We start from the raw sequence: 40,783 nt of genomic DNA, 5'->3' as shown, positions 1-40,783 counted from the left end.
CGTTGTAAATCAGAGAATCTTCGAAAAATTTTAATTCAACAATATTTGCGCTTTTGGTAGATTTCCAATTTCCAATTAGATCAGGATTAATTTTGTTTTTCGAACAACTTTGTAAAAATGATACTAATATTAAAATTCCAATTGTGTTTTTCATTCAAATTATTGCCAACGGTTAGTATAAGAAACGTAGGGCAGTTGATAAGCAATACGTTTCGGATTGGTACTAAGCCAAATATAAATATTTTGCTTTTATGATTTTTTGTAAATGCCAAATTTTATATTTGGCGACCTCATAAAGAAACACAGACTTTCAAGTTTAGCCTAAATCGCCCTATGTTTTTTATACATTGTTACCTGCTGGCTTTTTATTTTTTCTTATCAAATTTATCAGTCCAACTATTAAATTCAGAACGACTACTGAGGGAATGTAATAGAACACTCCGATTATGTAAAACCACAAAGTCGCAATTGAAATTAGCTCAAACCAATTTGTCTTTGTAAGGTTTCCGAATATGTTTCCACCGAAAACCAAAAAAGTCAAATACAATAAGAGACCAAGTCCAAGTTGTGGTATCAAAGAGTAGTTGAAAAGCAGTCTTATTTTTGTCAGGCTGAAAGTCATTTTGTGTTTCAGTCGATTTAGCGTTAAGACAACTGGCAGGATAAAAAGTAATACTGTCAGCGTTGTAATTAGTATGTATTCTAGGTCTGAGTTGGTTGTCATTAGGTGCAGTTCAGATTGAAATTCACAAATCCATAGGCTATAAAACCAATTATTAGAATACTCAACACCAACAGAGCTAATTTGGTCTTCTCATTTGTCGTTTTCCAAATTGAAACAGTCAAAATGGTTTGAAGTCCAAGTGCAATTAATTCGATTAGAAATAAAACTGGTCCGCAAACCCAATTGGATTTGTTTTGGTCAAGGAAGTATGTCATAATTGTCAAGGCAAGTAATACGACAGATAGTCCTGTTACTGAAAATTCAAGTGTTCTATTTCTAATCGTTGTCGTCATTTTTAGCTTGCAGGTAACTACTTTATATCATACATGTACTATATTTTACATGTATATCATTACCTGTCTAAGTTACATTTTTTTTCAAAAATTGAAGAGGACTCGGTGTGTTTTTGATATGCATATTAGTAACATGTGTATAGATCTCTGTAGTTTTACTAGAATTATGACCCAATAGCACTTGTATGCTTCTTAAATTAATGCCATTTTCATATAAGTGTGTTGCATAACTATGTCTTAACGTATGAGGCGTTACAGTCTTTCTAATATGCGCTTTTTTTGCAGCTCTGTGTAGTAACTTTCTTATACTTGCAGCAGTATAGGGCTTAGGATTTAGTGCTGTACTTCCATGCCCTTCAAAAAGATATTTGTGCGGTAGATTTTTTTTATAGTATATACGTAAGTGTACTAACAATTCTTCTGGCACAGGTACAATTCTGTCTTTTTTACCCTTACTTCCTTTTAAATGAAAGGTTTTACGATCCCCACAAATATGAGCTATTTCAAGATGTAACAACTCAGAAATTCGCAATCCACAAGCATATATAGTTTGTAATATAGCTTTGTGTTTATCGTTTTCAACGACATCAAAAAGCCTAGAAACCTCCTTCATAGCTAAAACCGTAGGTAAGGTCTTTGGTTTTTTAGGTCTATCTATTATATAGTGTTGTTTGCCAAGATGTAATACTTTTTCAAAATAAAATTTAATCGCATTAATGGCTTGGTTTTGGGCACTCTCTGAATAGCCTGATGTAATAAGATACTTTATATACGCCTCTACACCTTCTTGTAAAGGAATGAATTCTTTTTTACAGAAACGTTCAAAATCAAACAGACACCTCAGGTATACCTTTTGTGTATTGGGTGCATAGTTTTTCCGAATTAGAATATGAGCTATGTTTGTAAAATCCATATGGACTAAATGTATTGTAATTTTTGATTTAAAAATAATAGTAAACGTTTATAACCGTTAAAAACGAATAAATTTAAAAACTTATATTTGAGGTAGTTAAATACAGTTTTTCTATATTTTTAAAAATACGATGAAGTCACAACGAAAATGTAAAATATGTAGTACGTTCTTTTTAGGAAGGAAAGACAAGCTTTTTTGCTCTGTGCGATGTAAAAATTATTACCATACCAATTTGCGAAAAGTAACAAATAACGTATCTATCTCTATTGATCGTTTCTTACATAGAAATCGATCTATTTTATTAGAAATATTAGGAAAAAATAAAGTTCAAATCAAAGTTTCAAGAACCGTATTAGAACAAAAAAAGTTTCGATTTAAATACCATACCCATTACCATATTAATAGTAAAGGAAAAATGTATCACTATGTTTATGATCTTTCTTGGATGCAATTTTCGGATGATCAAATTCTTATCAACCGAGCAAAATCATAATGTATTTTTTATGTATGCTTTATAAGAACCGCTATAGTAAATAGCGTTTTTGAATATATAGACGAATAATGTTTTATACGCTTTCGCGAAAGCGGATTTAAAAAAGAATCATAACTCAAGGGAATCAGAAATCACGACTTAGAACATAAGAAAAGTAAGACAGAGGAAGTATTTACAAGAAACTTCAACCAATAAAAAAGCCACTTCGTTATGAAGTGGCTTTTAACTATCTAATAGTTTGTTTAGAAATTAAGTTGGGTATTATCCATCAAAACGATACTGTCCGTTCTCTTCAAGATCGGCAGCAATTTGATTACGTAATGCAATCACGTTCGGTTGATTTTGATATTTTGTAAAACGCTTTAATCCCATTAACATCATGCGCTGTTCATCACCTTCTGCAAAAGAAACAATCGCTTCTTTAGCTTTGGTTTGGATGATGTCTACGGCATTAAATAAATACAGTTGAGTCATCGCAATTTGTGTAGCTTGGCTCTCTTCTCCAAAACGTTTTGCATTTTTCTCTGTACGTAAGATGGCACTTTCTGACATATAGATCTCGATTAAGATATCGGCTGCACTCATGAGTAATTGTTGGTGCTCTTCCAGTTGTGGTCCAAATTTCTGTACCGCAGCTCCAGAAACCATTAAGAATACCTTTTTAAGCTTTGCTAAGAGTGCTTTTTCTTCTGAAAGCGTTGCTGAGTAGTCTGGTGTTTCAAACGAAGGGATTCCTACCAATTCTTCTCCAACAGCTGTTGCAGGACCTAAGAAATCTACATGACCTTTCATAGCTTTCTTCACAAGCATTCCTACAGAAAGCATACGGTTAATCTCATTGGTACCTTCATAAATACGAGCAATACGAGCATCACGCCAAGCAGATTCCATTGGAGTATCTGCAGAGAAGCCCATTCCTCCAAAAATCTGAATACCTTCATCAGTCGTTTGCTGTACATCTTCAGAAACTGCTACTTTTAAGATCGAACACTCAATCGCATATTCTTCAACTCCTTTCAATTCTGCTTCCTGATGTGTATTTCCAGCCGCTTCGCGCATAGCGATACGGTCTTCTATATTTTTAGCAGCACGATAGGATGCAGATTCATCTACATAGGCATTGGTTGCCATAAGTGCTAATTTTGCTTTAATTGCACCAAAATCAATAATAGGCGTCTTAAACTGAATACGTTCTTTTGCATATTTGATTGATTCATCAATCACACGACGTTGTGCATCTAGACATGCTCCAGCTAATTTGATACGTCCTACGTTTAAGGCATTCATCGCAATTTTAAATCCGTTACCACGATCAGAAAGCATATTTTCTACCGGTACGACAGTATCACTAAAGAATACCTGACGGGTAGAGGAGGAGTGAATTCCTAATTTCTTCTCTTCATCTCCCAGACTAATTCCGTTGCTAGGATCGTTTTCTATGATAAATCCTGTAATATTCTTATCATCTTCAATACGTGCAAATACGATAAATAGGTTACAGAATCCTGCATTGGAGATCCACATTTTCTGTCCAGAAATCTTATACGTTTTCCCGTCTTCAGAAAGGACTGCTTTTGTTTTTCCGGAGTTGGCATCAGATCCTGCACCTGGCTCTGTTAAACAGTAGGCTCCAAACCATTCACCAGTTGCCAATTTTGGCACATATTTTTTCTTTTGTTCTTCGTTACCATATAAAGTAATTGGCATGGTACCAATTCCTGTATGCGCTCCAAAGGCAGTACTAAATGATCCTGTTGCTCCAGAGATATAATCACATACTAGCATGGTAGAGACAAAGCCCATACCAAGACCTTCATAAGCTTCTGGCACAGCAACACCTAATAATCCTAATTCACCTGCTTTGCGCATACATGCTTCTGTAAAGGCATAGTCTTTTTGCTCAAAACGTTCCCAATGCGCCCAAATCTCACGATCTACAAATTCTTTGGTACTATCACGCATCATTTTCTGTTCTTCACTGATATCTTCTAGTGTAAATACATCTTCACATGCCGTCTCCTTTACGAGGAATTGTCCGCCGCGTAGGATATCTTTTTCTGTTGCTTCTGTGCTCATCTTCTCTATTGACTTAGGACGTTAAGACTTAAGACGTAGGACATGTGTCACTAGCTTAGGTCTTTCGTCTGATTATTAATTTAGTATTACTTATATGTTGTCCGCTTTCGCGAAAATTTATTCTGTTTATATATAATAGAGTATTACTCTATTTGTATTATGTATTAGAGTGTTACTCTAATTTTAGAATGTGAATGCACTAGTATTCACACGTTACTTCAATTTCGCGAAAGCGAAAAAGTCTTGGTTCCTGATTCAAGAACACGTTAGTGTTCCCACCCTGAGTCAATTTCGCGCTAGCTAAAATCTTATGTCTTACATCAAGAGTACGCTAGTATTCTTCGTCTTAGGTCAATTTCGCGAAAGCGAAATTATTTCAAGAACTCATAAATTCCAGCAGCTCCTTGTCCAGTTCCTACACACATGGTCACCATTCCGTACTTTCCAGTCATATCACGCTTACGCATCTCATCAAAGAGTTGTACAGATAGTTTTCCTCCTGTACATCCTAGTGGGTGTCCTAAGGCAATGGCTCCTCCGTTTACATTTACGATATCTGGATTGAGGTCTAACTCACGTATTACGGCTAGTGATTGTGAAGCAAAGGCTTCATTTAGTTCAATCAACTCAATATCTTTTTGTTGTAATCCTGCTTGCTTTAATGCTTTTGGAATGGCTGCTACTGGTCCAATTCCCATAATACGTGGTGGTACACCTGCTGCTGCATAATTGACCATACGTGCAATAGGCTCAATGTTTAATTCTTTCACCATTTCTTCACTCATTACGAGTACAAAAGCAGCACCATCACTCATTTGTGAAGAGTTTCCAGCTGTCACACTTCCTCCAGCAGCAAATACAGGACGTAATTTATTTAATACGGCAGTGTTGGTTCCTGCACGTGGTCCTTCGTCTTTAGTTACCGTATATTTTTTTGTGGCTTTCTTTCCGTTGGCATCTACATATACTTGCTCTACATCTATCGGTACGATCTGGTCTTGAAAACGGTCTTCCGCTTGTGCTTTTAAGGCTTTCATATGAGAGTTATAGGCAAACTCATCTTGATCTTCACGAGATACATTAAACTCATTGGCTACGGCTTCGGCTGTATTTCCCATGCCCCAATAGTAATCTTCATGTCCAGATTTTACGATGTCGTAATTTAATTCTGGTTTAAATCCTGTCATCGGTACAGAACTCATAGACTCAGCACCACCAGCGATGATACATTCAGCCATTCCTGCTTGGATTTTGGCAACGGCCATTCCAATAGTTTCAATTCCTGAAGAGCAAAAACGGTTTACAGTCACACCGGGTACATCAATAATGTCTAATCCCATTAATGAGATGAGGCGTGCCATATTAAGTCCTTGTGATCCTTCTGGCATAGCATTACCAACAATAACGTCATCAATGCGTTTTTTATCAAAGTTGGGTAGCTCATTCATCATATATTGAATGGTTTCTGCTGCCAACTCATCTGCTCGCTTAAAGCGAAATACTCCTTTTGGTGCTTTTCCTACGGCTGTACGGTAGGCTTTTACGATATATGCGGTCTTTGTCATAATCTAATGTTTATTGAACTGCGTTCAATGAGTCAGGAATCAAAGGATTCAAGAATCAGGACGCTTGTTATTCAAACCTGTTCATAAAATTTGAAATTTTGCTTTGTAATCGTGTTACTTGCTTTTCCAAATCTGTGAACATTTCTTTTTCAATATAGTTTTGTCTTTTACAGACTATTAATTGTGTTTCCCATTCGAAAGCAGATCCTAAACTATTTTCTAGATATTTTAAAAAATGCTTGTCGGTACTTTTACTAGTTCCTTCAGCAATATTACTTGCAATTGAAACAGCACATCTATTCATTTGACTTACTAATCCAAATTTTTCATAATCAGGAAACGTTTTCGTCATTTTGTATGTAGCATCTGTAAGTTCCATACTGTCTGACCAAATTTGTAGTTTCTTAAAATTATGTCTCTTCATTTATTTTGGCACTCAGTCTTGTTTCTTTATACGCTTTCGCGAAAGCGAAATTTTTTATATTTTATATCAAATTGCATAGTAATCAAGTCCTGATTCTTGAATCCTTTGATTCCTGACTCTTTTACAACTAGTTTCTCAACGGTTTCCCTCTCTTCAACATATGCTCAATACGTTCTAACGTTTTGCGTTCTGTTGTGAGTGATAAGAAAGCTTCGCGTTCTAAATCCAATAAGTATTGTTCTGATACTCTCGTTGGTTCTGAAAGGTCTCCTCCAGCCATCACATAGGCAAGCTTGTTTGCTATTTTCTTATCGTGCTCTGAGATATAGTGACTTGCTTCCATACTGTCTGTTCCTACTAAGAACATTCCTAAGGCTTGCTTTCCTAATACTAGGACATCATTACGTTTTACAGGTTGTGTATATCCTGCATCTGCCATCAATTTTGCGTGGGCTTTTGCCGTGGCAATCTGACGGTCTTTATTGACAACAACAATATCTTTTCCTTTTTGTAGGATACCCGTATCAAAGGCTTCATACGCCGATGTTGATACTTTAGCCATTCCAATGGTTAAGAAATTTTCTTGTAATATGTTTAATTCTACATCTCCTTTTTTGAAGGTGTCTGATGCACGTAATGCCATTTCTTTAGAACCACCACCACCAGGAATCACACCTACACCAAACTCTACGAGTCCGATATACGTTTCGGCAGCAGCAACTACTTTATCTGCATGTAATGATAACTCACATCCACCTCCCAAGGTCATACCGTGTGCGGCAGAAATGGTTGGGATGGCTGAGTAACGCATACGCATCATAGTATCTTGGAAATATTTGATCGCCATATTGAGCTCATCATATTCTTGCTCTACAGCCATCATAAAGATCATTCCGATATTGGCTCCAACAGAAAAATTAGCTCCTTGGTTTCCTACAACGAGTCCAGCAAAGTCTTTCTCGGCAATATCAATGGCTTTATTTAATCCTGCTAATACATCACCTCCAATGGTATTCATCTTACTACGGAACTCAACATTTAAGATGCCATCTCCTAAATCTTGAACAGAAACACCTGAGTTTTTATAGACTTCGGTTTGTTTTCTGATATTATCTAGAATGATAAAAGCATCTTGTCCAGGTACTTTGGTTTGTGTTTTTGATGGGATATCATAAAAATGAGTGGCTCCATCAGCTACAGTATAGAAGGAAGTGCTTCCTGAAGCAATCATGTCTGTTACCCATAAAGCAACCTCAAGACCTTCGGCTTTCATGAGTTCGATTCCTTTTTCTACCCCAATGGCATCCCAAATTTGGAAAGGACCATGTTCCCATCCAAAACCAGCTTTCATGGCATCATCTATCTTATAAAGCTCGTCAGTGATTTCAGGGATACGGTTTTGTACGTATGCAAATAGGTGTGCAAATGATTTGCGGTAAAATTCACCTGCTTTGTCTTTTCCTCCTGCTAATACTTTAAAACGATCCACTACATTGTCGATGGTTTTTGTAAGTTCTAAGGTTGCAAATTTCGCACGTTTTTTCTCGCGGTATTCTAAGGTATCTAAATCTAATGAAAGGATTTCTGTTTTCCCTTCGACATTTTTTGTCTTTTTATAAAACCCTTGTCCTGTTTTGGATCCTAACCATTTATTTTCCATCATGGTATTGATGAAATCTGGTAAGCCAAAGAGTTCTTTACGCTCATCGTCTTTACAGTTTTGAGCGATTCCGTTAGCTACGTGTACGAGCGTATCTAATCCTACAACATCTACAGTACGGAAGGTAGCCGACTTAGGACGTCCAATAACGGGTCCTGTTAATTTGTCTACTTCTTCTATGGTTAATCCCATTTCTTTTACGGTATGGAATAAACTCATGATAGAGAAGATACCGATACGGTTTCCAATAAAGGCTGGCGTGTCTTTTGCAACAACCGATGTTTTTCCTAAGTACTGCTCTCCGTAATTGTTTAAGAAATCTAATACACCTTGATCTGTCTTGGGACCTGGAATGATTTCAAATAACTTTAAGTAACGTGCTGGATTGAAGAAGTGAGTTCCGCAGAAATGCTTTTGGAAATCTTCACTACGTCCTTCATTCATAAACTGAATAGGAATCCCTGATGTGTTTGATGTAATAAGGGTTCCTGGCGTTCTATGCTTTTCTAGATTTTCAAATACTTGTTGTTTGATATCTAGACGTTCTACAACTACCTCAATGATCCAATCTACATCTTTTACTTTTGCTATATCATCTTCTAGGTTTCCCGTTGTAATACGTTTTGCAAAAGCTTGATTATAAATAGGAGAGGGCTTACTTTTTAAAGCTGCTTTTAGTGCATCGTTTACCATACGGTTACGAACCACATTGTCTTCTAGTGTAAGTCCTTTTGCTTTCTCTTTGTCATTTAATTCGCGGGGTACGATGTCTAGTAGGAGTACATCTACACCGATATTAGCAAAATGACAAGCGATACCGCTTCCCATAATACCACTACCAATTACAGCGACTTTTCTTATTATACGTTTTGCCATTATTTATGAATCGTTTCTTCTTGATTAAATATTTTCTTATTCTGCACTAAGTCGTTTATCGTTTCGATTACCTTATAAAAACCTAGAATTTCTTCTTCAGATACATTTTTACGTACGGTATCATTAAATTGAAGTACGTGATCTTTAGCATACTGACGTTTACGTTGACCATCATCTGTAAGATAGATTAAAACACTTCTTCCATCGGCTGGATTTGGCTTACGAACGATAAGGTTTTTGTCTTCCATAGTTTTAAGTGTTCGGGATAGGGAAGTAGCTTCCATACCCATACGAGGACCTAAGGCTGTAGAAGGAGTACCTTCTTCTGGGTCTATACTTAATAATGCAAACGCATGTGCCATGGTAGCATCATATTTTGAAGCTTGTTCGTTATACATTTTAATAACGGCTTGCCAAGTATATCGCAAACAAAAATCTATGGTTTTATCTCTCATTAGGGATGATTAGGTTTCGAAATCGTTGTAAATATACATAAAAATACTATGCATGCATAGTAAAAATACTATAATTTTTATAAAATGCTCACTTTAAGTGAAATGTAAAGTTGCAGTTTTGAAGATATATACAACACTTTACGGAGGATGTAGTTATGGTTCTTAAATATAAGGAAGTTAAGAATGTGATGCAAGATGTATATGTTTTGTACTTCAGCCACGCTCAGTATAGATTCTATAATAATTAACTTTTTGCGCATTTTGAGTAATTTCATCGATTTTTCCCTAACCCTAAAGGGAATATCGACGAAATTTTTAGTTCTTCCTTTAGGATTGAGGTAAAAACTAAAAATTTCGCTAGAAAATTAGCGTAATGATTATCTAAATGCACAACTGGTTATAATTGGACTTTAGTAATTAAACTGTATTTAGTATAAATTCTATATAATTATGCTTTAACACTTTGCTCTCCCTCTGGTCGTGAATCTCGCAGGCTCAATTTCGTACTTCGACTATGCTCAGTATAAACTTCTACGTCGCCATACTCCTTGAAAGCGTATATCTGAGTCCTATATATAAAAAGAGGCTACCTTATTTAGAATAGCCTCTTTTTGTTATTAGTTTGTGTATCTATTAGTAGGCACAGCATACACAATGTCCTAATGTTGGGTGCGGATAATACCCTTGGTCACAAGGACCACCTGGATTAATATACGGATTGTTACAGGTAACTTCACTTAACATTCCTCCATTTACTTCTCTTTGTGAGTCTTTTGATAGTGTTTTTCCTAGATTTTCAATTTTTTTTAGCATAATGTAAAATTTAATGATTAATAATTAGTTTTAAATATTTGACATGTAATTGATTACCTCATTAAGATAGTAAGATTGAGCTATAATTAAAATGATTTGATGTTAATATAAAGTATTGACTGTTAATTGCTTATGATTTATTGGTGAAAATATAAGAAAGACTTATATCTCGTAAGGTAAATCGTGTAATAATCTAAATTTCAAAAGGTTATGTTGGGCGCTTATTGTAGCTTTCTAATTGCCTCTTGTTCACTTAAAGGGGCTAGACAATTGGCAGAGACAAATGCAATTACTGCTTGCGGGTTTGTTTTTCCATATTCTCGTAATGCCCAACCAATGGCTTTATTGATAAAGAACTCACCAGTATCTTTATGTTTTAGGCATAATTGAAAAAGTAATTCTTTATTCGTTTCCTCTTTATAGTCTAATTGAAAGAGAATAGCACTTCTATTGAGCCAGAGATAATTTGCCTGACTAAAGTTTTGAATCACTTTAGAGGCTTCTTCTGGGAATAGTCTTAAATAACCACCTAGATGATGTTTGGCAATCATATCTACCGTATCCCACCACGAGTGTGTAGTGATAAGGTGTTCGATAAAAGAAATATCTTCTGTATGGAATTTCTTTTTGAGAAACCGGGTCGTAAGTTCGACAGCACAGTAGTGGAGTTCGCGTTCTGGGTATTTGTAAAGTTCTTTTACAATTTGAATGACTGTTGGTCTATCTAGTTGTGGTTTGTAGCTATTAATTGTATGCTTAAGAATAGCTTTTCGTTTGGGAGCTTTAACTCCAAAAAATACATATCTATTCCTCATATAGATTTTCATCTCTGTGGCAAGTGTAGGATTTGCTATTGCTTTGAGTTGTGAGATGAGATCTGGAACGAAGTTCATATATTATTGTATGGATTACCTCAAAAATTTTTGAAGATTTGAATGTATATTTATCTTATAATTAAGAATTTAAATAATTTGGGGGTTATGAATTTTTTTAAAAATACTAAAAAAAGAATCATTGTTGTAGGTTTGGTTATATGTACTTATGGTCTATCTTTTCAACATCTTACAGCTCAAAACAATGAGCTCAATACGCAAGGACTCTATTATGCTGAGTTTTATGATTATATCTATAGAGGACATTTTGAGCATATAAAAATAGCTAGAAATAGTGCTGATTTCGTAAATATTTTTGATAGTTATTTAAAGGCGTATGGTGGACAGTGTGCATCTTACTTACCTGAAAATAAAGTTCCGATTATGGTAGATAGGTGTCAAGAATGGATGGTAGAGAAAGATTTTTATGGTAATGAAGTGAGCAGAACTTGTGTTGGTTGGACGGAAGTAGAAAGCGGTTTGTATGCTAAACCAGGTTTGTACAATGCGAAAGAAAAATTTGTAAGTCAAGTTGCCCTTGATGTTGCTGGTGCCGAATTTGGGATATTATTTGATGAAAATGCTATTGGGAATTCTGTAGATAAAATTCATAAGATTAAAGGTCTAAAAGCAGATATGAAGCAGTTCTTTCGGTTAAATGGATGTAACGGAACAGCTCTTGAACTCTTTGAAAAGAATTTGAAAGCATTTGCATTGCAAACGAAATCTACCCGACTTACGAGCCAAAGTATATATCAAAAAGTAAAGAACTCTGGTGGTCCTACAGGAAATCAAAACTATCAACAGTTATTCAATGATCTTGTGGCTAATCAAAGCAAGACGTGGGCGATGAATCGATACGTTAGTAACAGTATCACTAGTGTACGCGTAACTGCAAGAGATAATCAGTCTAGACCTCGCGAGATGGTAGCAAATTATTCCTATAAAAGTATGTTTGGAAGTGGGAATGGTAGTGTACGAATCACTTTTAAAAACGGACTACCTACATGTATGTATTTCTTTGACTTTCCTAGGAATTGCAAAACACCTAATAGTAGTATCGTGGCTTCCTATGCTACAGGGAAGTATAAGATGTAGATGGTTTCGGTACAATTTTGCCTTTCGGCGAAAAATCACTCAACCACCTGCGATTCGCTTACAATGATGATTTTAGGATCATTCATTTTCAACCAATCAATCAATCAATCACTTAAAATTGATTTCTTATACTTTATTGTCACACTGAGCTTGTTGAAGTGCTGAGAATACTATCTTCTTGGTATACATTGTCTTCGACAAGCTCAGACTGACATGTTTAGAATCAAAACCCAACAGCAGTATCATCACCACGACGATCGGCGCCTCCTTCTAAGGTACCATCAGGTAGTACGAGAATACCATCAACTTTTCCAATCACGGGAGATACATCTTCATTGGGATTATAGCCTTTGTTTTTTAAGTTTTCGAGTAATGTAGCATCAAAGCTATTTGGTTCAAACATTACAATATCTGGTAACCATTGGTGATGGAAACGAGGGGCATTTACAGCTTCTTGCATTCCCATGTCAAATTCGTGAACATTCAGAATAGTTTGTAAAACCGATGTGATAATCGTAGAACCTCCAGGTGTTCCTACCGTCATCCAAAATTCTCCATCTTTTTCTACTAATGTAGGCGTCATACTGGATAGCATACGTTTTCCAGGAGCAATCTCATTGGCTTTTGCTCCTAATAATCCAAACATATTAGGCACGCCTGGTTTTGATGAGAAATCATCCATTTCATTATTTAAAAAGAAACCAAGCTCGTCTACATACAGCTTGGAGCCAAAAGCACCATTAAGTGTTGTGGTTACCGCAATGGCATTTCCAAACTGATCTACGATAGAGTAGTGGGTAGTTTCCATACTTTCGTAACCCGGTAAGTCACTATGATTGATTTCACTAGATGGGGTTGCTTTATCCCAAGAGAAAGTATCCATTCGGTTTTTACTATATGTGTCTGAGATTAAGGTTTCGATAGGAATATCTACAAAGTCAGGATCTCCTAAATAAAAACTACGATCTGCATACGCACGGCGTTCTGCTTCTGTAATGACTTGAATAGCTTTTTCTGAATTATGTCCGTATTGCGAAACATCATAGGGCTCTATCATTTCCATGATTTGTGCTAAACAAACGCCTCCACTAGACGGTGGACTCATAGAAACAATTTTAAGGTTATCGTATTCAAAGGTGACAGGTGTACGCCATTGTGCTTCGTAGGCTTTTAGATCGTCTACGGTCATAATGCCTCCTTTGTTTTGTAAGTATTCGACCATTTTCTGTCCAGTCTCACCACCGTAAAATTCGGATTTACCGTTGGCGATGATACGTTCTAAAGTTGCTGCTAATGCAGGATTTTTTACGGTTTCCGCTTTCGCGAAAGCGGTGCTATATAGCATAGTGCTATCACCATTTACACGGTTAAATACTTCGCTATATTTTTCAAAACGCCCTGCTTGTTTTTCAGTTACGACATATCCGTTTCTAGCTAAATCTACCACGGGCTGTAATAGTTTTTCTATGGGCATGGTGCCAAATTTCTCATGGGCGGCAAAGATACCTGAAATGGTTCCTGGTACACCTACAGCCATAGCACCTTCTGTACTCAGGTTTGGGATCACATTTCCTTCTTCATCTAAATACATATCTTTATCTGCTGCGCTGGGTGCTTTTTCTCGATAATCAAGTGCACCTACAGTACCGTCATTGGTACGGTATACCATAAAACCGCCTCCGCCAAGATTTCCAGCATACGGATACGTAACGGCAAGTGCCATTTCTGTAGCCACCATAGCATCAAAGGCATTACCACCTTGTTCCATTATCATAGATCCAATTTTTGAAGCCTCTTCACGGGCAGAAACGACCATAGCTTTCTGAGTAATAAGTCCGCGTTTGATTTCTCTTTTTTCTTGAGGGGTTTCCGTTTTACAACTTGTGATTAGGAATAGAAGGGTGCAAAGGGATACGATGGTGTATTTCATAATTAAAGTGAAGGGTTTAGTTTCTTCACTTTTTAAAAATAGGGATTCTTAGGAAGATAGAAAAGAGGATTAAAAAAGATCCCTCTAAAATAATGCTTTAGAGGGATCGAGATTAGTGTGTAGAGTACACTATAATAACTTCTATAATACATTGTCTTCTATAACAATATCTTCTTTTAATATGACATGATCTTCTATAATGATGTCATTACCTCCGTAAATAGTTTGGAGTTTTTGGATTTCCTGTCTTCTGAGTTTTTCTAACATAGCTTATTATTTTTATGATTTATATTAAAAAGAGCCTCTTATTTACTTTTTGTTACCTGTTATATCTTCAATACTGAGATATACGATGTTAATATTGCCTTACTAAATTAATAGTCATTTCTGTTCTTGAAGCATCGTCAGTGAGGTTAGGGTTTCTTTCGTAGAGGGTTGTGTTTAATCCAAAATATCCAAATCCACCAACAGCAGGTGCTACATTGGTCCAGTCCCATAAACGGCCTATTACATTAAAGTTATAAGCTTGTCCAGCAAGTAATTCAATATCTTTAGTAATAACGATCTGTCTGGATAATGCAAAGAAATTAATAGATCCATCACCACCAGTAGCAGTATCATCTACAAATTTTGAATAAGCAGTTATTAATTTTTCTCCAATCACCTCAGCATCTACTTCTATTCGCATAGAAGCTATTGCGGCATTATCATCGGCTACATTTGGGTTTGATACGGTAGCAACACCAAAGTGTGAGGTTACAATAACTCTATAGATTCCTGAAAAGGGAACTTCTATAGTTTGATTCAATCCATTAATAGGAATATCGGCTATGGTATTGGCAAAGTTTTGATCTGTTTGAAGAAACTGACGACTATATCCTCTAGATAATACGCGACTCCATTGTTCTCCATTCCAATAATATAATCCTGGGGTTACTGAGTTTGATAAGTTATTTACGGTAGCTGTATTATAAATGGTTAATCCTTCGGCAGGGTTTTGAATGGTATTAGTATCGATATTGGATGTTAGGGTTATCCTTGGGATAAGAACTCCTTTGTTATCACTTTCAGCCTGAAAAATGGCTCCTGCATCTAGTTGTGTAGTTCCTATAGCCACTTGCGCATTTATCGCACTACTATGAATGCAAAAGAGAAAAATAATAGCGTAAAATGAAATGTATTGTAATTTTTTCATGAGGTCATTTTTGAAGGTTCTTATTTTTGTTCTACAAGCGTGATCGTCATTTCTCCATATTGACCATCTTCTAGTCCATTAGATCCGTTAAAATCGGCTGTTTCTTTCCCAAAGTAACTGATGTTAGTATTGTGGCAAATCCACTGACTTCCAGCGATTAAAAATCGATAATTGGTGTTTGCATCTAAATCAATGTTATGAAGAAAAGTATACTGATTTCCTAAATTGTTGAATTCTCCAACGGCATTATCTATATACTTAGATTCTGAAGTGACATAGGTCATTTCTAAAAAATTTCGAGTATTATCACTGTCTACTTGGTAGAGTCTGAAATCTCCTTGACAAGCAGCATCCGTATCATTAATAGGATCTCCTGCTGTATAATAAGCGGTTACTTTTATTTGATATGTACCTTTAAAAGGAACTGTAAAGTCTCCAGTGTCTAAGCCTGGAATAGGTAATGCTTGTGAAGAAACCACACCCATAAGCTCTGCGGTTTGTTTAAATTCTAGTGCAAACCCATTATTAAAAATACGTTGCCATATAGAACCATCAAAATAGTAGAAACCTGGAGATACTGCTGTAGATAGCGTATCTTCAGAGGTAGAAGTTGCAGTATTGAAAATAAATAAACCAGGAGCAGGGTTTTTGATAGGTGTTTCTATATTATCTATAGCAACCAATGCTACTCTTGGAGTTAAGATACCTTTGTCTGTGGCTTTTACTTCAAATAAAGCACTTGGATCTACTTGAGTTGTATTGACACCCACTTGACTATAGAAAATTTGGGAAAATAAGCATAACAGTATGCTAGATAGTAACAATTTATTCATGATTTGGGGATTTAGAATGTTCTTGTTAAAGAATGTATGGGAATGTTGTTATATGATATGTGTTGTGTTTAGAACTGTCTTGTTAGAGTGATAATTAATGAACCTCTATAGGCATCATCTTGCCCATTTGAGCGTGTAAAACCAGCTGTGTCTTTTCCGAAAATGCCTTCTTCTGTAGTATTTACAGAATTCCATTCACGTCCTTTTACAATAAAACGGTATTCTTCTGCTGGACTTGCTTCAAACGAAAAAGAGTAAGATATTTCTTGACCGATACTGTCAAATCTTCTATTGTTGCCTAAATCTATAGAAACACCATTTACAAATCGTTCTTTTACAATAGATGTTATTCCGTTTACTTCCATTTCTAAGGCAATAGAAGCAATACCTACACCATCTCCATTACTATTTCCATTACCATTACCTCCAGCTCTAGGTCCAGCTGAATAAAATCCTGTTCCAGAAACTTTATAAACACCAGCATAGGGTAATTTTATAATTCCTGTATCTAAGCCAGGGATAGCAATATACGTGTTAGCATTACTTGATGCTTGTACTTCTTGCGTTTGATCAAACTCTAAGCTAAATCCTTCATCATGAAGTCGTACCCATGCACCCTTATTGTAATAGTAAAAACCTGGGGCAATGGTATTATCACCTGTACCTGCATCTGATAAGTTATATACTAATAATCCAGTAGCTGGTCTTGTTTCATTTTGTTGTAATCTAATGGTTGTATTATCATCCTTTCCATTTAAAGAAACTCTCGGAATCAAAATGCCCTTATCATCAGCAACTATATCTAATATAGAACTGGGATCAGGGGTAATCGTATTTATACCAACTTGAGCTTGTAGTGTATATGTCAAAAACATACTTACTATAACTACTAGTGTGTTTATTTTTATCATGACTTGGGGTTTTGTCGTTCCATTTAAAATGAGATACCATTTGTATGTATTCTCTATTTCAAATCGATAAATAATCAATAGTAATTTTAATTGTAAAAATGGTCGACGCTAAAAAGCGTTACTTACATTTTTTTTAAATACGTAGGTAAGTGTCTGTTAACGTGTGTTTTGTGATTATTTTATTTTCAATAGCATTTGCTGAAAAATGTAATGTATCTAACACATTTTAAAATTCTAAGAATGGAATTTGGAATACTTGTTATAGAAAATGATTCATTGTCATTTTACTTTTAGACAAAAAATAGCCTTTTAAATACAGGTGTGCTTAAAAGGCTATTTAAGATAAGAATCTTAGTAATTATTTATCCAGCTACTAGAATTGTTGGGTCCCACTGGTAGTATCCAAATAGTACAGGCTGTCCAGAATTATCTCTTGAATATAAAGCAAAAACAACTTTATAACCTTCTGTTTCTTTGTTCATAACATCGGCTTCAAAAAACCAAAACTTTTGATCACTTATATCTGCGGGCAATACATCTCTTTCCGAAGGAGAAACGCCAGATTTTGTAAAAGTTTTGTTTTCAAATTCTGAAAAAACTTGGGTTCCACTAAATTTATTGATTCCATAAATAAGTGCTGAATTTTCAAAATTGTTAGAGGCAGTTATTCCAAAGAAACGTACTACATCTCCTACATTTGCAGAAAATGTAAGGTCTCCAGTACCGCTACCAGATATCGTATTTGAAGTAGCTACCATATACCCAAAGTTGTGGGCAATTCCTGTTGGGTTATTTTGATCCTTACTTGGATTAGGGTATTGTTTCATAATTCCCCAGCTCGTCCAAGGTTACTTGAATGTCTATTGTCTTACTCATAATGTTTGTGATTTAAATATACTACTTACTCTATTATAGCTTTTCAGTATACGCTCTCGTTTTTTTTGAAGATACTATTGATCAATTTACGTGCTATATCTTCTACTTAACGAGCACTAAATTACAGGAGTATTAAGGTGTTGATTAAAATTTAAATAATTGATTATCAATATAAAGTGTTTTTATTGGGTGTTTTTAAGGGAATTGCGAAACACGTATTTTACTACTTAATTCTTTTAATAATAAGAAGGGGATACGTTGTTGAAGATGCTAGATAAAAAAACAGTCTGAATAAGCACCACACTATTCAGACTGCTCCTACGATATTTGTAGCTTATATCTATAAGAGTCTAAAAGTACCAAAAGGTTGTGTCTAAATGTGTTAATTTATTGTTGTAAATTTTATAAATCTTGGTAGGCTTTATCGTTTCACTCTCCCTATGGCCGTGAAACTGCCTGCCTGTCTCATAAGTTTGCTTTCGCGAAAGCGTATAAAAATTACTTCCTTTTCTTATTGATAAGATAGGAGATCACCATATATACTGCTGCTGGAATGAAGATATAGATGAGTTCGCTTAAGATGACTCGTAATCCCCATTTACTAAAGAAATTTTGAATACCTATGGGAGAAACTTGAATAGGTCTCCAACTGAAAAAATGCCGTGTATCATCCCATGGTGAAAAGAAAGCAACTCCTAAACCTCCTGTGGTCATTGCATCTAATACCGCATGAGAAGCAGTTGCAAGGGTGAAAAATAGGATGAGGGATATTCCTTTTTTAGAGAATATGCTAGTGCGATAAAAAATGATCGTTATAAGTACTCCAACAATGCATGCAGCGAGTAGTGAATGACTAAAACCTCGATGTCCCCAAAAAGAGTCATAGGGAATTCCAAGTGAAAAACTTATTACATCTGCATCTGGAAGTATGGAGCAAATAACTGCTAGTATCCAAAATTTTGTGCTTCTGTATGTTTTAGGTATACTTGTTCCTAATGCAATTGCGGCAAATGCGTGACCAAATGCTGAAGCCATATTATATTTCTTTCATTTTGATAGCTATAAATGCTTGTAGTTCCTCAAAAAAGGCTGTAAACTCTTTTTCAAAAGCTTCATAGTGTTCTTTTAAATCTTGAATGGCCTCATCCATAGGGACTCTATTTTTGATACGGATATTCATATTGTAGAGTACTGTTTCAATTCCTTCTAACGTCGCATAACTAAGCAACCAATTTTGCTTCATCATCGGTACCATCATTTTTTGTATTCTAGTAGTCAGTAAATGATGGTTGGTTTTGAGAAGTTCATAAAAGTCATTTACATAGTCTTCTAATGGTTGTTCATGATATTGATACCAGTTTTTTGCTAGAAAATGATCATATAAAATATCTACAATAACACCGCTATAATGCCCATATTTAGCATGTAATCGTTTGGTGCTTTGCTTTGTAATAGGATGGCTGTCTGTATAACTATCTATCCAACGGTGAATGAGAATTCCCTTTTGAATTCCTTCCTGATAATTTAAGTACTTCTTCCCTTTAATGCCATCGGCTATAAAGTTGCCTATGGTCACCATATCATCATCTCCAGAAAGGTATATATGTGCTAGAAAATTCATTGTTGTGAAGATACCTTTTATAAATGACCTCTAAAAGCTATTACAGGATTTCCCATTAATATGTCCTTTAATTTTTTAATAAAAATATATCATATCGTAGGCTAGTCTAAAAGTCGGTTGTCTTTTCTTATTTTTGCAGTCCCCTATAATAAAGATATTGAACGTAACAAACAACTTAATCTATGACATTAATAAAATCTATTTCTGGTATACGAGGTACCATAGGCGGAACTACTGGTGATAACTTGACACCTATAGATGCTGTAAAATTTGCTGCTGCTTATGGCGCGTGGCTTAAAAATGATCGCAATAAAGAAACCTACCGTGTTGTTGTAGGTCGCGATGCTCGTATTTCTGGATCTATGATTCAAGAATTGGTAATGAATACTCTAATAGGTATGGGAATTCATGTGATTGATCTAGGTCTCTCTACCACACCTACAGTAGAGGTTGCTGTACCTATGGAACATGCTGACGGCGGTATTATTCTAACAGCTTCTCATAACCCTAAACAATGGAATGCGCTTAAACTTCTTAATAGTAAAGGAGAGTTTTTGAATGGAGTAGAAGGAGAGAAGATTTTAAAATATGCTGAAAATGAAGATTTTACTTTTGCGGAAGTAGATGATCTTGGGAAAATCACAGTAAATGATGCCTATATCGATTTGCATATTGATGAGGTGCTAGATTTAGAATTAGTAGATGTAGATGCTATTAAAGCGGCTAATTTTAAAGTAGTAGTAGATGGTGTAAACTCAACTGGTGGTATAGCGATTCCTAGATTATTAGATAAATTAGGCGTAATTCCTGTAGAATTGTATTGTGAACCTAATGGTCATTTTCCTCACAATCCAGAGCCTCTTAAAGAACATTTAGGAGATATCTGTGCGCTGGTTGTAAAAGAAAAAGCTGATTTCGGAATTGTAGTAGATCCTGATGTAGATCGTCTAGCTTTTATAGATGAGACAGGAGAAATGTTTGGAGAAGAGTATACGCTGGTTGCTTGTGCTGATTATGTGTTGAGCGAAACCAAAGGTAATACGGTATCCAATTTATCTTCTTCTCGTGCGCTTAGAGATATTACACGTAAACATGGTGGTACTTATAATGCAAGTGCTGTGGGAGAGGTAAATGTAGTACAACTTATGAAAGATACGAATGCTGTTATAGGAGGAGAAGGAAATGGAGGTATCATCTATCCAGCTTCTCATTATGGGCGTGATAGTCTGGTTGGAACAGCATTATTCTTAACGCATCTTGCTAAAGGAAATATGACAGTAAGTCAACTTAAAGCGAGTTATCCTCCTTATTTTATGAGTAAACAAAAAATCCAATTGACTCCAGAATTAGATGTTGATGGATTATTGGCTACAATGGCAACGAAATACGCTCATGAAGATATTAGTACCATAGATGGTGTGAAGATAGATTTTGAACATCACTGGGTACATCTTCGTAAATCAAATACAGAACCTATTATTCGTATCTATACAGAAGCTGCTACTCAAGAAGAAGCCACTCGTATTGCAGATGCTATGATTCAGGAAATTAAAGAAGTTGCTGGTTTGTAAACTGGTATTATATGTATAAGAAACCCTTCTTAATAATTTAAGAAGGGTTTCTCTTTTATAAAAAGTAGTGTGTAAGCAATATTCTATTGATTTATAGGTTTTTAATATGTAAGTCAATGTGATTTAGTTAAAAACCATCCTGTCATGAATCTTAAAAAAATAGTAATTGTTCTTTTATTTGCATGTTTCATATTCTCAAACTCATATGCACAATCGTTAAAAAAGAAGTCTGTAGCTCATCGTATTGAAGTTTCTAAAGAAGCATTAACGAACTTTGTCATTAAAGGGAATGGAAATGCTAAAACGACAAACTTTAAAGTGAAATTTCCAGGCTATCCTACCGTTGTGGTACAAGGGAATATGCTTAATGAAAAAGCATTAGCCCATTTAAAGGCTTCCAAAAAAGGAACATATATTCAAGTATTTGATATTAAAGATGCTACTTCAGAAGAAAAAGGTGCAAAAAAGAATCCACCTCTTATTTTTAAATTGACTACAAACCCCTAAGTAGTTTTGTCTTTTCCTGCTGACTCTTGTTTTCTGCCGAGCAGTTTAAAACGTTTATGCGTCCATAAATAATATGCTGGTGCTTCTCGTATTTGTGCATCTAATATTTTCGCGAAAGCGTCTGTAATTTTATAATCAGGGATTTCTTTAGGATTTTTAGCTAGTTCAATAAAAGTACCTTCATAATGTCCTCGTTTTGTCTTTCTAACTTTAAGATAGACGATAGGCATGTCAAGTTCTTTAGAAATACGTTCTACCCCTGTAAAGAAAGGTAGTTCATGTCCTAAGAACTGTGTCCAATAATGTGATTTTGCTAATCTTGGTGACTGATCTGCTACAAAACCGTACATACTCACAATACCTTCTTCTATATTTTTTGCCATAAGTCTCGAAGCATATTTATTGGCAACTAATACGGTATTCCATCTACCACGTATACGCTTCACTAAATTATCAAAATAGGGGTTTTTGATTTTTTTGTAAATACCGTGTCCAGTATTTTTAACATGTAATTGTATAGCAAATGACCATTCATAACTGGCATAATGCCCTAACATTACAATACCACTTTTACCTTTAGCTTCATAGTCTTGAATAACGTCAATATTGGTATATGTCATTCTAGTTGTAAGCTGCTCTTTTGTGATACTAAGCGTTTTGATCATCTCTATGAATAAATCACACAAATGATGATAGAACTTTTTTTCTATTTGTTTTAATTCTTGAGATGATTTATCTGGAAATGCCGTTATAAGATTGTAACGAACTGTTTTTTTACGATATCCTATCATATGATATATAAGAATATATACCATATCAGAAATAAAGTATAATACTTTGAATGGTAATTTAGATAAGGTCCAAAGTAAAGGATATATTAACCAAAAAGCGATCGCTTGCATTTATAAAATATAGATATAATAAGATACCGCAAATATAGGTATCTTTACTACGTAATAAGAATAAATTATGGCAGATATGCATCTTGTAACAATGGCTATTGTTGCTATAAATGTACTCTTTTCAATAAAGGGTTTTAATGATTATAATTTTAAAAATAAATACTTATTTCAAATAGGCGCCATACGACGAGGAGAACAGGTACGTATGATAAGCTCTGCTTTTCTGCATGCAAATCCTGAGCATCTTTTTGTAAATATGCTTACACTATATTTCTTTGCAAATCCCGTCATAAGTCAATTAAGTGTTTTTCAATTTGTTGTTATTTATGTGGGAAGTCTTATTATAGGAAACTTACTATCTTATTTCTTTCATAAAGATGAATATCATTATTCAGCTCTAGGTGCTAGTGGTGCTGTTTCTGGCGTTTTATATGCCGCTATTTTATTAAACCCAGATATGATGTTAGGGCTTTATTTTGTGATTCCTGTGCCCGCGTATCTTTTTGGTATTGGATATCTTTTATATTCTATTTATGGAATGAGAGCTCGTAATGATAATATAGGACATGATGCACATTTTGGCGGTGCTGTGGGTGGATATCTTATCACCTTAATGATGGTTCCGGATTTATTATTTACAAATACATTAATGGTTATTTTACTAGCAATTCCTATTGTTATCTTGTTTGTAATGATTAAATTAGGTAAAATTTAACGGTTATGTATTAGTTATGAAATTACTATATCTTTTTATATTATTATGTACTATGAGTCTTACGGCACAAACACACACAGAATCTCTTGTTAACGTCACTGGAAAAGGAATTATTAAAGTCGTACCAGACCAGGTTGCTATCAAAGTACGGGTAGAGAGTGAAGGCAAAGATGCTATGGGTGTAAAAAATGAAAATAATGCATCTATTAATGCGGTTATTAAATTTTTACGTTCGGAAGGACTGAAAGATGAAGATGTACAAACAGAGTATATCAATCTCAATAAGAATTACGATTATAATACAAAGACATATTCTTATAAAGCAAATCAATCACTTACGGTACTTCTTAAAGATATAAAGCAATACGAAACTATTATTTCTGGCTTACTAAACTCTGGTATTAATCGAATAGACGGGGTTCAATTCAAGTCCTCTAAAGCAGCATCCTTACGATCTGAAGCGCGCGTAAAAGCAATTCTTGATGCAAAACAACGTGCAGAAACCTATGCAACAGCTATAGGCCAATCTATTGGTAGAGCTGTACAAATAAGTGAAGCATCTGCTAATGTACCTCGACCTCAGTTACGAAGCGCTAATTTTGCTATGGAATCTTCTTCTGGAGGAGGCGAAACTATTGCACCAGGCGAATTGTCTATTGTAGTGACTATCTCTGCTAGTTTTGAGCTGAAATTATAAATTATAAATTATTAAAATGTCAAAAAAATTAAAAGTCCATGAAGTTTTTGGACAATCACGAAAAATACCTTTGAATTATATAGAAAGACCTAAAGTTGATGAGGTTTTTAGAAATTCTTTAAAGTTCAATAAGCATTTAGTAATTTACGGTAGTTCCAAACAAGGTAAGACTAGTCTTAGAAAATATAATTTAGAAGAGGAAAAATATATTTCAGTTCATTGTTCTAATATTTGGGATATAGGACAGTTAAACGCTCAAATCTTGAAAAGAGCAGGTTTTGAGTTAACTGTTTCAAGTTCTAAAACAATAGATGGAAAAGCAAAAGTTAAAGCTGATTTTAATCTTTTTACATTTTTAAAAGCTGGTGGAGAAATCGAAGAAGGAGAGTCTGAAAATACACAACAAAAACCTTTGGAGTTAGATATTTATGATTCTAATGATATTATATCTGCGTTAAAATCTATAGATTTTGATAAATATATTATTTTAGAAGACTTTCATTATTTGAAAGAGGAAGTTCAAACTGATTTTGCATTTGAATTAAAAGCATTTCATGAAAATTCTAATTATACATTTATAATAGTTGGAGTATGGCTAGAAGATAATAGATTAACATTATTAAATGGCGATTTAGCAGGACGTATTTATGCTATTAATGCTGATTCATGGTCAAGTGATCAATTAAAGAGAGTTATAAATAAAGGGGCAGAGTTACTAAATATTTCTTTTATTAATGAATTAACTTTAGATATAATAAAATGGAGTCTAGGTAGTGTTTTCATATGTCAAGAAATTTGTTTACAGATTTGTATTTCTAATGGTATTGATGAGAAACAATTTCATTTATTAAATATCACAAAAGAAATTGATGTTTATGAAATTACTAAAAGAATAATAAACCAACAGACTGGTAGATATAATGCTTTTTTGAGAGCATTTTATTATGGGTTTCAAAGCACTGATTTAGAAATGCATAAATGGTTAATGTATCCAATACTGAAAGCTAAAGTTGAAGATTTAACGCATGGTCTATCTTATAAATTTATAAAAGATACAATAAGAGAAAAGCATCCTAGAAAAGAAAAATTAAATTTAGGTAATCTCACTGGAGCTTTGAATTCTGCAGCTTCTCTTCAAATTAAAAAGAATATAAAGCCAAATATTATAGATTATGATCAAACAAATTTAATTTTGAATATTGTAGATAAAGGTTTCTTAATATGGTTGATATTTCAGAAAAAAGCAGAACTATTGGAAAGTATAGAATTACCTATTTAATTATCTTTTGAATTATGTGTTTTCTCAGAATTTTCTACAAGCCTATTGATTTCAGCAAGTTCTGAAATTGTAATATCTCTCCATTTTCCAACAGGAAGATCTAGCGATACATTCATAATACGATTTCGCTTTAAGCGTATCACATCATAATTTAAATATTCACACATACGCCTAATTTGACGATTCAATCCTTGAGTCAGAATAATTTTAAATTTAAAACGGCTTATACGTTCTACTTTGCACTTACGTGTAACGGTATCTAGGATAGGTACACCATTACTCATTTGCTGTATGAAAGAAGGCGTAATAGGTTTGTCTACAGTAACTTCATATTCTTTTTCATGATTGTTGCGTGCTCGCAATATCTTATTGACAATATCACCATCATTGGTTAAGAAAATAAGACCCTCGCTAGGTTTGTCTAACCGTCCGATAGGAAAAATACGTTTCGGATAGTTAATAAAATCTATGATATTATCTTTCTCTACACGAGTGTCAGTGGTACATACAATCCCTACGGGTTTATGAAATGCCAGATATACAAAGTCTTCTTTAGGCGCAGCAACCAACTCACCATCTACACGTACAACATCTCCAGCTACAATTTTAGTTCCCATCTCAGGCACCTTACCATTTATGGTGACGCGACCTTGATCTATCAACTTATCGGCTGCCCTTCTAGAGCAGTATCCTACTTCGCTTAGATACTTATTAATACGTGTGGTCTTCTGTTCTTCCATAGATGACAAAATTAAGAGAATTAATTGTTAGCTGTTCGCTTTCGCGAAAAAATATACAGACTACCTCAATAAGGCAGTATTTCTAGGTATTAGTTTGAGTTAAATTCCCGTACTTTGTCATTCTAAATATATACTATGGCACTTACCAATAATGATATCTTTAAAAAACTACGTGTAGCTCATAAACTACGCGATGATGATATTGTTAAGATTTGTAGTCTTGTAGATTTCAAAGTCACCAAAAGTGAACTTGGCGCTATATTCCGTAAAGAAGACCATCCTAAGTATATGGAATGTGGAGATCAGTTTTTGCGTAATTTCTTAAACGGATTGATCATTCATTTACGAGGGCCTATGCCTCCGCCTAAGAAGAAGCCTGAGTAGTTTTTCATATGAATGGCAACATCTTTTTATACACTTCTTTTATAATTATAGTTTTATTTTCTAATAATTTGTTCGCGCAACAAGATTCATTGCAGACGGATAGAAATCAATTAATAGTAGGAACTTGGGTACATAAAGGTGCCAAAACTCCAGATGGAAAAGAGTATAAAGGATTGACATGTCATGATACCATTCAATATAATAAAAACGAAAATTATGTATGGAAACAATGTACCTGGAATCAAGATGGTAAATGGAAATTTAATGAAGATAAGACTATTGTAATTCATTATGATATTCATTGTGCCTATTGGGAAAAAGTATTAGGCACTAAAGATTTAGGAGAAAGTCATGGAAGACTTATTTCATTGAGTCAAAAAGAAATGATTACAGTTACCTATTTAGAAAATGAGGGAGAAATCTGGGAATATTATACTAAACTTAACTAATGTTTGCTTTTATACGCTTTCGCGAAAGCGTACCAAGCCATTTTAATATTTAAGTCCTTTTAATACGAATCTTCGCTTTCTTAAGCCGAGTATTATTTAACTTTTCAATCAGTTGATCACTTACCGTTTTATGTACTGCAATAAATGCTTCTTTCTGTTTCAGCTCAATAGTTCCTAACTCTTCTTTCGTAATACCGCCTTGTTTAAAGAAAAGTCCTGCAATATCTCCTTTAGAAATTTTGTCTTTACGACCTCCCGTGATTTGTAAGGTATCCCATATGGAAGGTGCTGGTGTTTCTTTATCTAGTAGGTATTCTTCTTCCATATCAGGCATAAAGTCTGGTAAGCGCTCATTACGCCAATGCAAGACATAAGCAACACCATCATTATGCATTCTAGCCGTACGTCCATTACGATGTGTAAATTCTTCTTCTCGCACAGGTAAATGATAATGAATGATAAACTTGATAGCCGAAATATCAATACCACGAGCAGCGAGGTCTGTTGCTAGTAATATTTGATGCGTACCATTTCTAAATTTGAGTAAAGATAATTCTCGATCACGTTGTTCCATACCTCCGTAAAAGCTGCCATGAGCAATTCCACATTCTGAGAGATACTCACTTATGCGGGCAATCGTATCTTTGAAATTACAGAATATAATCCCTGGTTGATTACCCAAGTGACGTAATGCTTTTTCTAGAGTAGCCAACTTATCTTTTTCAGGAGAAATCATAGCTTTGATTTCCAGTTTAGAACTTCCTTGGTGTAGGTAATCTACAGTTACTGGTTTTTCTAGCCCTACAAAGGAAGGGATGGAAAGTCCTTGTGTAGCTGAGGTCAATACTTTCTTAGAAAGCTTAGGTAAATAACTGATGATTTCTGTCATCTCTCCTTCAAAACCAACCTCTAATGATTTATCAAACTCATCTAGCACGAGTGTAGTAAGATATTCTGTAGAGAATGTATCTCTACGTAAATGATCTGCAAGACGTCCTGGAGTTCCAATAAGAATGCTAGGCCTATGTTTTATGGCTTGTCGATCTGTATTAAACGATTGCCCACCATAAGCTGCATGTATCTTATAGCCTGTACCCATGTTACGCGCCACTTGTTCTATCTGTATAGCAAGCTCGCGAGAAGGAACTACTACAAGTAATTGAACTTCCTGTATACTTGGATCTAGTTCAGCAATAACAGGTAGTAGAAACGCGAGTGTTTTTCCTGTTCCAGTAGGAGAGAGGAGTACCACTTCTTTAGATGCATGTATGGCCAATTGTGCAGCCTCCTGCATTTCATTGAGCGTATCTATACCAAGTTTAGCTAGTATTTGCTGCTGATTTTTTTGATGACTTATCATATCGCAAAGGTAGTGCGATTAACAGAGTTACCATAATAGATGCTAATCTACTTTATTGCCCAACATAAAAGTATACAGACATAAAGTGACAAAAGCTGCCTATAAGTACAAAAACGTGAAAGATCGCATGATTAAAAGGGATCTTTTTGATACTGTATAATACAGCACCTACAGTATAAGCAATACCACCACCAAATAACCATTGTACTCCCGTTGGATGTAAATTAGTAACTAGTGGCGTATATACAAAAACAATCAACCAACCCATAGCAACATATAGGATGGTAGATAAAATATCAAAACGTCCCGTAAAAAAGATTTTAAGAATCACACCAAATATGGCAATTCCCCAGGTAGTACAAAAAATAATGAGACCCGTTTCTCCTTCTAAAGTAACCAGTGTAAAAGGCGTATACGTACCTGCAATCAATATATAAATAGCAGCATGATCAAAAATTTGTAGTCTTGCCCTTCGTACAGGATGTATTGCACTATGATAGATGGTAGACGCAAAGTATAGAATACATAAACTGAGTCCAAATACAATGACACTGATGGTAGATGTGTTGGTTGCGCTTTCGCGAAAGCATAAAAAGAATACTCCAATTAGGCTTGCTACAAAACCAAAGCCATGGGTGTAGATATTCCATTTTTCTTCTAATGGACTGTATGTGGCTGCTTCTTTTGCCATGGCTACTCTTTCAATAAGAAATCCAATTGTTCTCTAAGTACTGAAACAGCTGCTTCAGGTTGAGAAGGTGTATTCCCACTTAAGATCACACCATTTTCTACAAAACGTACATCACCTTTTTTATCGATGAGGATAAGCTTAGGAAACGCATTGTTATTTAGTTCTTTATGTAAATACACTGTAGCATCTACTAAGTGCTCAAATTCGAATGACTTGCGTGTTAAAAACCGATCTACTTTGTCTTTCGAATCAAATGTAATCGCTACAAAATTTACTTGGTCTTGATAAGTGTCTTTCAGATAATTAAGATACGGAATTTCTGTAATACATGGCGGACAAGAAGTAAACCAAAGATTGAGTAAGGTTACTTTTCCTGTATAGTCAGTATTGGTTTTGAGGTGATTTTTAAGATTCTGTAATTTAAAATCGGGGAGTGGTTTATTTATAAATCGTTGAACTCCCGTATTGATATCCAAAGGAGCTGTATTAGATTGTGAGAGTACCACTTCTACAAACTGAATAATAGAATCTTGGCGTACTTGCGTAGAACGTACTTTATAACTGGCTGTGGTGTATTTGTAATTTCCTTGTTTTCCATAGAGGGTTTCTATGGTTTTTAGCTTTTCGCGAAAGCGTACTTCACTATAGATATCATCTTGAAAACTATAATACGTTTCTTGTGCCCACATGAAATGAGATATTCCTAGTAATAAGAAAAATAAATAATACTTCACAGCTATTGTTATAAGATATTACTTGTTTAAAAAGGCAGTTACGGCAATCGCAAAGGGTTCTTTTCTGTAGGTTGTATTGTGATCTCCGGAAACAATGGAGAGCGTTGCATTGGGTAATATATCAGCTAATTCTTTTGGATGCCCATTATCGGTGTCTTGATCACCAGCAATAACAAGCGTTGCTATTTTTATTTTTGAAAGTGCAGCTATAGATGTAACAGGTTGATATCGCTGTGACCATCCTAGTATGTTAAGACTTGCATTTTTTGATTTTGCATAATTTACAGCGCCTTCTGTCATTTCATTTAAGGGATCTAACCCTAGAAAGGCTCTTTCAAAAATGATACGTCGGTCCCAATCTGGATTTGAAAAATCTAATCCCATACCGCCTATAACGGCTTTTTGTATTCGGGTATCTTCTGCGAGCCATTTTGCAAGCACAATAGAACCTCTGGAATATCCGATAGCAATAATGCTATTGATTTGCAGGTGATCTAGTAATGCTTTTAGATCTTTTACTTCTGCATTGTCTTTAAATCCTTTTTCAGTAATAGGTTTTTCTGAAAGCCCATTGCCTCGTAAATCTGGGGTAATTACTCGATATCCTTGTTCAAGTAATTGTTGTTTTATGACAGTACCATTCCATGAACTCGCATCATTAATAAACCCATGTATTAATATAACAGAGGTTCCTTTGCCTTCATCATAATAAGAAATCATAGTTCCATCAAATGACGAAAACTTTTCCTGTGCTATTATTGATGTGATAAAAAATAGACAGAAGATAGAACTATAGATGGTAAGATGTCTCATATATCCTTTCGATAAGTTCTTCTACGTTTATGCAATTCGTGCTCGTAGTTTTTCCAAAGCTGTTGTATCGCTTTATTTTCTTCTAGTTCAGGATTGGTTTCTACATCTGTAATGCCTCTATCATTAAATAGATTTTGCATCATTTGAAAAATCACAGCAGTCACTCCTTTATTTTGATACTCAGGATCTATACCGATAAGATAAAACGCAGCAACACTATTTTTATTTTTAGCTTTTAATAAATGGTAAAAACCAAACGGAAATAAAGAACCATTTGCTTTTTTGAGTGCTTTAGAAAAAGAAGGCATCGTAATCGCAAAAGCAACTAAGTTTCCATCTTTATCTTGTACACATTTTATAAAATCTGGATGTACGTATTTCAGGTATTTTTCTTTGTAATGATCTATTTGATATTGTTGTATTGGTACAAATGTAGAGAGCTTATCATAGGTTTTGTTTAATAGACCGAACATCTCATCTACATACGGTTTAATTTCATTGGAAGTTTTAAACTGTAAGGGTGTAAGATTATATCGTTTTGCAATGATATCAGCAAATTTTTTGACTTTAGGATTTTGCTTATCAGGCGGGTCAATCTTTATTTTAAATTCTACCCATTCTGCAGCCTTTTCAAATCCTAATTGCTCAAAATGATCTTTATAATAAGCATAATTATACCATGTGATCATGGTATTTAAGTATTCATACCCTTCTACGAGAAGTCCTGCTTTTTCCATATTTGAGAAACCAACGGGACCTTCCATAAATTCAAGGTTGTGTGCAGTTCCTATTTCACGTACTTTATCTAGTAATTTTTTGGTAACCTCAATATCATCTATCACATCAAACCATCCAAAACGTATTTTAGGTTTTCCTTGCTCTTTAACCTCTATATGATTTATAATGGCACAGATACGACCAACAGGAGCATTTTCTTTATACGCTATAAAATATCGAGCTTCTGCATTTTTAAAAACAGGGTTTTTTGTTGGATCCATGCTATCCAATTCATCAGCAATGATAGGAGGAACCCAGTTTGGCTCATTCTTATATAACAAAAACGGGTACTTAACAAACTGTTTAAGTTCCGCAGAGGTTTTCATTTCTTTAAGGGTAATCATGTAGTCAAATACGTCTATTTATAAATTATCACCATCGTCTCCACCATCAGGGTCAACGCTATCTCTTCTCTTTTTATTCTTCTTGTTTATTTTTTCTGCTTGTCTTTTGGATGCAGATTTTTTCTTTTTCTTTCCATCTTCGTCTTCATCGCCACTTGTGTCTTCTATTTTTTCATCTTTTTTATGTAAATCTAATCGCCAAGAAAGCCCTGTTGCGATATTCCATCGAGAGGGTGTGTCTTTAAAGTTAATTAAACCACTTACATCTACTTGTAAATTTTTAGTGATTAAATAAGCACCACCACCTCGTATTAAATTATCTGCATACAGATCACCTGTGATTAATTGATACTCTACAAAGGCTGCTATTTTAGGGTTAAATGAGTGTGTCATGGTTGTAATCCAAGAGTATCCAGGGAATTCACTCGTAACACGATCGGCAATAATATTATTTACCCATACCCAACGGCCCCAATTATTTTGTGTAATAATAGCGATGTTAGGACTGATCCCATCTTTCCTTCTTGTATCTAAATCATTTGTAAAGTCAAAAACACCACCTGCATACACAGAAATAGCAGGGATTAATGTTTTCCACTTAAATTTAAAATTTGCGTGATAGGAATATAGATTAGGCTCATCTTCTCCTTTTTTATAGGGATCATAAATAAGATACTTTGCGCCTAGTTGTAAATTTTCAATACCACTTACTCTTCTTGGATCGGAGCTTCCTGTAGTAAATGCAATATTGTTGGATTGATATCTAAAAAGAGCATTGATTTCTAAGGCCTCTTTCCAGAAACCATATCTTAAGTCCATATTAAAACCAGTGATATCAATATCTGTATTTAGAAGACTATGAGTATCATTTCCAAAATCAACTCCAGACTCTACTTGTAAGACTTGTGTACCTACAGCAAATGCTCCTTGTGATTCTCCAGGACGATTGGAGTTAATAGTCTCAGTATATTGACCATACATTGATATACTTGCTATGAAGCATAAAAATGGCAGTAGTCTATGAATAGGTTTGTACATGTTGATTGGAGTTAGCGTTCAAATATATAAGAATTTATCATTTTTTTATGCTTTATTAGGTAGTTGTTATTAATCATAATGCCTAATTTTACTCGATAATCGAGATTTAATGCGCTACGGTTTGCCTTAAAATTAAAAAATCAGTTTCTTACAGATGTCTTAATAGGCTTTCCTTGAGCGATTTTTAACTAAAATTTCAAACAATGCTTTTACTTTCAGCACTAGATGGTTTTTTTAAAACGGTTTTAATCATCGTCTTGGTATATGTAGTACTACGTTTTTTAGCAAAATTGCTATTACCGTATCTTATGCGCTATATAACGATGAAAGCAGGACAAAAGATGGAAAGTGCTTTTAAAGGTTTTGGAGGATATCAGGAGCAACATACACCTGACCCACAGCCTGTTGAGAAAAAATCTAAAAATGTTGTCGGAGAATACATTGATTTTGAAGAGATTGATTAATTCTTTACACGCTTTCGCGAAAGCGTACCCATCAACATTCACAGTTATTTATTGTTTTTAAAACTCAAGAAGTGAATATCTTTCCTATTAAAGAACGCACATTTAAATTATTTGATACACAATCCGAAACTTTAGAACGTCTAAAACGCAGAACAGAAAAATCTAAAAATTTAACGTCTCAACATACGGATAAAACTTTTAGAGGAATTATAGACGGAAATCAATTTAAATTGATTTCTTCTGTTGTTGGAAAAGGTGCTTTATGTGTGATGACGGGAGAAATACAGGAGGGAACAGGATTTGTAAAAGTTGAAATACATAAAGTATTCAAAATACTGTTTAGTATTTTACTTTGCTTTCCTCCAATTGGAATAACATTATCCATTTTAATAGGAGCCGAAGAATATCATCCTATTTTTATTCTTGTAGCTCTTTTACAAGTTTTGATGATACGATATATTTTTATTGGATTTGCTTTTAGAGCAATATCTAGAGCCAGTCTTAATCGATTACGGGATGTGTTGGATTTTGAATGGACTACTAATTATAAATAGCATTTAGAAATGTAGTTACTCATCAATAGTGCATCTTCATCTTTTTCTGTTATTTTTGTTTGTATACTTTAAGCCACTTATATGAATTTTCAATTCAAACGTTTCTTACCACATATTTTTGTTGTTTTAGGATTTATAGTGATTTCATTACTGTATTTCAATCCTGTATTATCAGGTAAAATGATTTATCAGAATGATATCAAGCTGTATGAAGGTATGGCAAAACAACAAAATGAGCATAGACAACAAACAGGTGAAGAAACCTACTGGACTAATAGTGCCTATGGAGGGATGCCTACCTATCAAATGGGAGCTAAATTCCCGCATGATTATATGGATAAGCTGGATAAGCTTATTCGGTTTTTACCACGTCCGGCTGATTATTTATTCTTGTATTTATTGAGTTTTTATATACTAATGCTCGTCATGCGTGTTCCTTGGAAGTATGCAGTGATTGGCGCATTGGCTTTTGGGCTTTCTACCTATTTGATTATAATCATTGGCGTTGGCCATAATTCCAAAGCACATGCTATAGCTTATTTTCCACTGGTCTTATCGGGTATTATACTCACCTTTCAAAAACGGTACTTCTGGGGCTTTATACTCACTGCAATTGCCATGGGGCTTGAAGTACAAGCAAATCATTATCAAATGACCTATTATCTAGGGCTTGCTGTTGTGATTATGGGTATTGCATATTTGGTAGATGCTTATAAGAAAAAAGAAATTCCTCATTTTTTTAAATCTGTTGGGATTCTTATAGTGGCTGTTACGTTAGGGCTTGCAACAAACGCAACAACTTTGCTTTCTACTGCTGAGTATGCCAAAACAAGTATACGTGGAGAGAAGTTATTACAACCTAAAAATACCCTTGGAGGTGCTAAAAGTGATGGTTTGTCATATGATTATATTACAGAGTATAGTTATGGAAAGATGGAATCTCTCAATTTAGTAGTGCCTAAATTATTTGGAGCTGGTAGAGCATCCGATTTAGGAAATGAGTCTGCATTATATACTAAATATATAGAATTAGGTGCATCAGCTTCAGAGGCAAATTATTATGCTGGGGTTCCGTTATATTGGGGAGAACAACCCTTTGTTGAAGCACCACCATATCTTGGGGTTACAGTCGTTTTTATGGCGTTACTTGGTTTGTTATTAGTCAAAGGGCGTTTGCGATGGTGGTTACTAGGCGGGATGGTCCTTTCCTTAACGTTAAGCTGGGGAAAGAACTTTGAAGGACTTACACGTTTCTTTATAGATTTTGTTCCGTTTTATAATAAGTTTAGAGCAGTATCTAGTATTCAGGCAATTTTGGAATTACTCGTTCCAATTGCTGCTGTTTTTGGACTTTACAGATTTTTTAATGATAAAGAAGATCAAAAAGAACGTCTCAAAAAATTATACATCGCGTCTGGAATATTAGGCGGATTGTGTTTATTATTTTATTTATTTGGTGGGAGTTTATTTGACTTACGTTCGTCCAGAGAAGCAAGTATGGCAGTAGGAGAACAAGCACCTATTTTAAAAGCAATTAAAGAAGATAGACTACATATCTTAAAGAGTGATAGTTTACGTTCTTTCCTATTTATTGTTGGTGTTGCTGGTATATTATGGCTTGCTTTTAAGAAAAAACTATCAGAAAATATTGCCATTGTTATTATTGGCCTTTTTGTAGTGTTGGATTTAGTTGGGGTAGATAGACGAAGCGTGAATGAAGAAAACTTTATTACAGAAAGAGAATATAGACAGAATTTTGTGGCAACTCCTGCTGACGAATCTATTTTAAAAGATGATGGATATTTTAGAGTACTAGATCAATTTAGAGGCTTTAATAACTCACATACATCTTACTTCTTTAATTCCTTAAATGGCTACTCGGCGGTACGTCCGCAACGTATGGAAGACATGTATGAAAAAATAATTACGGGTAAAATAGGTATGCTCAATATGCTTAATGTGAAGTATATTATTCAGGAAAATGAAGGTAATATGTATGCACAACGTAATCCGTATGTAAATGGCCCTGCATGGTTTATAGATGAGATTCAATTAGTACCTGATTACAATGCAGTATATGACGCGCTAGATGATATAGACACAAAGAAAACAGCTGTTATACGAAGTGCGTACCAAGATGAGTTTGCTAGTTTTACACCAAAAAAAGATAGTGTATCTAGTATCGAATTAATAAAAGCTTCTCCTAATGCGATGTCTTATACATCAACCAATACTCAGGATGGATTTGCTGTTTTTTCTGAGGCTTATTATAAAAATGGATGGATTGCAACTATAGATGGGGAAGAAGCGCCTATCATTGAAACCAACTATATGCTACGAGGTCTCAAAGTACCTAAAGGGACACATGATATTCAATTTACATTTGATCCTCCAGTGGTTAAAAAAGGGAGTATGATTACACTTTCAAGTTCTATACTATTAGTGCTTATTGTTTTTGGAGGCGTATTTATGAGTTTCAGAAAGAAGGAGTCGCAGGTGACAGAAGAAGAAGCATAACTATTCATGTCAAAAAAAGTACTTATTATTTGTTATTATTGGCCTCCTGCGGGAGGACCAGGAGTACAACGATGGCTTAAATTTGTAAAGTACTTATCTGATTTTGACATAGAACCTATTGTTTACACACCGCAAAACCCAAATTATCCCATTGTAGATGCTTCGATGCTTGAAGAAGTGCCAGATTCGATAACGATATTAAAGCGACCTATTAAAGAACCGTATCGCTTTGCGAGTATGCTTTCGCGAAAGCAAACCAAAACCATTAGCGCAGGTATCGTTCCTAAGACAACCAAACAATCTTTGATACAACGCCTGTTACTGTATATACGAGGTAATTTTTTTGTGCCAGACGCACGTGTTGGATGGGTAAAACCTTCAGTTGCATTTCTAACTGATTATGTAACTAAGCACGCTATCGATACTGTTATCACAACAGGACCGCCTCATAGTATGCATTTAATTGGTTTACAGCTTAAAGCGAAAATTACCGAAGCAAGCTCTAGAAAATTACAATGGATCACCGATTTTAGAGACCCTTGGACAACGATAGGCTATCATGATAAGCTGAAGATGACTGCTAAAACAAAGCAGAAGCATAAGAATCTAGAACGTACTGTTTTAGAAACTGCCGATCATGTACTTGTGACAAGCCCTACAACCAAGCAAGAGTTTAGTGCGATTACTCAAAAGCCAATTACGGTGATCACTAATGGATATGATACGACAGATGAGAAGGTAATACCAATAGGTGAAAAATTTACACTTTCACATATAGGTTCCTTGTTATCTGATAGAAATCCGACAGTACTTTGGAAAGTACTCGCTAAATTGGTATCAGAAAATAACCACTTTAAAAATAGCTTTGAATTAAAACTGGTAGGAAAGGTAAGTCAAGAAGTAATAGATGCGATTAAAGGCTATGGTTTAGAAAAACACCTTACACTTGTTGGATATGTTTCACATCAGGAAGCTATCACATTACAACGACAGGCAGCGGTATTAGTATTAATTGAAATTAATGCCGAAATTACCAAAGGTATTATTCCTGGTAAAGTATTTGAGTATCTTATTGCTAAACGCCCTATTTTAGGAATAGGTCCCAAAAATGCTGATGTGGGCGAGATTATTACCTCAAGCAAAAGTGGTTATTATCTAACGTATCATCAGGAAGCTACCTTAGAAAAGGTACTCATCGAATTATTTGAGAATTATACCGCTCCTAAATGGAGAATAGATAGGGAAGCGCATATCTCAAAATATCATCGTAAAGAATTAACCAAAACATTAGCAACACTTATTCGTCGTTTATAATATGGGCATTGTTATTAAGCAATCTTTTAATAATCTACTTACCACCTATTTAGGGTTTGCAATAGGGGCGCTTAATACGTTGTATCTGTATATTAATTTCATGTCTGAAACGTATTATGGATTGGTGAGTTTTATTGTTTCTACAGCACTGATTGTAATGCCATTTATGGCCTTTGGTGTTCAAAATACTTTAGTGAAATTTTATTCGGCATATGAAGGTAGAGAACAAAGTGTTTTTTTAAACTGGATGCTATTATTACCTCTTGTTTTAGCAATTCCAGGAACATTAATTTGTTTCTTTTTTTATGAGCAGATAGCTACTTTTTTGTCTACCAAAAATGCTGTCGTTTATGAGTATGTGTGGTATATCTTTATTATAGCTGTTTCTTTAGCTTATTTTGAAGTGTTTTTTGCATGGTCTAAAGTGCAGTTTAAAACCATTTTTGGAAACTTTATGAAAGAAGTATTCCATCGTTTAGGAATTACGATACTCTTAGTTTTATTAGCATTTAAGATGATTACAATAGATACCTTCTTAATACTATTGGTATTGGTGTATGTTATTCGTATGTGTATTATGTGTTTATATGCTTTTAGTCTTAAAAGACCCAAATATATCAGGCATACAATACGAAGTATTAGTAATGCTACTAAACGTCCTCAAAATTTTAGTTCTATTGTTAAGTATACGATGCTCATTATTATAGCAGGTTCTGTAGCGACCTTGATGTTAGATTTAGATAAGTTTATGCTTGGCCTTTATGAAGATTTGGAGAATGTTGCTTTTTATTCAGTTGCGATATACATTGCAACAGTAATTGCGGTACCCGCTAGAGCCATGCATCAAATTACCTATCCTATGGTTGCAAAGATGCTTAATGAAAAACAATATGAGGATATGCGTAAACTCTATCATAAGAGTTCGCTTACATTATTTGTCATTGCTTCGTTGCTATTTCTGTTGATTGTATGTAATCTATCTAGTTTATATGATATGGTGACCGCTAGTTATCGAAGCGGACTCTATGTGGTATTATGTATAGGTGCAGCTAAATTATTAGACAACTGCTTAGGGATTAATAATGCCATCTTATATAATAGTGATTATTATAGAATTATTTTGGTATTAGGTGTGGTGTTAGTGGTTATTGCCATTGTATTGAATACTATTTTTATCCCGATATACGGAATTAATGGTGCTGCGATTGCCACATTTGTAGCTTCTGTACTCTATACCTTATGTAAGATATATATCGTTCATAAGAAGTTTGGAATGCAACCTTTCACTAAAGGCTCTCTTAAGACAGTACTATTGTTAATTGCCTTCTTTTGTAGTTTTTACTTCTGGGATTTCTCGTTTCATCCGTTTATCAATATAGTCGTAAAGTCTTTTCTATTAGGGGTTGGGTACCTATTGGTTGTTTACTTCCTGAGAGTTTCTGAGGATGTTACAGGAGCGATAGATGAGGTATTGAGACGTAAGAAATAGTTTATTTACTTTTCTTTTTTATTCTCATATTTAGGACCTCCAGGAGAACTTCCATATTTGTCTATATATTCTTGTAATGTTTTAGGCTCAAACATATTTCCATAAAATTCTGTAGGATTATTTTTTTGATACTCTCTTGCATCTTTATAACGTTGTCTTTCTTCATGAGATAATGCAGCCATTTTTTCTTCTTTTTGTTTGTCTAAGTTTTTATGCCTTCTCCCAGTTACATGTCCTCTTTGATATTCTGTTAGTAATTCTGAAATAGCATCCCAAACACGTCCATGATTATAATTAGAATATGAAACCAATATATCTAACATATCAGAATCAAGATCTTCTGGTAGTGTATCAAAATCAATAGGTGGCAAGTTTTTGTCTCTTAACGTTCTAATCGTTGATGCCTCTTCTGTCTTTTCAAATTGTTTAAACTGTTCTTTTTGCTTTTGGGTAAGCAATGTTATAGCTTCTTCAAAAGCAATTATATTTAAATCATAAGCATGAAGTAGAACTTCAAGATCATGATCATCTAGCTTTTCTTCTAAGTCTGTAAATAAATATTTTATTTCCATTACTTTATTAGGTGAAGAGATGTTACTCTGTTGATAGATGGTGAGTTAAAATAAAAGAAGTGATACTTTACTTCCTTTCGTTGTTATTACCCTCATATTTAGGACCTCCAGGAGACTTTCCATATTTGTCTATATATTCTTGTAAATTTTCTGGCTCAAATATATTCCCATAAAACTTTGTAGGATTATTTTTTTGATATTCTTCTGCATCTTTATAGCGTTGTCGTTCTTTATCAGACAATGCAGCCATTTTTTCTTCTTCCTTTTTATCCATATTATCATATTGCCTCCCAGTAACATGTCCTCTTTGGTATTCCGTTAAGAATTCCGAAACGACATCCCAAACACGTCCATGATTATAATTAGAGTATAAAACCAATGTATCTAACATATCAGAATCAAGATCTTCTGGTAAGGTACTAAAATCAATAGGAGGTAAGTTTTTGTCTCTTAACGCTCTAATCATTGATGCCTCTTCTGTCTTTTCAAATTGTTTAAACTGTTCTTTTTGCTCTTCAGTAAGAAGCTCTTCTACTTCTTTAAATGCAGTTATATTTAAATCATAGGCGTGAAGTAAAATTTCTAATTTCCCTTCACTTATTTCTTTATCTAAATAACTAAATAAATATTTTAATTCCATTACTTTATTAGGTGAAGAGACGTTACTCTGTTGATAGATGATGAGTTAAAATATAAGAAGTGATACTTTATACTTTACTTATTTTCATCGTTATCATTCTTATAATTAGGACCTAATGGAGGTCCTCCATATTTATTTATATACTCGTGTAAATTTTCTGGCTCAAACATATTTCCATAAAACTTTGTAGGATTGTTTTTTTGATATTCTTCTGCATCTTTATAGCGTTGTCGTTCTTCATCAGACAATGCAGCCATTTTTTCTTCTTTTTGATTGTCTAGATTATCATGATGTTTTCCAATGACCTGTCCAGCTTGATAATCAGTTAATATTCCATCTAAAGCATCCCAAAGATACCCTTCATTAAATTCATAGTATGAAACTAATTTATTTAGTATTTCCGCATCTAATTTTTCAGGTAGATTATTAAAATCAATAGGAGGTAAGTTTTTGTCTCTTAACGCTCTAATCATTGATGCCTCTTCTGTCTTTTCAAATTGTTTAAACTGTTCTTTTTGCTTTTGGGTATGTAGGCTTCCCTAAAAATAGGACAGTTTAAAATTCGAATTTACTAACTTTAAATTCAAACTGTCACAATGAAAAG

General features: G+C 34.5%; 41 protein-coding genes. 14 read left to right on the top strand and 27 right to left on the bottom strand.

Going from position 1 to position 40,783, the window contains the following annotated elements:
• Nucleotides 1-1,084: 1,084 nt before the first annotated feature.
• Complete coding sequence (locus Q1A01_RS22155) at nt 1,085-1,930, bottom strand: tyrosine-type recombinase/integrase (protein ID WP_299685260.1); 846 nt, start codon at nt 1,928-1,930, stop codon at nt 1,085-1,087.
• Nucleotides 1,931-2,162: 232 nt separating this feature from the next.
• Here Q1A01_RS22155 and Q1A01_RS22150 point away from each other — a divergent pair, with 232 nt between their 5' ends.
• Entirely contained in the window at nt 2,163-2,423 is a 261-nt protein-coding gene (locus Q1A01_RS22150) for a hypothetical protein (protein ID WP_299685259.1), read from the top strand.
• A gap of 261 nt (nt 2,424-2,684) precedes the next feature.
• Here the strand turns inward: Q1A01_RS22150 and Q1A01_RS22145 are convergent, their stop codons facing one another.
• From Q1A01_RS22145 to Q1A01_RS22115, 7 genes are all read right to left on the bottom strand, one after another.
• Nucleotides 2,685-4,499: an acyl-CoA dehydrogenase family protein gene (locus Q1A01_RS22145; RefSeq protein ID WP_299685258.1), complete on the bottom strand. Its 1,815-nt coding sequence runs from the start codon at nt 4,497-4,499 to the stop codon at nt 2,685-2,687.
• Between the two features lie 371 nt (nt 4,500-4,870).
• Nucleotides 4,871-6,064: an acetyl-CoA C-acyltransferase gene (locus Q1A01_RS22140; protein ID WP_299685256.1), complete on the bottom strand. Its 1,194-nt coding sequence runs from the start codon at nt 6,062-6,064 to the stop codon at nt 4,871-4,873.
• A 67-nt stretch (nt 6,065-6,131) separates the two neighbouring features.
• Complete coding sequence (locus Q1A01_RS22135) at nt 6,132-6,488, bottom strand: four helix bundle protein (RefSeq protein WP_299685253.1); 357 nt, start codon at nt 6,486-6,488, stop codon at nt 6,132-6,134.
• Between the two features lie 127 nt (nt 6,489-6,615).
• Complete coding sequence (locus Q1A01_RS22130; RefSeq protein ID WP_299685250.1) at nt 6,616-9,024, bottom strand: 3-hydroxyacyl-CoA dehydrogenase/enoyl-CoA hydratase family protein; 2,409 nt, start codon at nt 9,022-9,024, stop codon at nt 6,616-6,618.
• On the bottom strand, nt 9,024-9,479 hold the full coding sequence (locus tag Q1A01_RS22125; RefSeq protein ID WP_299685247.1) for a MarR family transcriptional regulator: 456 nt from the start codon (nt 9,477-9,479) through the stop codon (nt 9,024-9,026). The genes Q1A01_RS22130 and Q1A01_RS22125 overlap by 1 nt, the downstream gene beginning before the upstream one ends.
• A 633-nt stretch (nt 9,480-10,112) precedes the next feature.
• Nucleotides 10,113-10,292 (bottom strand): hypothetical protein, encoded by a 180-nt coding sequence (locus Q1A01_RS22120; protein ID WP_299685244.1) that lies wholly within the window; start codon nt 10,290-10,292, stop codon nt 10,113-10,115.
• Nucleotides 10,293-10,513: 221 nt separating this feature from the next.
• Nucleotides 10,514-11,185: a DNA alkylation repair protein gene (locus Q1A01_RS22115; protein ID WP_299685241.1), complete on the bottom strand. Its 672-nt coding sequence runs from the start codon at nt 11,183-11,185 to the stop codon at nt 10,514-10,516.
• An 87-nt stretch (nt 11,186-11,272) separates the two neighbouring features.
• Here Q1A01_RS22115 and Q1A01_RS22110 point away from each other — a divergent pair, with 87 nt between their 5' ends.
• On the top strand, nt 11,273-12,262 hold the full coding sequence (locus Q1A01_RS22110; RefSeq protein ID WP_299685238.1) for a hypothetical protein: 990 nt from the start codon (nt 11,273-11,275) through the stop codon (nt 12,260-12,262).
• 223 nt (nt 12,263-12,485) lie between these two features.
• Here the strand turns inward: Q1A01_RS22110 and ggt are convergent, their stop codons facing one another.
• The 8 genes from ggt to Q1A01_RS22070 all read right to left on the bottom strand — a co-directional run bounded on the left by ggt (nt 12,486) and on the right by Q1A01_RS22070 (nt 19,628).
• A complete protein-coding gene (gene ggt, locus Q1A01_RS22105) occupies nt 12,486-14,192 on the bottom strand; it encodes a gamma-glutamyltransferase (protein ID WP_299685236.1) in 1,707 nt (568 codons plus the stop codon).
• Nucleotides 14,193-14,333: 141 nt separating this feature from the next.
• Complete coding sequence (locus Q1A01_RS22100) at nt 14,334-14,459, bottom strand: hypothetical protein (RefSeq protein WP_299685234.1); 126 nt, start codon at nt 14,457-14,459, stop codon at nt 14,334-14,336.
• A gap of 88 nt (nt 14,460-14,547) precedes the next feature.
• Nucleotides 14,548-15,387, bottom strand: a complete 840-nt coding sequence (locus tag Q1A01_RS22095) for a hypothetical protein (protein WP_299685232.1) — start codon at nt 15,385-15,387, stop codon at nt 14,548-14,550.
• Between the two features lie 20 nt (nt 15,388-15,407).
• Entirely contained in the window at nt 15,408-16,220 is an 813-nt protein-coding gene (locus tag Q1A01_RS22090; RefSeq protein WP_299685230.1) for a hypothetical protein, read from the bottom strand.
• Between the two features lie 68 nt (nt 16,221-16,288).
• Complete coding sequence (locus tag Q1A01_RS22085; RefSeq protein WP_299685228.1) at nt 16,289-17,131, bottom strand: hypothetical protein; 843 nt, start codon at nt 17,129-17,131, stop codon at nt 16,289-16,291.
• A 362-nt stretch (nt 17,132-17,493) separates the two neighbouring features.
• Nucleotides 17,494-17,958 carry an inclusion body family protein gene (locus tag Q1A01_RS22080; RefSeq protein WP_299685226.1) on the bottom strand — a complete coding sequence of 155 codons (465 nt, stop codon included), beginning with the start codon at nt 17,956-17,958 and terminating at the stop codon, nt 17,494-17,496.
• Nucleotides 17,959-18,505: 547 nt separating this feature from the next.
• Nucleotides 18,506-19,042 (bottom strand): metal-dependent hydrolase, encoded by a 537-nt coding sequence (locus tag Q1A01_RS22075; protein WP_299685224.1) that lies wholly within the window; start codon nt 19,040-19,042, stop codon nt 18,506-18,508.
• A gap of 1 nt (nt 19,043) precedes the next feature.
• Nucleotides 19,044-19,628 (bottom strand): acyl carrier protein phosphodiesterase, encoded by a 585-nt coding sequence (locus Q1A01_RS22070; protein ID WP_299685222.1) that lies wholly within the window; start codon nt 19,626-19,628, stop codon nt 19,044-19,046.
• Nucleotides 19,629-19,810: 182 nt separating this feature from the next.
• Here Q1A01_RS22070 and glmM point away from each other — a divergent pair, with 182 nt between their 5' ends.
• The gene (gene glmM, locus Q1A01_RS22065; protein ID WP_299685220.1) at nt 19,811-21,199 is read left to right on the top strand and encodes a phosphoglucosamine mutase; all 1,389 of its coding nucleotides are present in this window, start codon (nt 19,811-19,813) and stop codon (nt 21,197-21,199) included.
• A 144-nt stretch (nt 21,200-21,343) separates the two neighbouring features.
• Nucleotides 21,344-21,706, top strand: coding sequence for a hypothetical protein (locus Q1A01_RS22060; RefSeq protein ID WP_299685218.1), 363 nt, complete (start codon nt 21,344-21,346; stop codon nt 21,704-21,706).
• Here the strand turns inward: Q1A01_RS22060 and Q1A01_RS22055 are convergent.
• Nucleotides 21,703-22,608, bottom strand: coding sequence for a lysophospholipid acyltransferase family protein (locus tag Q1A01_RS22055; protein WP_299685216.1), 906 nt, complete (start codon nt 22,606-22,608; stop codon nt 21,703-21,705). The genes Q1A01_RS22060 and Q1A01_RS22055 overlap by 4 nt on opposite strands.
• Nucleotides 22,609-22,675: 67 nt before the next feature.
• On the opposite strand from Q1A01_RS22055, the gene Q1A01_RS22050 reads away from it, so the two are divergent.
• From Q1A01_RS22050 to Q1A01_RS22040, 3 genes are read left to right on the top strand one after another with little or no spacing between them, the layout of a single operon-like run.
• Nucleotides 22,676-23,323, top strand: coding sequence for a rhomboid family intramembrane serine protease (locus tag Q1A01_RS22050; RefSeq protein WP_299685214.1), 648 nt, complete (start codon nt 22,676-22,678; stop codon nt 23,321-23,323).
• 16 nt (nt 23,324-23,339) lie between these two features.
• Complete coding sequence (locus tag Q1A01_RS22045) at nt 23,340-24,020, top strand: SIMPL domain-containing protein (protein WP_299685212.1); 681 nt, start codon at nt 23,340-23,342, stop codon at nt 24,018-24,020.
• A gap of 16 nt (nt 24,021-24,036) precedes the next feature.
• Complete coding sequence (locus Q1A01_RS22040; RefSeq protein ID WP_299685210.1) at nt 24,037-25,299, top strand: hypothetical protein; 1,263 nt, start codon at nt 24,037-24,039, stop codon at nt 25,297-25,299.
• On the opposite strand, the gene rluF is transcribed toward Q1A01_RS22040, so the two are convergent.
• Nucleotides 25,296-26,039 (bottom strand): 23S rRNA pseudouridine(2604) synthase RluF, encoded by a 744-nt coding sequence (gene rluF, locus Q1A01_RS22035; protein WP_299685208.1) that lies wholly within the window; start codon nt 26,037-26,039, stop codon nt 25,296-25,298. The two genes, Q1A01_RS22040 and rluF, sit on opposite strands and share 4 nt — an antisense overlap.
• A gap of 135 nt (nt 26,040-26,174) precedes the next feature.
• On the opposite strand from rluF, the gene Q1A01_RS22030 reads away from it, so the two are divergent.
• Nucleotides 26,175-26,423, top strand: coding sequence for a DUF1456 family protein (locus Q1A01_RS22030; protein WP_299685206.1), 249 nt, complete (start codon nt 26,175-26,177; stop codon nt 26,421-26,423).
• 8 nt (nt 26,424-26,431) lie between these two features.
• The gene (locus tag Q1A01_RS22025) at nt 26,432-26,872 is read left to right on the top strand and encodes a hypothetical protein (RefSeq protein ID WP_299685204.1); all 441 of its coding nucleotides are present in this window, start codon (nt 26,432-26,434) and stop codon (nt 26,870-26,872) included.
• A 49-nt stretch (nt 26,873-26,921) separates the two neighbouring features.
• Here Q1A01_RS22025 and Q1A01_RS22020 read toward each other — a convergent pair whose 3' ends face one another.
• The 6 genes from Q1A01_RS22020 to Q1A01_RS21995 are packed head-to-tail and all read right to left on the bottom strand — an operon-like array spanning nt 26,922 to nt 32,629.
• Nucleotides 26,922-28,232 (bottom strand): DEAD/DEAH box helicase, encoded by a 1,311-nt coding sequence (locus Q1A01_RS22020; protein WP_299685202.1) that lies wholly within the window; start codon nt 28,230-28,232, stop codon nt 26,922-26,924.
• A gap of 52 nt (nt 28,233-28,284) precedes the next feature.
• Entirely contained in the window at nt 28,285-28,923 is a 639-nt protein-coding gene (locus tag Q1A01_RS22015; protein ID WP_299685200.1) for a hemolysin III family protein, read from the bottom strand.
• A 2-nt stretch (nt 28,924-28,925) separates the two neighbouring features.
• Complete coding sequence (locus Q1A01_RS22010) at nt 28,926-29,657, bottom strand: TlpA disulfide reductase family protein (RefSeq protein ID WP_299685198.1); 732 nt, start codon at nt 29,655-29,657, stop codon at nt 28,926-28,928.
• A gap of 18 nt (nt 29,658-29,675) precedes the next feature.
• Nucleotides 29,676-30,470 carry an alpha/beta fold hydrolase gene (locus Q1A01_RS22005; protein ID WP_299685196.1) on the bottom strand — a complete coding sequence of 265 codons (795 nt, stop codon included), beginning with the start codon at nt 30,468-30,470 and terminating at the stop codon, nt 29,676-29,678.
• The gene (locus Q1A01_RS22000) at nt 30,467-31,591 is read right to left on the bottom strand and encodes a GTP cyclohydrolase (protein ID WP_299685194.1); all 1,125 of its coding nucleotides are present in this window, start codon (nt 31,589-31,591) and stop codon (nt 30,467-30,469) included. The genes Q1A01_RS22005 and Q1A01_RS22000 overlap by 4 nt, the downstream gene beginning before the upstream one ends.
• An 18-nt stretch (nt 31,592-31,609) precedes the next feature.
• The gene (locus Q1A01_RS21995; protein ID WP_299685192.1) at nt 31,610-32,629 is read right to left on the bottom strand and encodes a transporter; all 1,020 of its coding nucleotides are present in this window, start codon (nt 32,627-32,629) and stop codon (nt 31,610-31,612) included.
• A gap of 203 nt (nt 32,630-32,832) precedes the next feature.
• Between Q1A01_RS21995 and Q1A01_RS21990 the strand changes: the two genes are divergently transcribed.
• From Q1A01_RS21990 to Q1A01_RS21970, 5 genes are all read left to right on the top strand, one after another.
• A complete protein-coding gene (locus Q1A01_RS21990; protein WP_299685190.1) occupies nt 32,833-33,093 on the top strand; it encodes a DUF4834 domain-containing protein in 261 nt (86 codons plus the stop codon).
• A gap of 71 nt (nt 33,094-33,164) precedes the next feature.
• Nucleotides 33,165-33,647 (top strand): hypothetical protein, encoded by a 483-nt coding sequence (locus Q1A01_RS21985; protein ID WP_299685188.1) that lies wholly within the window; start codon nt 33,165-33,167, stop codon nt 33,645-33,647.
• An 81-nt stretch (nt 33,648-33,728) separates the two neighbouring features.
• Nucleotides 33,729-36,164, top strand: coding sequence for a YfhO family protein (locus tag Q1A01_RS21980; protein ID WP_299685186.1), 2,436 nt, complete (start codon nt 33,729-33,731; stop codon nt 36,162-36,164).
• Nucleotides 36,165-36,170: 6 nt separating this feature from the next.
• Nucleotides 36,171-37,478: a glycosyl transferase family 1 gene (locus tag Q1A01_RS21975; RefSeq protein WP_299685184.1), complete on the top strand. Its 1,308-nt coding sequence runs from the start codon at nt 36,171-36,173 to the stop codon at nt 37,476-37,478.
• A gap of 1 nt (nt 37,479) precedes the next feature.
• Nucleotides 37,480-38,967, top strand: coding sequence for an oligosaccharide flippase family protein (locus Q1A01_RS21970; protein WP_299685182.1), 1,488 nt, complete (start codon nt 37,480-37,482; stop codon nt 38,965-38,967).
• A gap of 5 nt (nt 38,968-38,972) precedes the next feature.
• Here Q1A01_RS21970 and Q1A01_RS21965 read toward each other — a convergent pair whose 3' ends face one another.
• From Q1A01_RS21965 to Q1A01_RS21955, 3 genes are all read right to left on the bottom strand, one after another.
• Nucleotides 38,973-39,539, bottom strand: a complete 567-nt coding sequence (locus tag Q1A01_RS21965) for a hypothetical protein (RefSeq protein WP_299685181.1) — start codon at nt 39,537-39,539, stop codon at nt 38,973-38,975.
• A 67-nt stretch (nt 39,540-39,606) separates the two neighbouring features.
• Nucleotides 39,607-40,179 (bottom strand): hypothetical protein, encoded by a 573-nt coding sequence (locus Q1A01_RS21960; protein WP_299685179.1) that lies wholly within the window; start codon nt 40,177-40,179, stop codon nt 39,607-39,609.
• A gap of 74 nt (nt 40,180-40,253) precedes the next feature.
• Nucleotides 40,254-40,652: a hypothetical protein gene (locus Q1A01_RS21955; protein ID WP_299685177.1), complete on the bottom strand. Its 399-nt coding sequence runs from the start codon at nt 40,650-40,652 to the stop codon at nt 40,254-40,256.
• Between the last annotated feature and the right edge of the window lie 131 nt (nt 40,653-40,783).

It is taken from the genome of uncultured Dokdonia sp., assembly GCF_947492815.1.
Lineage (GTDB): Bacteria > Bacteroidota > Bacteroidia > Flavobacteriales > Flavobacteriaceae > Dokdonia.
This window is presented reverse-complemented; position numbering and strand designations above follow the sequence as displayed.

Coding starts and splice junctions, on each gene's coding strand:
- Q1A01_RS22155 (WP_299685260.1), bottom strand. CDS start 1,930: ATGGATTTTACAAACATAGCTCATATTCTAATTCGGAAAAACTATGCA.
- Q1A01_RS22145 (WP_299685258.1), bottom strand. CDS start 4,499: ATGAGCACAGAAGCAACAGAAAAAGATATCCTACGCGGCGGACAATTC.
- Q1A01_RS22140 (WP_299685256.1), bottom strand. CDS start 6,064: ATGACAAAGACCGCATATATCGTAAAAGCCTACCGTACAGCCGTAGGA.
- Q1A01_RS22135 (WP_299685253.1), bottom strand. CDS start 6,488: ATGAAGAGACATAATTTTAAGAAACTACAAATTTGGTCAGACAGTATG.
- Q1A01_RS22130 (WP_299685250.1), bottom strand. CDS start 9,024: ATGGCAAAACGTATAATAAGAAAAGTCGCTGTAATTGGTAGTGGTATT.
- Q1A01_RS22125 (WP_299685247.1), bottom strand. CDS start 9,479: ATGAGAGATAAAACCATAGATTTTTGTTTGCGATATACTTGGCAAGCC.
- Q1A01_RS22120 (WP_299685244.1), bottom strand. CDS start 10,292: ATGCTAAAAAAAATTGAAAATCTAGGAAAAACACTATCAAAAGACTCA.
- Q1A01_RS22115 (WP_299685241.1), bottom strand. CDS start 11,185: ATGAACTTCGTTCCAGATCTCATCTCACAACTCAAAGCAATAGCAAAT.
- Q1A01_RS22110 (WP_299685238.1), top strand. CDS start 11,273: ATGAATTTTTTTAAAAATACTAAAAAAAGAATCATTGTTGTAGGTTTG.
- ggt (WP_299685236.1), bottom strand. CDS start 14,192: ATGAAATACACCATCGTATCCCTTTGCACCCTTCTATTCCTAATCACA.
- Q1A01_RS22100 (WP_299685234.1), bottom strand. CDS start 14,459: ATGTTAGAAAAACTCAGAAGACAGGAAATCCAAAAACTCCAAACTATT.
- Q1A01_RS22095 (WP_299685232.1), bottom strand. CDS start 15,387: ATGAAAAAATTACAATACATTTCATTTTACGCTATTATTTTTCTCTTT.
- Q1A01_RS22090 (WP_299685230.1), bottom strand. CDS start 16,220: ATGAATAAATTGTTACTATCTAGCATACTGTTATGCTTATTTTCCCAA.
- Q1A01_RS22085 (WP_299685228.1), bottom strand. CDS start 17,131: ATGATAAAAATAAACACACTAGTAGTTATAGTAAGTATGTTTTTGACA.
- Q1A01_RS22080 (WP_299685226.1), bottom strand. CDS start 17,958: ATGAAACAATACCCTAATCCAAGTAAGGATCAAAATAACCCAACAGGA.
- Q1A01_RS22075 (WP_299685224.1), bottom strand. CDS start 19,042: ATGGCTTCAGCATTTGGTCACGCATTTGCCGCAATTGCATTAGGAACA.
- Q1A01_RS22070 (WP_299685222.1), bottom strand. CDS start 19,628: ATGAATTTTCTAGCACATATATACCTTTCTGGAGATGATGATATGGTG.
- glmM (WP_299685220.1), top strand. CDS start 19,811: ATGACATTAATAAAATCTATTTCTGGTATACGAGGTACCATAGGCGGA.
- Q1A01_RS22060 (WP_299685218.1), top strand. CDS start 21,344: ATGAATCTTAAAAAAATAGTAATTGTTCTTTTATTTGCATGTTTCATA.
- Q1A01_RS22055 (WP_299685216.1), bottom strand. CDS start 22,608: ATGCAAGCGATCGCTTTTTGGTTAATATATCCTTTACTTTGGACCTTA.
- Q1A01_RS22050 (WP_299685214.1), top strand. CDS start 22,676: ATGGCAGATATGCATCTTGTAACAATGGCTATTGTTGCTATAAATGTA.
- Q1A01_RS22045 (WP_299685212.1), top strand. CDS start 23,340: ATGAAATTACTATATCTTTTTATATTATTATGTACTATGAGTCTTACG.
- Q1A01_RS22040 (WP_299685210.1), top strand. CDS start 24,037: ATGTCAAAAAAATTAAAAGTCCATGAAGTTTTTGGACAATCACGAAAA.
- rluF (WP_299685208.1), bottom strand. CDS start 26,039: ATGGAAGAACAGAAGACCACACGTATTAATAAGTATCTAAGCGAAGTA.
- Q1A01_RS22030 (WP_299685206.1), top strand. CDS start 26,175: ATGGCACTTACCAATAATGATATCTTTAAAAAACTACGTGTAGCTCAT.
- Q1A01_RS22025 (WP_299685204.1), top strand. CDS start 26,432: ATGAATGGCAACATCTTTTTATACACTTCTTTTATAATTATAGTTTTA.
- Q1A01_RS22020 (WP_299685202.1), bottom strand. CDS start 28,232: ATGATAAGTCATCAAAAAAATCAGCAGCAAATACTAGCTAAACTTGGT.
- Q1A01_RS22015 (WP_299685200.1), bottom strand. CDS start 28,923: ATGGCAAAAGAAGCAGCCACATACAGTCCATTAGAAGAAAAATGGAAT.
- Q1A01_RS22005 (WP_299685196.1), bottom strand. CDS start 30,470: ATGAGACATCTTACCATCTATAGTTCTATCTTCTGTCTATTTTTTATC.
- Q1A01_RS22000 (WP_299685194.1), bottom strand. CDS start 31,591: ATGATTACCCTTAAAGAAATGAAAACCTCTGCGGAACTTAAACAGTTT.
- Q1A01_RS21995 (WP_299685192.1), bottom strand. CDS start 32,629: ATGTACAAACCTATTCATAGACTACTGCCATTTTTATGCTTCATAGCA.
- Q1A01_RS21990 (WP_299685190.1), top strand. CDS start 32,833: ATGCTTTTACTTTCAGCACTAGATGGTTTTTTTAAAACGGTTTTAATC.
- Q1A01_RS21980 (WP_299685186.1), top strand. CDS start 33,729: ATGAATTTTCAATTCAAACGTTTCTTACCACATATTTTTGTTGTTTTA.
- Q1A01_RS21975 (WP_299685184.1), top strand. CDS start 36,171: ATGTCAAAAAAAGTACTTATTATTTGTTATTATTGGCCTCCTGCGGGA.
- Q1A01_RS21970 (WP_299685182.1), top strand. CDS start 37,480: ATGGGCATTGTTATTAAGCAATCTTTTAATAATCTACTTACCACCTAT.
- Q1A01_RS21965 (WP_299685181.1), bottom strand. CDS start 39,539: ATGGAAATAAAATATTTATTTACAGACTTAGAAGAAAAGCTAGATGAT.
- Q1A01_RS21960 (WP_299685179.1), bottom strand. CDS start 40,179: ATGGAATTAAAATATTTATTTAGTTATTTAGATAAAGAAATAAGTGAA.
- Q1A01_RS21955 (WP_299685177.1), bottom strand. CDS start 40,652: ATGATTAGAGCGTTAAGAGACAAAAACTTACCTCCTATTGATTTTAAT.